This is a genomic window from Paracoccus alcaliphilus, from assembly GCF_028553725.1.
Taxonomy (GTDB): Bacteria; Pseudomonadota; Alphaproteobacteria; order Rhodobacterales; family Rhodobacteraceae; genus Paracoccus; species Paracoccus alcaliphilus.
This window is the reverse complement of record NZ_CP067125.1, coordinates 57,672-114,914: the sequence shown is the minus strand read 5'-3', so window position 1 is coordinate 114,914 and position 57,243 is coordinate 57,672. Positions and strand designations below refer to the sequence as shown.

The 57,243-nt window shown below is 64.7% G+C and carries 51 protein-coding genes (1 of these 51 cut by a window edge); 25 read left to right on the top strand and 26 right to left on the bottom strand.

The window, feature by feature from the left end:
- From JHW40_RS18925 to JHW40_RS18905, 5 genes are all read left to right on the top strand, one after another.
- Window positions 1-383 carry the 3' portion of a DUF2946 family protein gene (locus JHW40_RS18925; protein WP_090610583.1) on the top strand. 40 nt of this gene lie to the left of the window's left edge, so only the last 383 of its 423 coding nucleotides appear in the window; its start codon lies beyond the left edge, outside the window; the stop codon is at window positions 381-383.
- 103 nt (window positions 384-486) lie between these two features.
- A complete protein-coding gene (locus JHW40_RS18920) occupies window positions 487-1,005 on the top strand; it encodes a copper chaperone PCu(A)C (RefSeq protein ID WP_090610584.1) in 519 nt (172 codons plus the stop codon).
- A 3-nt stretch (window positions 1,006-1,008) separates the two neighbouring features.
- Window positions 1,009-1,641 (top strand): SCO family protein, encoded by a 633-nt coding sequence (locus JHW40_RS18915; protein WP_090610585.1) that lies wholly within the window; start codon window positions 1,009-1,011, stop codon window positions 1,639-1,641.
- A 69-nt stretch (window positions 1,642-1,710) separates the two neighbouring features.
- Window positions 1,711-3,072, top strand: coding sequence for a PepSY-associated TM helix domain-containing protein (locus JHW40_RS18910; protein WP_090610586.1), 1,362 nt, complete (start codon window positions 1,711-1,713; stop codon window positions 3,070-3,072).
- An 81-nt stretch (window positions 3,073-3,153) separates the two neighbouring features.
- Window positions 3,154-4,112 (top strand): IS630 family transposase gene (locus JHW40_RS18905; protein WP_272849030.1). Its coding sequence is split into 2 segments (ribosomal slippage): window positions 3,154-3,495 and window positions 3,498-4,112, totalling 957 coding nucleotides; the frame shifts between segments, so codons are not numbered across the junction.
- A gap of 12 nt (window positions 4,113-4,124) precedes the next feature.
- Here JHW40_RS18905 and JHW40_RS18900 read toward each other — a convergent pair.
- The 3 genes from JHW40_RS18900 to JHW40_RS18890 form a co-directional block, all read right to left on the bottom strand.
- A complete protein-coding gene (locus JHW40_RS18900; protein WP_090610907.1) occupies window positions 4,125-4,811 on the bottom strand; it encodes an MOSC domain-containing protein in 687 nt (228 codons plus the stop codon).
- 65 nt (window positions 4,812-4,876) lie between these two features.
- Entirely contained in the window at window positions 4,877-6,349 is a 1,473-nt protein-coding gene (locus tag JHW40_RS18895) for a carnitine 3-dehydrogenase (protein WP_090610906.1), read from the bottom strand.
- Complete coding sequence (locus JHW40_RS18890; RefSeq protein WP_090610905.1) at window positions 6,346-7,251, bottom strand: beta-keto acid cleavage family enzyme; 906 nt, start codon at window positions 7,249-7,251, stop codon at window positions 6,346-6,348. Before JHW40_RS18890 ends, JHW40_RS18895 begins: the two co-directional genes overlap by 4 nt.
- A gap of 95 nt (window positions 7,252-7,346) precedes the next feature.
- Here JHW40_RS18890 and JHW40_RS18885 point away from each other — a divergent pair, with 95 nt between their 5' ends.
- Window positions 7,347-8,315, top strand: a complete 969-nt coding sequence (locus JHW40_RS18885) for a GlxA family transcriptional regulator (protein WP_090610904.1) — start codon at window positions 7,347-7,349, stop codon at window positions 8,313-8,315.
- On the opposite strand, the gene choX is transcribed toward JHW40_RS18885, so the two are convergent.
- The 3 genes from choX to JHW40_RS18870 form a co-directional block, all read right to left on the bottom strand.
- Window positions 8,304-9,242 (bottom strand): choline ABC transporter substrate-binding protein, encoded by a 939-nt coding sequence (choX, locus tag JHW40_RS18880; RefSeq protein WP_090610903.1) that lies wholly within the window; start codon window positions 9,240-9,242, stop codon window positions 8,304-8,306. The genes JHW40_RS18885 and choX overlap by 12 nt on opposite strands.
- 166 nt (window positions 9,243-9,408) lie before the next feature.
- Entirely contained in the window at window positions 9,409-10,131 is a 723-nt protein-coding gene (locus JHW40_RS18875; protein WP_139208114.1) for a spermine/spermidine synthase domain-containing protein, read from the bottom strand.
- Between the two features lie 214 nt (window positions 10,132-10,345).
- A complete protein-coding gene (locus JHW40_RS18870; protein WP_090610902.1) occupies window positions 10,346-11,242 on the bottom strand; it encodes a LysR family transcriptional regulator in 897 nt (298 codons plus the stop codon).
- 181 nt (window positions 11,243-11,423) lie between these two features.
- Here JHW40_RS18870 and JHW40_RS18865 point away from each other — a divergent pair, with 181 nt between their 5' ends.
- The 7 genes from JHW40_RS18865 to JHW40_RS18835 are packed head-to-tail and all read left to right on the top strand — an operon-like array spanning window position 11,424 to window position 19,390.
- On the top strand, window positions 11,424-12,212 hold the full coding sequence (locus JHW40_RS18865; RefSeq protein WP_090610901.1) for an ABC transporter ATP-binding protein: 789 nt from the start codon (window positions 11,424-11,426) through the stop codon (window positions 12,210-12,212).
- Complete coding sequence (locus tag JHW40_RS18860) at window positions 12,202-14,151, top strand: AMP-dependent synthetase/ligase (protein ID WP_090610900.1); 1,950 nt, start codon at window positions 12,202-12,204, stop codon at window positions 14,149-14,151. The genes JHW40_RS18865 and JHW40_RS18860 overlap by 11 nt, the downstream gene beginning before the upstream one ends.
- On the top strand, window positions 14,152-15,030 hold the full coding sequence (locus JHW40_RS18855) for a branched-chain amino acid ABC transporter permease (RefSeq protein WP_090610899.1): 879 nt from the start codon (window positions 14,152-14,154) through the stop codon (window positions 15,028-15,030).
- Window positions 15,031-15,033: 3 nt separating this feature from the next.
- Entirely contained in the window at window positions 15,034-16,107 is a 1,074-nt protein-coding gene (locus JHW40_RS18850) for a branched-chain amino acid ABC transporter permease (protein WP_090610898.1), read from the top strand.
- A 37-nt stretch (window positions 16,108-16,144) separates the two neighbouring features.
- Window positions 16,145-17,371 (top strand): ABC transporter substrate-binding protein, encoded by a 1,227-nt coding sequence (locus tag JHW40_RS18845; protein WP_090610897.1) that lies wholly within the window; start codon window positions 16,145-16,147, stop codon window positions 17,369-17,371.
- Window positions 17,372-17,374: 3 nt separating this feature from the next.
- Window positions 17,375-18,163 carry an ABC transporter ATP-binding protein gene (locus JHW40_RS18840; RefSeq protein WP_090610896.1) on the top strand — a complete coding sequence of 263 codons (789 nt, stop codon included), beginning with the start codon at window positions 17,375-17,377 and terminating at the stop codon, window positions 18,161-18,163.
- A 12-nt stretch (window positions 18,164-18,175) separates the two neighbouring features.
- Window positions 18,176-19,390: a phenylacetate--CoA ligase family protein gene (locus tag JHW40_RS18835; RefSeq protein ID WP_090610895.1), complete on the top strand. Its 1,215-nt coding sequence runs from the start codon at window positions 18,176-18,178 to the stop codon at window positions 19,388-19,390.
- A gap of 16 nt (window positions 19,391-19,406) precedes the next feature.
- Here the strand turns inward: JHW40_RS18835 and JHW40_RS18830 are convergent, their stop codons facing one another.
- The 5 genes from JHW40_RS18830 to JHW40_RS18810 all read right to left on the bottom strand — a co-directional run bounded on the left by JHW40_RS18830 (window position 19,407) and on the right by JHW40_RS18810 (window position 24,103).
- A complete protein-coding gene (locus JHW40_RS18830; RefSeq protein WP_090610894.1) occupies window positions 19,407-20,399 on the bottom strand; it encodes a 4-hydroxyproline epimerase in 993 nt (330 codons plus the stop codon).
- Window positions 20,396-21,253, bottom strand: a complete 858-nt coding sequence (locus tag JHW40_RS18825) for an ABC transporter permease (protein ID WP_090610893.1) — start codon at window positions 21,251-21,253, stop codon at window positions 20,396-20,398. The genes JHW40_RS18830 and JHW40_RS18825 overlap by 4 nt, the downstream gene beginning before the upstream one ends.
- Entirely contained in the window at window positions 21,253-22,098 is an 846-nt protein-coding gene (locus JHW40_RS18820; RefSeq protein ID WP_090610892.1) for an ABC transporter permease, read from the bottom strand. The genes JHW40_RS18825 and JHW40_RS18820 overlap by 1 nt, the downstream gene beginning before the upstream one ends.
- Window positions 22,091-23,182: a quaternary amine ABC transporter ATP-binding protein gene (locus JHW40_RS18815; RefSeq protein WP_090610891.1), complete on the bottom strand. Its 1,092-nt coding sequence runs from the start codon at window positions 23,180-23,182 to the stop codon at window positions 22,091-22,093. The genes JHW40_RS18820 and JHW40_RS18815 overlap by 8 nt, the downstream gene beginning before the upstream one ends.
- 69 nt (window positions 23,183-23,251) lie before the next feature.
- Complete coding sequence (locus JHW40_RS18810) at window positions 23,252-24,103, bottom strand: glycine betaine ABC transporter substrate-binding protein (RefSeq protein WP_090610890.1); 852 nt, start codon at window positions 24,101-24,103, stop codon at window positions 23,252-23,254.
- Between the two features lie 541 nt (window positions 24,104-24,644).
- On the opposite strand from JHW40_RS18810, the gene JHW40_RS18805 reads away from it, so the two are divergent.
- The 6 genes from JHW40_RS18805 (at window position 24,645) to JHW40_RS18780 (ending at window position 31,379) form a co-directional block, all read left to right on the top strand.
- On the top strand, window positions 24,645-25,562 hold the full coding sequence (locus JHW40_RS18805) for a dihydrodipicolinate synthase family protein (protein ID WP_272849119.1): 918 nt from the start codon (window positions 24,645-24,647) through the stop codon (window positions 25,560-25,562).
- Between the two features lie 3 nt (window positions 25,563-25,565).
- A complete protein-coding gene (locus tag JHW40_RS18800) occupies window positions 25,566-27,074 on the top strand; it encodes an aldehyde dehydrogenase (protein WP_090610888.1) in 1,509 nt (502 codons plus the stop codon).
- An 81-nt stretch (window positions 27,075-27,155) separates the two neighbouring features.
- Window positions 27,156-28,502, top strand: coding sequence for an NAD(P)/FAD-dependent oxidoreductase (locus tag JHW40_RS18795; RefSeq protein WP_090610887.1), 1,347 nt, complete (start codon window positions 27,156-27,158; stop codon window positions 28,500-28,502).
- 5 nt (window positions 28,503-28,507) lie between these two features.
- Window positions 28,508-29,515, top strand: coding sequence for a LysR substrate-binding domain-containing protein (locus tag JHW40_RS18790; RefSeq protein WP_090610886.1), 1,008 nt, complete (start codon window positions 28,508-28,510; stop codon window positions 29,513-29,515).
- A gap of 43 nt (window positions 29,516-29,558) precedes the next feature.
- The gene (locus JHW40_RS18785) at window positions 29,559-29,861 is read left to right on the top strand and encodes a putative quinol monooxygenase (protein ID WP_090610885.1); all 303 of its coding nucleotides are present in this window, start codon (window positions 29,559-29,561) and stop codon (window positions 29,859-29,861) included.
- 45 nt (window positions 29,862-29,906) lie between these two features.
- Window positions 29,907-31,379 carry an MFS transporter gene (locus tag JHW40_RS18780; protein ID WP_090610884.1) on the top strand — a complete coding sequence of 491 codons (1,473 nt, stop codon included), beginning with the start codon at window positions 29,907-29,909 and terminating at the stop codon, window positions 31,377-31,379.
- 23 nt (window positions 31,380-31,402) lie between these two features.
- Here the strand turns inward: JHW40_RS18780 and purU are convergent, their stop codons facing one another.
- The 6 genes from purU to JHW40_RS18750 all read right to left on the bottom strand — a co-directional run bounded on the left by purU (window position 31,403) and on the right by JHW40_RS18750 (window position 38,298).
- Window positions 31,403-32,287 (bottom strand): formyltetrahydrofolate deformylase, encoded by an 885-nt coding sequence (gene purU, locus JHW40_RS18775; protein WP_090610883.1) that lies wholly within the window; start codon window positions 32,285-32,287, stop codon window positions 31,403-31,405.
- 81 nt (window positions 32,288-32,368) lie between these two features.
- Window positions 32,369-33,274, bottom strand: a complete 906-nt coding sequence (folD, locus tag JHW40_RS18770) for a bifunctional methylenetetrahydrofolate dehydrogenase/methenyltetrahydrofolate cyclohydrolase FolD (RefSeq protein WP_090610882.1) — start codon at window positions 33,272-33,274, stop codon at window positions 32,369-32,371.
- A complete protein-coding gene (locus JHW40_RS18765) occupies window positions 33,271-33,834 on the bottom strand; it encodes a sarcosine oxidase subunit gamma (RefSeq protein ID WP_170851750.1) in 564 nt (187 codons plus the stop codon). The genes folD and JHW40_RS18765 overlap by 4 nt, the downstream gene beginning before the upstream one ends.
- Complete coding sequence (locus JHW40_RS18760; RefSeq protein WP_090610881.1) at window positions 33,827-36,760, bottom strand: sarcosine oxidase subunit alpha family protein; 2,934 nt, start codon at window positions 36,758-36,760, stop codon at window positions 33,827-33,829. Before JHW40_RS18760 ends, JHW40_RS18765 begins: the two co-directional genes overlap by 8 nt.
- The gene (locus tag JHW40_RS18755; RefSeq protein WP_090610880.1) at window positions 36,757-37,038 is read right to left on the bottom strand and encodes a sarcosine oxidase subunit delta; all 282 of its coding nucleotides are present in this window, start codon (window positions 37,036-37,038) and stop codon (window positions 36,757-36,759) included. The genes JHW40_RS18760 and JHW40_RS18755 overlap by 4 nt, the downstream gene beginning before the upstream one ends.
- A gap of 9 nt (window positions 37,039-37,047) precedes the next feature.
- Window positions 37,048-38,298: a sarcosine oxidase subunit beta family protein gene (locus JHW40_RS18750; RefSeq protein WP_090610879.1), complete on the bottom strand. Its 1,251-nt coding sequence runs from the start codon at window positions 38,296-38,298 to the stop codon at window positions 37,048-37,050.
- A gap of 124 nt (window positions 38,299-38,422) precedes the next feature.
- Here JHW40_RS18750 and JHW40_RS18745 point away from each other — a divergent pair, with 124 nt between their 5' ends.
- Window positions 38,423-39,412 (top strand): GlxA family transcriptional regulator, encoded by a 990-nt coding sequence (locus JHW40_RS18745; protein WP_090610878.1) that lies wholly within the window; start codon window positions 38,423-38,425, stop codon window positions 39,410-39,412.
- 24 nt (window positions 39,413-39,436) lie between these two features.
- Here the strand turns inward: JHW40_RS18745 and glnT are convergent, their stop codons facing one another.
- The 5 genes from glnT to JHW40_RS18720 all read right to left on the bottom strand — a co-directional run bounded on the left by glnT (window position 39,437) and on the right by JHW40_RS18720 (window position 44,482).
- On the bottom strand, window positions 39,437-40,741 hold the full coding sequence (gene glnT, locus JHW40_RS18740; protein WP_090610877.1) for a type III glutamate--ammonia ligase: 1,305 nt from the start codon (window positions 40,739-40,741) through the stop codon (window positions 39,437-39,439).
- 67 nt (window positions 40,742-40,808) lie between these two features.
- The gene (locus tag JHW40_RS18735) at window positions 40,809-42,134 is read right to left on the bottom strand and encodes an FMN-binding glutamate synthase family protein (RefSeq protein WP_090610876.1); all 1,326 of its coding nucleotides are present in this window, start codon (window positions 42,132-42,134) and stop codon (window positions 40,809-40,811) included.
- Between the two features lie 10 nt (window positions 42,135-42,144).
- Window positions 42,145-42,819, bottom strand: coding sequence for a GltB/FmdC/FwdC-like GXGXG domain-containing protein (locus JHW40_RS18730; protein WP_090610875.1), 675 nt, complete (start codon window positions 42,817-42,819; stop codon window positions 42,145-42,147).
- A 1-nt stretch (window position 42,820) separates the two neighbouring features.
- Window positions 42,821-43,708: a class II glutamine amidotransferase gene (locus JHW40_RS18725; protein ID WP_090610874.1), complete on the bottom strand. Its 888-nt coding sequence runs from the start codon at window positions 43,706-43,708 to the stop codon at window positions 42,821-42,823.
- Window positions 43,709-43,837: 129 nt separating this feature from the next.
- Window positions 43,838-44,482: a helix-turn-helix domain-containing protein gene (locus JHW40_RS18720; protein WP_090610873.1), complete on the bottom strand. Its 645-nt coding sequence runs from the start codon at window positions 44,480-44,482 to the stop codon at window positions 43,838-43,840.
- A gap of 442 nt (window positions 44,483-44,924) precedes the next feature.
- Between JHW40_RS18720 and JHW40_RS18715 the strand changes: the two genes are divergently transcribed.
- The 5 genes from JHW40_RS18715 to JHW40_RS18695 all read left to right on the top strand — a co-directional run bounded on the left by JHW40_RS18715 (window position 44,925) and on the right by JHW40_RS18695 (window position 50,496).
- Window positions 44,925-46,058, top strand: coding sequence for an aminomethyl transferase family protein (locus JHW40_RS18715; RefSeq protein ID WP_090610872.1), 1,134 nt, complete (start codon window positions 44,925-44,927; stop codon window positions 46,056-46,058).
- Window positions 46,059-46,123: 65 nt separating this feature from the next.
- Entirely contained in the window at window positions 46,124-46,726 is a 603-nt protein-coding gene (locus tag JHW40_RS18710) for a dimethylamine monooxygenase subunit DmmA family protein (RefSeq protein ID WP_090610871.1), read from the top strand.
- The gene (locus JHW40_RS18705) at window positions 46,723-47,670 is read left to right on the top strand and encodes a PDR/VanB family oxidoreductase (RefSeq protein WP_090610870.1); all 948 of its coding nucleotides are present in this window, start codon (window positions 46,723-46,725) and stop codon (window positions 47,668-47,670) included. Before JHW40_RS18710 ends, JHW40_RS18705 begins: the two co-directional genes overlap by 4 nt.
- A gap of 9 nt (window positions 47,671-47,679) precedes the next feature.
- Entirely contained in the window at window positions 47,680-48,729 is a 1,050-nt protein-coding gene (locus JHW40_RS18700; protein WP_090610869.1) for a heme-dependent oxidative N-demethylase family protein, read from the top strand.
- 171 nt (window positions 48,730-48,900) lie between these two features.
- Window positions 48,901-50,496: a trimethylamine N-oxide permease gene (locus JHW40_RS18695; RefSeq protein ID WP_090610868.1), complete on the top strand. Its 1,596-nt coding sequence runs from the start codon at window positions 48,901-48,903 to the stop codon at window positions 50,494-50,496.
- Window positions 50,497-50,537: 41 nt separating this feature from the next.
- Here the strand turns inward: JHW40_RS18695 and JHW40_RS18690 are convergent, their stop codons facing one another.
- The 4 genes from JHW40_RS18690 to JHW40_RS18675 form a co-directional block, all read right to left on the bottom strand.
- The gene (locus JHW40_RS18690) at window positions 50,538-53,144 is read right to left on the bottom strand and encodes a nitrate reductase (protein WP_090610867.1); all 2,607 of its coding nucleotides are present in this window, start codon (window positions 53,142-53,144) and stop codon (window positions 50,538-50,540) included.
- Between the two features lie 76 nt (window positions 53,145-53,220).
- Window positions 53,221-53,556 (bottom strand): nitrite reductase small subunit NirD, encoded by a 336-nt coding sequence (nirD, locus tag JHW40_RS18685; RefSeq protein WP_090610866.1) that lies wholly within the window; start codon window positions 53,554-53,556, stop codon window positions 53,221-53,223.
- Window positions 53,553-55,988 carry a nitrite reductase large subunit NirB gene (gene nirB / locus JHW40_RS18680; protein WP_090610865.1) on the bottom strand — a complete coding sequence of 812 codons (2,436 nt, stop codon included), beginning with the start codon at window positions 55,986-55,988 and terminating at the stop codon, window positions 53,553-53,555. The genes nirD and nirB overlap by 4 nt, the downstream gene beginning before the upstream one ends.
- A gap of 13 nt (window positions 55,989-56,001) precedes the next feature.
- Entirely contained in the window at window positions 56,002-57,210 is a 1,209-nt protein-coding gene (locus JHW40_RS18675; RefSeq protein WP_090610864.1) for an MFS transporter, read from the bottom strand.
- Window positions 57,211-57,243 lie beyond the last annotated feature (33 nt).

Here is a 57,243-nt window from a genome sequence, read left to right as displayed (position 1 = left end):
CTGCGAAACCCTTTCGCAGGGTGCTTGGCTGGCTGCTGGTCCTGCCCTTCGTGATGTTCGCAACGATCGGTCAGGGTACGATGATTGATACCGGCCCCGATGGGCCGCGCGTCGTGCTGTGCACCGGAGCCGGCGTGGTCGAGATGGTCATGTCCGCCGACGGCACCCTGACCCCGGCAGGCGACGACCGGCAGGACCATTCCGGCGATGTCGCCTGCGACTGGGCGCTGCACGGCCAATCGGCGCTGACGGCGGCAGCCGCGACCGGGGCGGCGCCGGTTCTGCTGGAACTGGCGGCCGAATATTCGCTGCATATTCCGCTGCACGATTGGCGGGCCGAGGTTCTGACCCCCGCCGCCCGAGGTCCACCGACCCTTATCTGACACGATCCGGCAATCGCGGAAGGCGCGGGGCTTTGCCCGGCTGACCTTCGCGAACCTATCCGCGCAGGACGCGCGGTCCCTCTTTGTCAGACGAGAATACAACATGCTGAAACAGCAATTTTTTGCCCTGATGGCCGTCGCGGCGCTGATCGCCCCCGCCGCATGGGCGCATGACCACGCCGCCGATGAGGAATGGCAGGCCGGTGATCTGACCATCACTTCGGCTTTCGCGCGGGCCACGCTGCCGAATGCGCCGGTGGCCGGTGGGTTCATGTCCATCGAGAATGCGGGCGCGCAGGATGACAGGCTGCTGGGTGCGTCCTCTGCCGTGGCGGGCAAGATGGAAATCCACGAGATGATGATCGACGGCGACGTGATGAAGATGCGCGAATTGCCCGACGGGGTGCCCCTGCCCGCGGGTGAGCGTGTCGATCTGCGGCCCGGTGGGCTGCACCTGATGTTCATGCGGTTGAACCAGCCTCTGGTCGAGGGCGAAGAGGTCGAGGTCACGCTCAGCTTTCAGCAATCGGGCGAGGTGACCCTGCCCTTGCAGATCGGCCCGTTCAATGCCGCCGACGATCACGCGCATGGCGCGGCAGTCGATGAACATGCGGGGCATTGAGGCATGGATATCAAAACGCTTCGGCTTGTCCGCATCGTGTTGTGGGGGGGCGTCGTGCTGGCGCTGCTGGCGGTCGCGTGGCTGGGGGTCGTCCGGCCCCGGATGCAGGCCGCGCGGGTGACCGATGATCGCGTGACGGATGCAAGCGAGATCACCGATACGCTGGGACAGGGCGATTACGAATTGATCGCCACTGATGGCACGCCCTTCACGCAGGCGCGCCTGGCCGAGGGTCCGGCGGCGGTGTTCTTCGGCTTTACCCATTGCCCTGATGTCTGTCCGACAACGCTGGGGGATATCATGGGCTGGCAAGAGGAACTGGAGGCCGAGGGTCAGAACCTGCGCGTCTTTTTCCTGACCGTCGATCCCGAACGCGATACGCCCGGGGTGCTGGGCGATTATGTCTCGTGGGTGCCGGGTGTGACCGGAGTGACCGGCGATCCCGAGCAGATGGCCCGCGCCATCGCCGCCTTCCGCGTCCATGCCAGCAAAGAGCCGCTTGCGGATGGCGGCTATACCGTCAACCACTCGACGCCGGTGCTGCTGTTCGACGATGGCAACTATTTCGGGCTGATCGCCTATCAGGAAGGCCATGATCGCGCCATGGGCACGATCCGCAGGCTGCTTGACAGCTGAAACCAATGCGGGGTCGCGCGCCCTGCGCAGTGCGGCCCGTCATGTGAGAAACCAACAGCGGGGAATCCCATGTCCTTTCAGGCTTTGGACCGACAGGCGCCAAATTCGCGCGCCGGGGCGTCGGACCTTTACCGCGCCGTGTGGCGCTGGCACTTCTATGCGGGGCTGCTGGTCCTGCCCTTCATGATCACGCTGGCGGTGACCGGCGCGCTTTATCTGTTCGACGATCAGATCGACCGGATCGTCCACAGCGACGTCAAGCGGGTCGCGGTTCAGCCCGACAGGCCGCTGGGGGCCGAACAGATGGTCGCGGCCGCCCTGACCTTCCAGCCCGGCACGGCGGTCAAATTCACCGATCCGCCCGCGCCGGATGCCTCGGCCGAGGTGACGGTCGTCGCAGCCTCGGGCACAAGGATGGCGGTCAATGTCGATCCTTATGACGGTCATGTTCTGGGCGCGCGGCCGGATCAGAGTACGCTGATGTGGACCGTGCGCCACCTGCACAGCCTGCGCCTGTTCGGTCCTGTCGCGCGCGGCATCATCGAGATCGTCGGCGGCTGGTCGATCCTGCTGGTCGGCACGGGGATCTATCTGTGGTGGCCGCGTCAGCAAGTGGGCGGTGTCGTCTCGGTCCGGGGCACGCCGCGCCGCCGGGTGTTCTGGCGCGACCTTCATGCGGTGACCGGGCTGGCCGTCGGCGGCTTCATCGTGTTTCTGGCCATCACCGGCATGCCCTGGTCGAATATCTGGGGCGGCAAGGTGAATGAATGGGCCAATGGCAGCAATTTCGGCTATCCTTCGGGTGTTCGGGTCGAGGTGCCGATGTCGGGCCAGAAGCTGCATGACACAGCCCCCACCGCATGGTCGCTGGAGCAGGCGCAGATCCCCGAAAGCGCGCCCTCGACCGCTGCCCCGATCGGGCTGGACGCCGCCGTCGCGACATTCGAGAGGCTGGGCCTGCATCCGGGCTTTGCGGTGTCGCTGCCCACCTCGGCCACCGGGGTTTACAGCGGCTCGGTCTATCCCGACGATCTTCGCCGGCAGCGGGTGGTGCATCTGGATCAATACAGCGGCGAGGCGCTGGTGGATATGAGCTATGCCGATTACGGCCCCGCCGGCAGATGGCTGGAATTCGGCATCAACACCCATATGGGGCAGCAATTCGGGCTGGCCAACAAGCTGCTGTTTCTGGCGGTTTGCGCGGGGATCGTATTGCTGGCAGTGTCGGCTGCGGTGATGTGGTGGAAACGCCGCCCGTCCGGCGCGATGGGGGTGCCGCCGATGCCCGCCGATCCGCGCGTCTTTCGCGGGCTGGTCGCGATCCTGCTGATCGGGGGCATCCTGTTTCCGCTGACCGGATTGTCGCTGATCGTCATGCTGGCGCTGGACTGGCTGGCGCGGCGCGTGACCACCCGACCCCGCATGGCCTAAAGCATTTCTACTGAACCCTAAATCGTTTGGGGTTCCGTCGCAGCGCGGATCGTGATTCCCTTCTGTCTGGGAGGATAGATCATGTCAGCACCATTGCCGTCGGCCCTCCGGACGCGGTTTCAGCGATATATCGAGGAGGGTTTAAGCGGTCGGGCGGCGGTGCTGCGGCTGAAACTCTCGCCGGCGACCGGAGCACGTTGGGGCCGGGCGATCAGGACCAGGGGGCATGCCGAACCATTGCCCCAGGGACGTCCCAAAGGGCATGGAAAGCTTGCCCCGCACCGGGCCTTTTTCGAGGAACTGCTCGCACAGGATCCCGACATCACGCTGTTCGAACTCAGGGACGCGCTGGTCGCAGCGGAAGGCGTTCGTGTCCATCACTCGTCCATTGCCAGTCTGCTGTCGCGGCTTGGGTTCACCTATAAAAAAAGTCGCTGGTGGCCGCCGAACGCCGTGGTGCCAGGGTAAGACAGCGGCGAACCGACTGGTTCGAGCATCGCTTGCCAGCCATCGCGGATCGGCCGGAACGCGTGGTTTTCATAGACGAGACCTCAGTGAAGACCAATCTCACCCGTCTGCGGGGTCGTGCCCTGCGCGGCACACGCCTGACCATGGATGCGCCCTTCGGCAGCTGGGGAACACAGACCCTGATTGCCGGGCTCACACCGGATGCCCTGATTGCGCCCTGGTGCATCCGGGGCGCAATGGACGGCCCCGCCTTCGCAGCCTGGGTTCGCGAGGTCCTGATCCCGGAGATCGAGCCGGGAACCGTGGTGATCCTCGACAACCTTGCCACCCACCACAACAAGCAGGCTGCCGAGGCTCTGCGTGCCCATCGCTGCTGGTTTCTCTATCTGCCGCCATATTCGCCGGACCTGAACCCCATCGAAATGGCATTCGCAAAACTCAAGGCGCACCTGCGCAGGATCGGGGCAAGAACATTTACCGACGTCTTCAAGGCCATCGGCGAAGTCTGTGATCTCTTCGATCCCGGCGAATGTTGGAACTACTTCAAGGCCGCAAAATATGTCGCAGGTTAAAACAGAAATGCTTTAGGCCGGGGGCTCGGGTTCCAGCCGGCGCGACCAGTCCTCGACCCGGCCGGTTTCGACGCGCCGTTGCGCATGGCGGCGCCAGCCTTCGGCCAGAACGTCCAGCGCGGCGATGCCCTGCAACTCGGTCAGGTTCATGCGGTCCACATAAAGCGCATGCCACAGCCGGTGCAGGGTCCATTCGGGGGCTACGCGGTCGATCAGCACCAGCCGGTCGCCCGGCGCGACCGTCCCCGGTTGCAGCACGCGGTAATACCAGCCGGTGCGCCCACTGTCCTGCACCCGCCGCGCCATGTCATTGATTCCGAAGCGAAAGGACAGCTTCCAGCAGGGCTGCCGCCCCTGTGAAACCTGCAACAGGGCCGTGCCCAGCCGGAAGATGTCGCCCACGGCAACCCCGGCTTCGGTCAGCCCCTGGGTCGAGATGTTCTCGCCAAAGGCGCCGGGCGCATCGAGCAGGGGCAGCGGACCGAGTTCGGCCCGCCAGACCGGGTAATGATCGCGCGGATAGTGATGCACGGCCTTTTCCGGCCCGCCATGCACGCGGCGGTCGGCCTGTTCGTCACCCGCAAAGCCTTCGGGGCCAAGGCTGACCGGCCCGGTCACCGGGTGCTTGTCGATGCCACTGGTCCGGTCGCTGCCCGGCAAGGGGGCGACCGGACCCGTCAGCACGATGATCTCGGCCATCGCAGCCTCCTGTGTCCCTGGCGCTGGCGGATTATGTGTGGCCCGTGCGCCAGAGGCAACCGGAGTCAGCCCGGCCTCTGTCCGACATGACGGCCCATCGCGGGTGGGCGGGGCATATGCGCATGGGCTTGCGCCAGCGCGGCCACGCGGGCGATCAGGTCGGGTGCTGCGGCCACGGCCTTTTGTGCGCGGGCATCGACATGCAGCAGCATCTGTTCGGCCGAGGCAAGGATCGCCCCGGTATCGCTGTTGCGGATCTGGTGAAAGACATGCAGCCGCTTGTCATCGGCATGCAGGATCTGCGTTGTCGTGTCGTATGGCGCGCCTTGGCGGGCCTCGCCCAGATGCATGATATGGGTCTCGACCGTGTAATAGCTGCGCCCCGAGGCGACATAACCGGCATCGACCCCGATCTGCGCCAGCAGCGCGTCGGTGGTGTTGCCGAAGACCTCCAGATAGCGATGCTCGGTCATATGGCCGTTATAGTCGATCCATTCGGTGGGAACGGTGCCGCTGAGCAGCCGCAGGGGCTCCGCCTGCGTATCACTGCGCATCGCGGCCTCTTGTTGGCGCAAGAGTTCGCCTGCCCCCCAGCCGCGCCCGCCCTGCTGCGCCGCCAGCGCCCGCATGATCGCCACCAGATTGTCGTCGCGGATGCGTTCCAACTCGCGCACCGACAGCCCGGCGGCCTGTTCGTCGGACTGATCGGCGATGCGGGCGACCAGCGCCTCGTCCAGGTCAGGCACATCCATCAGCCTGGTCCACGGCCATTTCAGCGCCGGGCCGAACTGGTGCAGGAAATGGCGCATTCCGGCCTCTCCGCCCGCGATGCGATAGGTCTGGAACAGCCCCATCTGCGCCCAACGCAGCCCGAAGGAATAGCGGATCACGTCGTCGATTTCCGTCACGCTGGCGATACCGTCATGGACCAGCCACAGCGCCTCGCGCCACAGGGCCTCCAGCAGGCGGTCGCCGACGAAGGCCTCTATCTCGCGCCGGATGGTGACGGGTTTCATGCCAAGCGCGGTATAGATCGCCTGCGCCCGCGTCAGACTGTCCGGCGTGGTGGCCTGCCCGCCGACCAGTTCCACCAGCGGCAGCAGATAGACCGGGTTATAGGGATGCGCGACGACCAGCCGTTCGGGATGCGCCATCCCCTGTTGCAGGTCCGAGGGCAGCAGCCCCGAGGTCGATGAGCCGATAATGGCATCCACAGGCGCGGCGGCGTCGATGGCGGTCAGAACGGCGCGTTTCAGCTCCAGCCGCTCGGGCACGCTTTCCTGCACCAGCCCGGCGCCGGCCACCGCATCGGCGATGCTGGCGGCAAAGCGCAACCGTCCCGGCACCGGCAGGGACGCATCCAGCAGGCGCGGCATCGACCGGCGGGCATTGGCCAGAACCTCGGCCACCACCCTTTCGGCATCGGGCGAGGGATCATGCACATCGACATCCACGCCATGAAGGATCAGCCGCGCCACCCAGCCCGCGCCGATCACGCCGCCGCCAATGCAGGCGGCCTTTGCAATGGTCCCGTTCACCAGCGTTTCTCCAGCCCCAGCTTGCGGCGCACCTCGGCGGGTTCCAGCACCCGGCCCCCCAGCGACTGCACCACGGTCACGGCGCGGGCTACCAGCGCCTCATTCGTGGCCAGAACGCCCTTGTCCAGCCAGATGTTGTCTTCCAGCCCGACGCGGATATTGCCCCCGGCCAGCATCGCCAGCGCGGCATAGGGCATCTGGTTGCGCCCGATCGAGAAGGCCGAGAAGGTCCAGCCTTCGGGCACGTTATCCACGATGGCCTTGAAGGTGCCCAGATCGTCGGGCGCACCCCAGGGAATGCCCATGCACAGCTGGATCATCACCGGATCGTCGATCACCCCCTGCGCCTTCAGCCATTGCGCCAGCAGCAGGTGGCCGGTGTCGAAGACCTCGATCTCGGGGCGCACGCCAAGCGCCTTTATCTGCCGCGCCATTTCCTTCAGCATGGCGGGGGTGTTGGTCATCACGTAATCGCCTTCGCCGAAATTCATCGTGCCGCAATCCAGCGTGCAGATTTCGGGCCTGAGTTCCGCGATATGGACCAGACGCTCGGTCGCGCCCACCATGTCGGTGCCGGCGGGATCGGTGGGAAACGGTGCCTCGGTCGAGCCGAGGACAAGATCCCCGCCCATCCCGGCGGTCAGGTTCAGCACCATGTCGGTGCCGGAATCGCGGATGCGCTCGACCACTTCGCGATACAGCGCCGGATCGCGCGACCCCCTGCCGGTTTCGGGATCGCGGACATGGATATGGGCGATGGCGGCGCCCGCCTGCGCGGCGGCGACCGAAGCTGCTGCGATCTGTTCGGGTGTGACCGGAACCTTGTCCGACCGGCCCGTCGTGTCGCCCGCGCCGGTGACGGCGCAGGTGATGAACACCTCTCGGTTGGGGGTAAGCGGCATCTGCGGTTCCTCACTGACTGTGCAGGTTCAGCTTGACGCAAAGCGGGGTTAAGCATTTAACATCATGCGCAGGTGAATTGACAAACAGCGCAAAAATGGTGTTGCAGCAATCCGATCAGCCCCTGACCGTCACGATTCTGGTCCTGCCCGAGGCGTCGCTGATGAGTCTGGCGGCGACGCTGGACCCGATGCGCGCGGCGAACCGGATCACGGGTCAGGATCCCTATCGCTGGAAGGTGGTGTCCTTCGACGGGCAGCCGGTCGCCACAAGCTGCGGATTGCGGGTCGAGGTCGATGCCGCCTTCGATCCGCGCGAAGGCTGCGATCTGCTGATCGTGGTTGCGGCCTTCAACGCCACCCGCCATGCCAGCCCGGCACTGGTCGCGGCGGTCAGGCAGGGGGCGCGCCATGCGCGGATGGTCGGCGGGGTCGAGGCGGGCAGCTGGGTGCTGGCGATGACCGGGCTGCTGGACGACCGCCGCGCCACCACCCATTGGGAGGATTTCGAGGATTTCGCCGCCCGCTTTCCGCAGGTGCAGGTGATCCCGGACCGCTGGATTGTGGACGGGCCGGTTCTGACCACCGGTGGCGCGGTGCCTGCGCTGGATTTCATGCTGGCGCTGATCCGCGCGCGGCAGGGCTTTGCCGCGGCGCTGAATGTCGCCAGCCTCTATGTCTATGACGAAACGCGGCTGCCTTCGGATGCGCAGCCGCTGGTGTCGATGGGGCGAGTCGGCCAGCAAGAGCCGCGTCTGGCCGCCGCCGTGCGGATCATGGAGGAACATCTGGACGCGCCCTTGCCCATCCGCGCCATCGCCAGCCGGACGGGGTGTTCGGTGCGCACGCTGGAGGGGCTGTTCCGCAGCGTCGTGCAGACCCCGCCCGGCGCCTATTACCTGTCGCTGAGGTTGCAGGCGGCGCGGCGGCTGGTCGTGGATACAAGGCTGTCCATGGCCGAAATCGCCGTGCGCACCGGCTTTTCCTCGGTCGCGTCACTGTCGCGGGCGTTCAGGCGGCACTATGGGCATCCGCCCTCGGCCGCCCGGCGGCGCTTACAGGCCTAGCGATTGCTGCACGGCGGGCAGGCCCGGTTCGCCCTCCAGCGTGGTGACATCGGCCAGCCACGCATCCAGCACCTGCGGGTTTTCGGTCAGCCAGCGTTCGGCGGCGGCGCGCGGCTCCAGCCCCTCATCGAGGATATAGGACATCATCAGATCCTCGGCCTCGACGGTAAAGACGAGGTTTTTCAGGAACTGGCCCAGATTGGGGCAATCCTCGGAAAAGCCCGCGCGGGTATTGGTCAGCACCGTCGCCGCGCCGTCATTGGGCCCGAACATGTCGTTGCCATCGGTCAGGTATTCCATTTCAAAGCGCACATTCATCGGATGTGGGCGCCAGCCGAAGAAAAGGATGTCGCTGCCCGATCCCATCGCCCGCTGGACCTGTGCCAGCATCCCCTGTTCGCTGGACTCGACCAGTTCGAAGCCGGACAGCCCGAAGCCGTCATTCTCGATCGTTTCCAGAATGGTGGCATTGGCGCTGCTGCCTGCCTCGATGCCATAGATCGTGCCGCCCAGCTGTTCCTGAAACGCCGCGATGTCGGAATAGGTCTTCAGCCCCGCGTCATAGGTCGATTTCGGCACCGCAAAGCCGATCACCGCACCTTCAAGATTGGTCTGCACAACCTCGATATCGCCCGCCTCGACCAGCGGTGTCTGGATCGGTATCTGCAACGGCATCCAGTTGCCCAGAAAGATGTCGGTATCGCCCTGTTTCAGCGATTCAAAGGTCACCGCCACCGACAGGACCGACACATCGGGCGCATAGCCAAGCCCTTCAAGGATCCGTGCCGCCGTCGCGGTCGTCGCCGTGATGTCGGTCCAGCCCACATCCGAAAAGCTGGGCGCCCGGCAGGTGGCCGGATCATCCGCCGCGCTGGCCTGACCGGCCGCGAGCGAGGCCAGAAGACCGGCTGCAAGAATGCGTTTCATTATCATCCCCTCCGTTGTTGGATCGGCCGGCGACAAGGGCGCGCCGCGCCGTCCCTGCAAGGATAGGCGAAAATGCCGCTGATTGATTGTCCTGTTACGCGGTGAATTTGGCGATTTCCGCAACTGGCTGGGCCCGCCCGGTCCTGATGACGGGCGGGCGGATGTGTCAGATTGCCAGTTCTGGCTGCCGGGTCTGGTGGGGTGTGATCGGGTGCAGGGGGATCGGCAGGGCGAAATAGATGTGGTGGAAGGCATCCACCCGGCCATCGGGCAGCTGCACATCCTCGCGCCACCAATGCCATCCCGCATCCGTCAGGCTGCGCTCGAACGGGGCCGAGACCGTGGCCGACCAGATCGCCGCCAACCCTTCGGGCCGCAAGGCGTGACGCAGCGCATCCAGCCCCGCCTGCGCATAAAGCCTGTCGTTTTCCGTGCGGACGGTGAAATCCGGGCCGTTATCGGTATCCATCAGGATCAGGTCGAACCCGGCGGGGCTGGCTTGCAGCACCTCCATCACGTCGCGGATGCGCAGATCGACGCGCGGATCGGCCAGCGGATGCGCGGCCAGTTCGCCCAGCACACCGTCGCGGTTCCATGCGGCGATTTCCGGGATCAGTTCGCAGACCGTCACCCGCGCAGCGCTGTCCAGCAGATCCAGCGCCGTGCGCAGGGTAAAGCCCATGCCCAGCCCGCCGATCAGCACCCGCGCCGCGCGGGGGCCGTGCAGGCGCAGGCTGCGCTCGGCCAGCAGCGCCTCGGAGCGCCATGTCAGGTTCGACATCAACTCGATGCCGTTGAAGCGGATTTCATGGAGGTCGCCGCGTCGTCGCAGCAGGATTTCGTCGCCCGCCGTGGTGTCGGCGCGGGCCAGTTCGGTCCAGATTGTCATGGCAGTTCCCATCGGCGCCGTCTTGGGCCGCCGGTTTCAGGTTCATCTTGCGAATGCAGTCAGGGGTTGTCCGGGCCTCAGCGCGCGGACAACCCGGACACATTGCGCGATCTGGTTCCGATCATCAGCGGAAACAGCGCCGCGCTGTGGGATATGCCACGGGAGTTGCTCATGCCCCCTGTCTGCCATGCCGGGGGGTGAAAGGGCAACAGGGTCACGCGGTTTCGGCCATCACCTCGGACAGGGTGTCGATCATGCGCTGCCCCAGCGGGCCGGGGCGGCGATGGGTGGGCCACGCGACGACGATGGTGCGGACGGGGTGGAACTGCATGTCCTCGCAGATCAGCGGGACCACCTCGCCGCGCCTGATTTCGGCGGCGAAGGTGCGGGTGGCGGAAAAGCACCAGCCCAGACCGGCGGCGATCATCGAACGGATCAGCTCGACATCGTTCACCGTCCAGACATCGGTCGAGAACAGCCTGCCCACGCGCTCCATGTCGATCTGCGGAGAGCCGACATAATAGATCTGCCGTTCCCGGTCGAAGGCGCGCAGCGACAGCGGCTGCGGCAGAGCGGCCAGTCGGTGCGTCGTGGCGCAGACCGGGCCAAGCGTGTCGGTCCCCAGCGACCGGGCCGAGACATCGGACGGGATCGCCGCCGCCAGCGTCAGCGCGAAATCGAAATTGCCCTGATGCAGATCGTCCCACAGCGTCGCCAGAGACGAGTTGAAGAACTGGAACCGGGCATGGGGATGGGCGGCCGCAAAGATCTGCAAGGCCCGGTTCAGGTCGGCGCGCGGAAACAGCACATCGACCAGCACCCGCAGCCGCGTTTCCTCGCCCTTTTCCAGCGAGGCCGCATGGGTTGCGAAACTGCGCGCGCGTTCCACCACGCTGCGCGCCTCGGCCAGCAGGACGCGGCCACGTTCGGTCAGATCAGCGCGGTTCATGCCCTTGCCCAGCAGCGCAAAGCCGCAATGCGCCTCGAGCTGGCTGAGCGAATAGCTGACCGAGGAAATGGGGCGGCGCAGTTCCTTCGCGGCGGCGGTCAGGCTGCCGTGGTCGGCAACGGCGCAAAAGGCCCTCAGATGATCGACAAGATTCGCGTGCATTTCAAGATTCCTGAAAGAACTTTGCCATTCTTTTCGGTTTACCGAAAGAGAAATCTGGTGCTAACCTCTGATTCAAGATCCGGGTCGGAGGAGGAACCGACCAGCAAGACTGTTTGGGAGGACAGCCTATGCGCGGAGTGATCGCGTCCATTACACGTTACGCCCGAATCCGGCCCCGCCGATGACCGGGCAGAACGAGGCCGTTCTGGCCTGTGAAAATGTCGTGCGCCGTTTCGGCGGGGTCGTCGCGTTGAAGAACGTGTCGGTCTCGGTGTCGCGGGGCGAAATCTTCGGGCTGGTGGGGCCGAACGGCTCGGGCAAGACCACGCTGGTCAATGCCGTCACCGGTTTCTATCCGCCGCAGGAAGGCCGCATCTTTCTGAACGGCCAGCAGATCAACGGGCAAAAACCGTTCCGCATCGCCGCGATGGGTGTGGCGCGGACCTTTCAGAACGTCGCGCTGTTCCACGGGATGAGCGTGCTGGACAACATTCTGATGGGCCGGCACATCTATATGAAGCCGAACCCGTTGGCCTCGTTCTTCTATCCGTGGTGGGCGCGCAAGGAAGAGATCGAGCACCGCCGCAAGGTCGAGGAGGTGATCGACCTGCTGCAACTGGCCCCCGCCCGTGACGAGCATGTGGATGTGATCCCGCTTGGCCTGCAAAAGCGGGTCGAACTGGCCCGCGCCCTGTGTGCCGAACCCAAGCTGCTGGTTCTGGACGAACCGATGGCCGGGATGAACCAGGAAGAAAAGGAATACATGGTCCGCTTCATTCTGGACGCGCAAGAGGCTCTGGGCCTGACCGTGCTGATTATCGAGCATCACATGGATGTGGTGACGGCGCTGTGCGACCGGGTGCTGGTGCTGAACAACGGACAGGAAATCGCGCAAGGCCCCGCGCGTGAGACCATCGCCAATCCGCTGGTGGTCGAGGCCTATATCGGAAAGCCACGCAATGCAGCCTGAAACCTTCGACATGGCGGGTGCCGAGGCGCTGCACCCCGAATGGCAACGCGACGACCATATTCTGGCGCGGCTGGCGCAGAACGCCGCCGAATATCCTGATCAGGTGGCGCTGCGCGAACGCGACTGGGGCATCTGGCAGGAATATACATGGCGCGACTATCTGACTGCCGTGACCGAATTCGCCGCCGGGCTGGAGGCGCGGGGCGTCAAACCCGGTGATGTGGTCATGGTGATCGGCGACAACCGCCCGAACCTCTATTTCGGGATGCTGGGCGCGGCCTGCCTGCGTGCCATCCCCTCGCCCGCCTATGCCGATGCCCCGACCGAGGAGCTGGCCGCGCAGATGGAACGCGAAGCGATCCACGTGGCCATCGCCGAGGATCAGGAGCAGGTGGACAAGATGCAGGAGGTGCGCGAGCGTTATCCGGCGCTGGACCTGATCATCTATGACGATCCGCGCGGTCTGGAAGGGCGCGAACCACCGGGCGTCGTGGGCTTTGCCGCGATCCGGGCCGAGGGTGCCGCGCGGCTGAAGGCCGAACCGGGGCTGGCCGATGATCTGCTGCGCCGCCCCTCGGTCCATGATGTCGTCGTGCTGATGCATTCATCCGGCACCACCGGCGCGCCCAAGGGCATCCCGCTGAAGCACGGGCATGTGCTGTCGGGGGTCCGCAACGCCGCCGCCGCCGGATATTTCCAGCAGGGCGAGGTGCATATGGCCTATCTGCCGATGGCATGGGTGGGCGATTTCATCTTTTCCATCGGGGCGGCGACCGAGTTGCGCTTTACCGTGAATATCCCCGAGGCGCAGGAAACCGCGATGCACGATCTGCGGGAAATCGCGCCGACGCTGTATTTCGCCGCGCCGCGTGCGTGGTCGGCCATGCTGACCCGGGTGCAGGTGGGCATCGCCGAGACGACCGGCGTCAAACGCTGGCTGTATAACTGGTTCATGCCCCGCGCGATGGCGGCAGAGCGCGCCAAGCTGGACGGCAAGCCCGTCAATGGCGGGGCGATGCGCTGGCTGGGCGAGATCCTGATCTATGGCCCGCTGCGCGATCAACTGGGGCTGGGCCGGGTCAAGCGCGCCTATACCGCGGGCGAGGCGATTGGCGAGGACGTCTTTCTGTGGTTCCGCGCCCTTGGCCTGAACCTGCGGCAATTCTATGGCCAGACCGAGAATTGCGCGCTGGCCGTGGCGCAGCAGCCCGAGGATATCTCATTGACCACGGTCGGGCGCCCCTTTCCCGGCGTCGAGATGAAGATCGACGATCAGGGCGAGATCCTGCTGCGCGGCGACAATATCTTCGACGGCTATTTCCAGAACCCCAAGGCCAGCGCCGAGGCATTGCAGGACGGCTGGCTGCATACCGGCGATGCGGGCCAGATCGAGCCCGACGGGCAACTGGTGGTGCTGGGCCGCGTCTCCGAGGTGGTGGCCAAGCGCGACGGTACCCGTTTCATCCCGACCTATATCGAGAACCGGCTGAAATTCTCGGCCTATGTCAGGGATGCGGCGGTGATCGGCAAGGATCGCGACATGCTGGTGGCCATCGTCTCGATCGACTTTCAGGCGGTCGGGCAATGGGCGCAGGAACATGGCGTGTCCTATACCTCTTATGCCGAACTGTCGCAGGCGCCGCGCGTATATGAGCTGATCGAACAGGAAATCGCCGCTGTGAACGCGCATCTGCCACATGGCCTGTCGATCGCGCGTTTCGTCAACCTGCACAAGGAATTCGATCCCGACGACGGCGAGGTCACGCGCACCCGCAAGCTGAAGCGCAACGTGATCGACGACCGTTATGGCCCGATCATCGAGGCGCTGAACGACGGCGCGACCGAGATCGATTTCAAGGCGCAGATCACCTATGAAAACGGCCAGACCGGGTCGCTTGACCGGGTTCTGAGGCTGGCCGACGTGAAGGGGGCCGGTTGAATGGCGTATTTTCTGGAACTTCTGATCAGCGGCGCCCTGACCGGGCTGATGTATTCGCTGGTCGCGCTGGGTTTCGTGCTGATCTACAAATCCGCCGGCGTGCCTAACCTTGCGCAGGGCGCGTTGGTGATGGCGGCGGGATATGCCGTGTGGATGGTCATGTCATGGGGGCTGCCGGTCTGGGCAGCGATCCCGCTGGCCGCCGCGATCATGTTCGGCTTTGGCCTCGTGGTGGAACGGCTGCTGCTGCGCCGCATGGTCGGCCAGCCGGTCATCATGGTGGTGATGCTGACGCTGGGGCTGGAGATCCTGCTGCGCGGGCTGGTGCCCGGGATTCTGGGATCCGCGCCCAAGCCGGTCGATCTGGGCATCGGTTTCGCGCCGGTCATCATCGGTGACGTGTTCATCAACCGCACCTCGTTGATCGGCGGCGTCGTGGCGCTGCTGCTGGTGGGCGGATCGCTGCTGTTCTTCCGCACCCGTCTGGGCACCAAGCTGCGCGCTGTGTCCGACGATCACGTCGCAAGCTGGGCCGTCGGCATCTCGGTCGAGCGCGCCATCGGCATCTCGTGGGGTCTGGCGGGGGTTGCCGCCGTGGTCGCGGGGGCGCTGTGGGGATCGTCGCAGGGGGTGGACTGGACGCTTTCCACGCTGCTGTTTCCCGCCGTTGCCGTGGTGATCCTTGGCGGGGTGGATTCGATCCCCGGCGTGGTCGTGGGCGGCATTCTGGTGGGCGTGCTGGGCACGGTCATCCCCGGTTATCTCGACAGCTATGCGGGCGGATCGACGCGCGATGTCGTCACCTCGCTGATCATCCTGCTGACCATCATGGTCCGCCCCTATGGCATCTTCGGCCGCGAAGACATCGAGAGGATCTGAGCCATGTTCTATCGTTTGTCAGGCACCTATCACACCAGCTATGCCTCGGACCGCAAGCTGTGGAAGATCCCGGCGGATCGCTGGCTGGTGATCGCTGTCTTCGTGCTGGCCGTGCTGGCGCCGTTCTATGTCTCGCCGCTCTATCTGGGCAGCTATGTCCTGCCCTGGGTGATCTGGTCGGCGGCGGCGCTGTCGCTGACGCTGCTGATGGGCATGGCGGGGCAATTGCATTTCGGCTTTGCCGCCGTCATGGCGATCGGGGCCTATTCGTCGATCCATCTGGTTCGCTTCGGCGTGCCGTTCGAGATCGCCCTGCTGCTGTCGGGGCTGATCGCGGCGGTGATCGGTGCGATCTTCGGCGGCGCGGCCCTGAGGGTGAAGGGGCTGTATCTGGTGATGGCCACGCTGGCGATGCAATATCTGGTGGATTGGGTGGTGGTGAACGTGCCGGCCATTTCGGGCGGCGCCCATGCCACGCTGCGCACGCCCGCCGTCAGCTTTCTGTTCATGGATATCAGCAGCCTCGCGTCGCGCTATTGGCTGGCGCTTGGCTGGGCGGTGCTGCTGACGGTGTTCTTCATGAACGTCAAGCGCAGTTCTTTCGGGCGGGCGCTGGTGGCGATCCGCGACAAGGATTTCGCCGCCGCCGTGATCGGGGTCGATCCGTTCAGGACCAAGCTGGCGGCCTTCTTCACCTCGTCCTTCATGGGCGGCGTGACCGGCGCGATCCTTGCCTTCTGCTTCTATCGCGCGGTGACGCCGGAACAGTTCGGTTTCAACGTCTCGATCCAACTGGTGGCGATGGTGTTGGTCGGCGGTCTGGGGTCGGTGATCGGGTCCTATCTGGGCGCGGGCTTCGTGCTGCTGGCGCCGATCTTTCTGACCAATTTCATCGCCGCATTGGCCTCGGCGGGCTGGTTTCCGGTCAGCCAGAACTTTCTGTCGCACCTGCCGCTGATGATCTATGGCGCGATGATCATCGGTTTTCTGCTGCTGGAGCCGCTGGGTCTGGCGAAGATCTATGACAACATCCGCAAGTATTTTCTGGTCTGGCCATTCCGTCACGCCAGAAGCTGAACCTCTGGGAGGGGGATCGATAATGGGAGGCAAACACATGAACTGGATGCGCAAACTGGCGCTGACCACCGCGCTGGTCGTGGGTGTCGCGGGGCCGATACATGCCGAGGAAATCAAGTTCGGCCTGCTTCAGGATTTCACGGCGGTCTATACCTTCGTGACCGGGCAGTACAATCAGGGCCAGCGCGACTATCTGACCCTGATCAACGAGGAAGGTGGCATCGACGGCAACACCTTCACCGCCATTGTCCGCGACACCGGCAACCAGCCGCAGCGCGGGATCGAGGCCTATAACCGCGCCAAGGAAGAAGGCGCGATCCTGTTCGATTTCCTGTCCACGCCGGTTTCCGCCGCGATTCTGGATCAGGCCGATGCCGATCAGCGCGTGGTCATCACGCCCGCGCATGGCCGGGGCGACGCATCCGACGGGACGGTCTTTCCCTATATCTTCCCGATGATGGCGACCTATTGGGCGCAGGCGGCGAACCTGATCGAATACATGAAATCCACCGACGGGCTGGAAGGCAAGAAGATCGCGATCGTCCATATAGACAGCCCCTTCGGACGCGAACCCGCCCCGATCCTTCAGGCGCTGTCGGAACAGGAAGGCTTTGAATTTCAGGCGTTCCCCTATGCGTCGCCCGGCAACGAGCAGTCGGCGGCATGGTCCGAGGTGCGCCGCTATCGCCCCGACTACGTCATGATCTGGGGCGCGGGCGGCGGTCAGGCCGTGTCGGTGCGTACCGCGATCCAGAACGGCATCGCGCCCGAGCAGATCTATTCGGTGATCTGGCTGGCCGAAACCGATGCCGCCAATGTCGGCCCGCAGATGACCGGCGTCAAACGCTTCGAGGCGACGGCGGCGGGCACCGATCACCCGATCATCCAGCGCATTCAGGAAAAGGTCATCGCGACCGGCAAGGGCTCGGGCGAGGATGCCAATATCGGCACCAGCTATTACAATCTGGGCGTCGCCACGATGGCCGTCGCGGTCGAGGCCGCGCGTCTGGGTCTGGAAGGCGGCGATGCCCTGACCGGCGAGACGCTGAAAGCCGGGTTCGAGCAGATCGCGGGCTTTGACGCCGAAGGGCTGATGCCGCCGATCACCATCACCGCCGAGGACCATCAGGGCGGCGGCGCGGGCCGCGTGTCGCAATGGGACGGTCAGGCCTGGGTGCCGGTGTCGGACTGGCATGCCGCCTATCCCGAACTGGTGCGCGAGGTGATCGAGGAATCCGCCGCCCATTACGGTCAGGGGAACTGATCCATGCCCGCGCTGACACTCGAAAATATCGAGGTGATCTATGACAAGGTCTTTCTGGCCACCAAGGGCGTGTCGCTTGAGATCGGCGAAGGAGAGATGGTCGCCCTGCTGGGATCGAACGGCGCGGGCAAATCGACGACGCTGAAATCCATCTCGGGGCTTCTGGGCCCCGAGCGCGGGCTGGTCACGCGCGGCGACATCCGCTTTGGCGATCAGTCCATCCTGAACCTGGGTGCGCCCGAGCGGGTCGCGCTGGGGCTGGTCCATGTGCTGGAGGGGCGGCGTGTCTTTGGCCACCTGACGCCGGATGAAAACCTGATCGCGGCCTATCGCGGCCGCAATCTGGGCCGGTTCCACGAGCTGCGCGAACAGGTCTATGCCTATTTCCCGCGTCTGAAGGAGCGGATCAAGTCCAAGTCCGGCTATCTGTCGGGGGGCGAGCAGCAGATGCTGGCCATCGGCCGCGCGCTGATGACCGAGCCGAAGCTGATCATGCTGGACGAGCCGTCACTGGGCCTGTCACCGCTGCTGGTGCAAGAGATCTTCGGCATCATCAGCGAGATCAACGCGCGCGAGAAACTGTCGGTCCTGCTGGTCGAACAGAACGCGGCGGCGACGCTGGACATCGTCAGTCGCGCCTATCTGATCGAGCAGGGGCAGGTCGTCATGTCGGGTTCGGCCGAGGTGCTGAAGGCCAATCCCGATGTGCAGGACTTCTATCTGGGGGGCGCGGATCATGTCGATTATCACGCCGTCAAACACTACCGCCGGCGCAAGCGCTGGCTGGCATAAGAAAGGCGTCGCATGACTGCCCAGCTTTACGACATGGCCGAGGGTCAGGCGCCGGACGCGCGCGAAAACGACCAGCTGGCCCGGCTGAATGCCCAGATCGCCCGGATGCGCGAGGCGCAGCCCTATTGGGCCGAGCGGCTTGAGGGCGTTCTGCCGCTGACCAGCCTTGCCGATCTGGCCGCCCTGCCCGTCCTGCGCAAAAGCGATCTGGTTGAAATGCAGTCCGCGAATGCGCCTCTGGGCGGGCTGAACGGCAATCCGGTGGGCAATCTGCGGCGGCTGTTCGTCTCGCCCGGCCCGATCTTCGACCCCGAGGGGCGCGGGTCGGACTGGTGGGGTTCGGCGCGGGCGCTGCATGCGGCGGGGGTGCGCAAGGGCGATGTGATCCTGAACACCTTTTCCTATCACCTGACGCCCGCCGCCTTCATCTTCGAGGCCGGGGCCGAGGCGATCGGCTGTCCGGTCATTCCTGCCGGGCCGGGCAATACCGCCGATCAGCTGGTGGCGATCGGGCAATACCGCCCGCGCGTCTATGTCGGGGTGCCGGATTTCCTGAAGATCCTGCTGGACAAGGCCGATGAGCAGGGCGTGGACCGGACCTGCCTTCAGGTCGGCATGGTCACCGGGGCCGCCCTGCCCGAATCGCTGCGCGCGGAACTGGCCGGGCGCGGTGTCGCGGTGCGGCAATGCTATGGCACCGCCGATCTGGGCATCGTCGCCTATGAGACCGGCGCGCCCGGCATGGTGCTGAACGAGGGGCTGATCGTCGAGATCGTCCGCCCCGGCACCGGCGAACCCGTCCCCGATGGCGAGGTGGGCGAGATCGTGGTGACGCGGCTTGATCCCGACTATCCGCTGCTGCGCTTCGCGACCGGGGATATGTCGGCGATCCTGACCGGCGCGGCGCAGGACGGACGCAGCAACCGACGCATCAAGGGCTGGATGGGGCGCGCCGATCAGGCGACCAAGATCAAGGGCATGTTCGTGCGCCCCGAACAGATCGCCGCCATCGGCCGCGCGATCCCGGGTTGCCTGCGCCTGCGGCTGGAGGTCAGCCGCGCGGGCGAACAGGACCGCATGCATCTGCTGGTCGAGCATGAGGACAGCAATGTCGTCGCCCCGCTGGCCGAGAAACTGGCCGAGATCACGCGGTTGAAAGGTTCGGTCGAGGTCGTCGTGCCCGGCAGCCTGCCCAATGACGGCAAGGTCATCGCGGATACGCGGTGATCGCCACCGGGGCGGCTCAGGCGATCTGAAAGCCCCGGAACAGCGGATCGCGGTCGTCCACGAAGATCGTGTTATGGCCGATGATCCGCGCCCAAGCGCCAAGGCTGGGGCGGATGCCGGTGAAATCGCCGATGGCGACCTCGGCTTCCACCCGGCCATCGAACACCGTCCCGATCAGGCTTTCGTTGCGATAACGCCCACCCACGGCCAGCCGTCCCTTGCCATGCAGTTGCGCCATGCGCGCCGAGGTGCCGGTGCCGCCGGGGGAACGGTCGATGGCCTTTTCGCCGTAAAAGACCGCGCCACGCCCATCGGCCCGCCCCTTCGGCGCATCGCACCAGATCGCGTGATGCACGCCGCGGATGCGATCATCCAGCGGATGCACCGGGTCGATGACGCCGCGCAATGCCTCTCGCAGTTTCTGGCTGAGAGTGACGATGGCTGCCGCGCCGATCTCCAGCCCCGGCCAGTTCTGCTGCGGTTCGACCACGGCATAGAAATTGCCGCCATAGGCGATATCCACCACCAGCGGCCCGACGCCCGCAACATCGACCGTCAGATCGGCGGCGTGAAGATAGCTGGGCACGTTGAACAGCCGCACCTCGGCCACCCTGTCGCCCTCCATCCGATAGGTCACATCGATTCGGCCCGCCGGGGTTTCCAGCGACAGGGTGCCGGGCATGCGCGGGCTGACCAGCCCTTCCTCGATCAGCACGGTGGACAGGCCGATGGTGCCCGCGTCGCACATCGGCAGGCAGCCGCTGACCTCGATGAACACAACCGCCACGTCGCAATCGTCGCGATGGGGCGGATAGAAGATCGCCCCCGACATCACGTCATGGCCGCGCGGCTCGAACATCAGCGCGGTGCGCATCCAGTCGTGGTCGCGCATGAACAGCGCCCGGCGCTCGGCAATGGGCAGGTGCGGCAGCAGCGGCCCGCCGCCCGCGACGACCCGGACCGGGTTCCCGCAGGCATGGGAATCGATGCAGAAGAAGGTCTTTCTCATGTCGTCCTGACCGTGGGTTTGCGTTTGTATTGCAGTGCGTTGCGCGACAGCCGGTCCAGCAGCAGCGCCACCGCGACGATGGCCAGCCCGGCGCGCAGGCCCAGCCCCATCTCCATCCGGGTCAGACCGCGCGTGACCTCGGCGCCAAGGCCGCCGGCGCCCACCAGCCCGGCCAGAACGACCATCGCCAGCGACAGCAGGATGCATTGGTTCAGCCCGACCAGCAGCGTCGGCATGGCCGAGGGGATCTCGATCTTGAACAGGATGGTGCGGGGCGGTGCGCCGATGGCGGCGCCCAGTTCCTTGAGGTCCTTGGGCACCTGCTTGAAGGCCAGCGTGGTCAGCCGCAGCATCGGCGGGATGCCATAGACGATGGTCGCCATGATCGCCGGCACCCGACCAAGGCTGAAGATCATCACCGCGGGGATCAGATAGACCCAGGGCGGTACCGTCTGCATGATGTCAAGGATCGGCCGCAGCGTGGCCTCGACCCGGGGATGCCGCGCCGCCCAGATCCCCAGCGGAAAGGCGATGACGACCGAAATCGCGACCGAGATGGTGACCAGCGCGATGGTCTGCATGCTGGCCTGCCACAGCCCCATCAGCAGGCCGAAGCCCAGACAGCAGGCCACCAGCAGCGCCAGCCGCCAGCCAAGCGCGATGAAGGTCAGCCCGGCGGCCACGGCGATCAGCCCCGGCGCGGGCAGAAACAGCAGCGCGCCCTCGACCGCTGACAGCATCGTTTCGATGGTGCGGGTGATGGCCGCAAAAAAGCCGTGGAAATTGGCGTTCAGCCAGTCGATCACCGGGGCCAGATGCTTGCCGGGCGAGAATTGCAGGTTCGACAACTCCATCACCGGGCCCCCTGATGCGTGACCGACACGCCCTGCGTGATGCGGTCGATGACCATGCACAGGATGACGATGGCGATGGCCGCGTTGATCGACCTGGCGATATCCAGCGTGCGGATCGCCTCATAGATCGTCTGGCCCAGTCCCCCGGATCCCACGATCCCGGCGATGACCACCATGCCGAAGGCCATCATCAGCCCCTGATTGATCCCCGCCATGATAGAGGGCATCGCGAAGGGCAGCCTGATCTTGGTGAACATCTGCCAGCCATTGATGCCGCTGGCCTGCCCCAGCTCGATGAACTCGGTGGGCGTGCGGCGGATTCCCAGCGAGGTCAGGCGGATCACCGGCGGAACGGCGACGATGATCGTGGCGGCCAGCGCGGTGGCCGAGCCGTAACCCAGCAGCGCGATGGCGGGCAGCAGATAGATATAGGGCGGCATCGTCTGGATCAGGTCCAGCGCCGGTTCCAGCAGCCGGTCCAGCCGGGTGAAATAGCCCGCGACGACGCCGATGGGCAGCGCGACGATCAGGGCGATGGCGGTGGCGCTGACGACAAGGGCGAATGTGTCCATCGTCTCGGACCACATGCCCATCGCCTGGCAGAACAGCAGCCCCAGCGCCGCCAGCAGCCCGAAGCGCGGCCCGACCACCCGCCAGCCCAGCAGACCGGCGATGGCCGAGACCGCCCAGAACGGCGGCCATGTCACGGCGGTCAGGATCAGGTCATAGAACCCCTCCAGCCCGTAACGGATCGCGTCGAACAGGAACGCCGCGTGATCGCCCAGCCAGAACAGCGCGTCGTCGATGATGATGTCGAATCGTTTGACGAAGGCCGCATTATCCATAATGCGCCACCCCGCTGGTATCGCCGGACGCGCCGTTCATTGCCAGCATGATGCCGCGGGTGGTGACGATGCCGACGGTCTGATCCGCCTGCCTGACCGTCAGCGCGTCGCTGTCATGGCGGGTCACAAGGTCGATCAGCTGGCTGATATCGGCCTCGGGCACGGTCTTGGGCAGGGCCGACAGATCCACCTGCGGATGGTCGCGCAGATAGTCCCCGGGCGAGATCATCACCGAATGCGCCTTGACCAGATGCAGCCGCGAAATCCCGGCGACGAAATCCGCGACATACTGATCGGCGGGGTTGAGGATAATGTCCTCGGCGGTGCCGGTCTGGATGATGGCGCCGTCCTTCATGATGGCGATGCGGTCGCCGATGCGGATTGCCTCGTCCAGATCATGGGTGATGAAGACGGCGGATTTGCCCAGTTCCTTGGTCAGCTGGCGGAATTCGTCCTGCAACTGGCGGCGGATCAGCGGGTCCAGCGCAGAAAACGGTTCGTCCATCAGGATGATCTCGGGGTCCGAGGTCAGCGCGCGCGCCAGTCCCACCCGCTGCTGCATCCCGCCCGACAGTTCGGAAGGATAGCGGTCCAGCCATTCGGCCAGCCCGACCTTGGCCAGCGCGGCCCTGGCGGCGGCGTCGCGTTCGGCGCGGCCGACGCCGCGAACCTCCAGCCCGAAGCCGGTATTTTCCAGCACCGTCCGATGCGGCAGCAGCGCGACCGACTGGAACACCATGCCGATATCGCTGGCCCGGACCTCACGCAGCCGGGCGGCATCCAGCCGCGACATATCCTCGCCCTTGACGGTGATCCTGCCAAGGCTTGGCTCGATCAGCCGGTTCAGCATCCGGATCAGGGTCGATTTGCCGGAACCCGACAGGCCCATGATGCAGAAGATCTCGCCCCGCCTGACCTGCAACGATGCCCCGGCGACGCCGACCACGCAGTTATGTTCGCGCAGCACCTCGGCCTTGCTTGCGCCGCGTTCGGACACGGCCCTGATCGCCGCCCCGGCATTGTCCCCGAAGATCTTCCACAGCGAATCGCAATCGATCAGCACGTCAGAGGAATGTGCGTTCATATGGTCCAGTCCTTGTTTCCAACCCGAAAAAGGCCCGCCCGAGAAACGGACGGGCCGGTTGGTCCGGGATCAGTGATCCTTGATGTTCATCCAGCGGGAAATCAGGTCCGAATGCGCCTCGACCCAGTCCGCGACGGCCTCCTCCATGGTCTGGCCATCGCTGACCGCGCCATTGATCGCGTTGATATCGGCCAGTGGCACATAGACGCTTGCGATCACTTCACGCGCTTCGGGGTTTTCGGCCGAGAACCCGGCCTGCCCGATCCAGTAATAGCCTTGCGGCGGCGGGAACACGCCCTGCGGGTCGGTCAGGAACTTGACGTCAAAGCTTTGCATCATCCAGGACGGCTCCCACAGCGTCACGGCGATCCATTCCTGCCGGTCCACCGCCGATTTCAGCGCCGCCGTCATCGCGGCCGAGCTGCCCTCGACCAGTTGAAGGTCCAGATCATAGGCTTCGACCGCGTTCGCCGTGTCGCGCATCAGGCCTGATCCCGGCTCGATCCCTACGATCCGCCCGCCGAACTTGTCGGCATTGGTGTTCAGATCCTCGACCGAGTCGATATCGACATAGGACGGGACCGCGATGCCCTGAAACAGCCCGTGCGACACCGGAGAGATCTTTTCCAGTCGCCGCTTGTTGCGGTCCCAGTAATCCTGCGCGACATAGTCGATCTGCGAGGCGAGGATCTCGACATCGCCCTTGGCCAGCGCGGCATAGGCGATGCCCCATTCCGAAAAGCTGGTCACTTCGACCGTAAAGCCCTTTTCTTCCAGTACCTTCTTGGTGATGCCGGTGATCGGGGTCAGGTCCTCCCATGACAAGGTGCCCATCTTGATGGTCTTGTCCTGCGCCATCCCCGGCAGCGCGGTCATGGCGACCACGGCGGCTGCGCAAAGCGTCTTCCACACGAATTTCATCCGACTTCTCCCCTGTCGATCATGCGCCTGATGCGCGTTCGGCTGGTCGGGGCCAAAGGGGACGGGCAGAGAGGAGGTCCCGGCAATGAATGACCAAGCGTAAAGTATAAGTTTTAACTTTACATAATCGCCAGATGTTGCGGCGTTTTACGCCTTGCGGCTTTGCGCCGGGCCCCCTCCAAGGCCCTTTTTAGCCCGATTCGCACCAGAAACAGCACATGATCAACAGCAATAACGCAGAAATTTTGTTCCAAAAATGTAATATTGCGCCAATTAGCAAGAGATATGCGTCATTCATGCCGGAAACCGCCAAAATGACGGGATCGACGGACATGTCGCCAGTATATAAGTTTTATCTTATGTTATGGCAATGATAATTATCGTTTGCGCCGAATCGGTGCTGGTTGTTGGGATCGCGTGAAATGGGTTCGCCGTCCGGTCGGATGACCTTGGGGGCTGCCGCTCAGGTCGCGACCCGCCGCAGGGGCAGCGGCCCGTTCCAGATGACACGAGTCCGCATGACGTGAGAGGTGATGCCGCGATGACATTCAGAATGACGCTTGAGGGAATTTACACGCCGCTGGTCACGCCGCTGAACGAAGATGGCTCTTTCCACCTCGACAGGCTTGCCGATCTGATCGAGCGGCTGATCGACAAGGGGGTGCATGGGTTGATCTCTGGCGGTTCGACCGGGGAAAACTATGCCCAAACGGTCGAAGAGCGGCTGGAGCTGGCGCGGTTCGTCACCCAGCGCGTCAAGGGCCGTCTGCCGGTGATCGTCGGCACCGGCGCGATGCGCACACCCGACAGCATCGAGCTGGCGCGGGGCGCACGCGAGATGGGTGCCGATGCGCTGCTGCTGGGGACACCGCCCTATTCCGTGCCGACCGAGCATGAAAACGCGCTGAACGCGCTGGCCATCGACCGCGCCGCCGATCTGCCGGTCATTCTCTATAACTATCCCGGCCGCATGGGCGTGCATATGGGCGAGGAGTTCCTGAACCGCGTCGGCCGATCGCGCAATGTCATCGGGATCAAGGAAAGCTCGGGCGATATCAACCGGGTGCATCTGCTGGCGCGGGATTATCCGCATATCCAGATGTCCTGCGGCATGGACGATCAGGCGTTGGAATTCTTTGCCTGGGGCGCGCGCAGCTGGATCTGTGCGGGGTCGAACTTTCTGCCGGAAGAGCATGTATTCCTGTATGAAACCTGCGTTCTGAACGGCGATTTCGTCAAGGGTCGCCGGATCATGTCGGCGATGATGCCACTGATGCGGGTGCTGGAACAGGGCGGCAAGTTCATCCAATGCGTCAAGCACGGCACCACCCTGTCGGGCATCGCCACCGGTCCCATGCGCCCGCCGCTGAAAGGGCTGAACAAGGACGACAAGCGCGAACTGGAACAGGTGATCGCGGTCCTGAAAACCACCATCGCAGATATCAAGGCGGGGAACTGAGCCATGAGCGATCTTCTGACCCAAGGCGAATACGAGGCGCTGGCAAAGTCGGTCGCCCTGCCCTCGAACGCCTTCATCGACGGTGCGTTCCGTCCGGCGCAATCCGGCAGGACCTTTGCCACCACCAACCCGGCCACCGGCGCAGAGCTGACCCGGATCGCCGCCTGCGGACCCGAGGATGTGGATTTCGCCGTCGGCAAGGCGCGTGATGCCTTCGAGGATGGCCGCTGGTCGCGCCTGCATCCGGGCGAGCGCAAGGCCACGCTGCTGCGTCTGGTGCGGCTGCTGCGCCGCAACCGCCATGAACTGGCGGTGCTGGAAAGCATCGACAGCGGCAAGCCGATCTTCGACTGCGAGACCGTGGACATCCCCGAGGCGATCCATTGCCTTGAATGGCATGCGGAACTGGCCGACAAGATCTACGATCAGGTGGCGCCTGCCTCGGACAACCATATCGCCATGATCGTGCGCGAACCCGTGGGCGTCGTCGGTCTGGTCCTGCCGTGGAACTTTCCGCTGCTGATGCTGGCGTGGAAGATCGGCCCGGCGCTGGCCGCCGGCTGCTCGGTCGTGGTCAAGCCCGCCGCCGAGACCACCCTGTCCAGCCTGCGTCTGGCGGAACTAGCCTCCGAGGCCGGGCTGCCCGACGGGGTGCTGAACATCGTCACCGGCTCGGGCGCCGAGGTGGGCGAACCCCTGGGCTGTCACCCGGATGTGGACATGGTCAGCTTTACCGGCTCGACCGTGACGGGGCGTCGGTTCCTGCATTATTCGGCCGATTCGAACCTCAAGGAAGTGGTGCTGGAACTGGGCGGCAAGAACCCCTGCATCGTGCTGGACGATGCCGAGAATCTGGACGTGGTGGCCGCCCATGTCGTTCAGGGCGCCTTCTGGAACATGGGCGAAAACTGTTCCGCCGCATCGCGCCTGATCGTGCAGGCGGGCATCAAGGAACAGCTGCTGGAGCGCGTGCAGGCCCATGCCCGCGAATGGAATCCGGGCGATCCGCTGGACCCCTCGACCCGGATCGGCGCGCTGGTCAGCAAGGCGCATTTCGACAAGGTGGCCTCGTATCTGGAGGTCGCGCAATCGGCCCGGATCGTGATGGGCGGGCAGACCGAGAACGGCACCCATGTCCAGCCCACCATCGTCGAGGTCCCCGGCAACGACCACAAGCTGGCGCAAGAGGAAATCTTCGGCCCGGTCCTGACGGTGATCGAGGTCAACGGCTTTGACGAGGCGATCAGGGTCGCCAATGCGACGGAATACGGGCTGGCGGCCTCGATCTTTACTGCCAATGGCAAGCGGGCGCTGCGTGGGGCGCGGATGCTGCGGGCGGGTACGGTGACGGTCAACAGCTTTGGCGAGGGGGATATCGCGACGCCCTTCGGCGGTTACAAGCAGTCGGGTTTCGGCGGGCGCGACAACGGCATCCATGCGCATGACCAATATACGCAGCTGAAAACCATCTGGCTGGATCTGGCCGATGATGCGGGCGACAGCATAGACTGACCCCCGGCCCAATCGCTGCGACGGTGCAATCGACCGGAGCCGGCATGACGCTGACTCCGGCTGTTTCCCTTGAGGTTCACAATGGCCCAGAAACTCGGCGTCAGACGGTTGCCCCGCCAGACCGGCATCGCCGGATGGGATGCCATCCTTGGGCCGCGCGCCCCCTTTGCCACGTTGGAGGGGCACCGGATATGCGATGTCGTGGTGATCGGCGGCGGATTCGCGGGATTGTCCGCCGTCCGACGCCTGCGGCAACTGGACCCCCGCGCATCGGTCGCGGTGATCGAGGCGGGCGAGATCGGCAAGGGCGCGGCGGGCCGCAATTCCGGCTTCATGATCGACCTGCCGCACGAACTGACATCCGAGGATTACGCCGGTGAAAGCTCTGCCAGCGACCGCTCGCTGATCGAACTGAACCGCCACGCGATCGGTTTCGCCCGGCAGGCGGTCGAGGAATACGCCATCCCCGAGGGCTATTTCCGCCACGAGGGCAAGGTGAACGGCGCCGTCAGCGAACATGCCCATGCCCAGAATGTCGCCTATGCCGCGCATCTGGCCTCATTGAATGAGGGCTGCGAGATGCTGGATGCGCAGGCGATGCAGGCGTTGACGGGGTCGGCGCATTACCGTTCGGGGCTTTACACGCCGGGCACTGTGATGCTGCAACCGGCGGGCTATATCCGGGGGCTTGCGGGCGGATTGTCGCATGGCTGCGCGATCTTCGAAAACAGCCCGGTCTGCGAACTGGTCCAGCAGGATCGAGGCTGGTCGGTGCAGACGTCGCGGGGGCGGATCGATACGGGCGCGGTGATTCTGGCCAATAACGGTCATCTGGAAAGCTTCGGCTTTGCCAAGGGCCGGCTGATGCACATCTTCCTGTTCGCAAGCATGACCGAGGAACTTTCCCCCAACGCCCTGCAACGGCTGGGCGGCGCGACGAACTGGGGGGTTACGCCGTCGGACCCGATGGGCACGACCATGCGGCGGATCTCGGCCGCGCAGGGGGGCAACCGGATCATTACCCGTACCGTGGCGCGGCTGCGGCCAGGCATGGCGGCCTCGGCCGGCGATGTGGCGGCGGCGGCGCGGGTCATGCGTGGCAAGTTCGACAAGCGATTTCCGCAGCTGGCCGATGTCGGGATGGAATATTCATGGGCCGGGCATCTGTGCCTTGCCTATAACGGAACATCCATCGCCGGGCGCATCGACCGGGACCTTTATGCCGCCTGCGTCTGCAACGGGCTGGGCACGACACGCAGCACTCTGGCCGGGATCGCGGCGGCGGAAACCGTGCTGGGCCATCAAGGCGAGGTGACGGATTACTTTGCCGCGCAGCCGATGCCGCAGCGCCTGCCGCCGCGCCCTCTTGCGGAAATCGGCGCAAACCTGTTCATTCGTTGGAAAGAGTGGCGCGCATATAACGAATAGAACCCATGACGGCAACGGACGACGAAGGAACCCTGCTGAGGTCCGATCCGCAGACGCGCCGCTCTCCACGGCGGCGCCATCTGCCGTCGCTGGGGGCTTTCGCCACCTTCGAGATCGCGGCCAAACATCGCAGCTTCACGCTGGCGGCCAGCGAATTGCATGTGACGCAGGCGGCGATCAGTCAGCAAATCCGGGGGCTGGAAAAGGCGCTGGATTGCCAGTTGTTCATCCGCAAGCATCAGATGATGGAACTGACGCCCGAAGGCGCGACCCTGCTGGAGGCCGTGGGCCGGGGCCTGGATACGTTAAGCGATGCGATCTTTCGCATCGGCCAGCGCACCGACCGCAAGGTCATCACCATCGCCAGCACCCATGCCGCGATCTCGTGCTATGTCAAACCGCTGACCGATGCCTATCGCCTGCTGCGCCCCGATATCCGATTCACGCTGCTGGCCTCGGACCAGAACGACCGGGTGCAGGATTTCGACGAGGTCGATCTGGCGATGATCTGCGGCAACGAGCGGTCGCAGATCGGGCCGGACCTGATCCGGCTGTTTCCTGAAATCGTCGATCCCGTCGCCGCGCCGGACTATCTTGCCGCGCATGGCCCGCTGGAATCGCTGATGCAGCTGCCGCAGGCCGAGCTGATGGAACTGCACCCGATGCATTGGAGCTCGGACGCGATTTCGTGGTATCCGCTGCGCTGGGATGACTGGTTCCGTCATCACGGTCTGCATGTGGACGAACTGACCTTCCGCTTTGTCACCAACAGCTACAGCACATTGGTCGATGCGGCGGTGGCGGGCGAGGGCATCATCCTTGGCTGGCGACATCTGGTGCATCGGCAGGTGGCCGACGGGCGGCTGCTGCGGATCTTCGACATGCCGCTGGATGCCGGGCGCTCTTATTACCTGAAGCTGAACCCCGGCGCCCGTGACAGCCGAAACACCGTTGATTTCATCGACTATTTTCAGGCGGAAGCCGCGCGGATGGCCGATCCGACCGCCAGCTGACAGCCGGTCCGTATCACCCGCCTGCAAGACAAGGACAAAGGCCATGGAAACCTATCTGATCCGCTTTACCGTGCGTCCCGAACAGCGCGACCGATTTCTGCGCCTGCTGACCGGGGTGCTGGACCATATGCGGCACGAGGAAACCTTTATCGACGCGCGACTGGCGCAGGTGGCCGACAGCCCCAATGAATTCGTGCTGCACGAGACATGGGCCAGCCGCGAGGATGTGCTGAATGTGCAGCTGAACCGCCCCTATCGCAAGGAATGGCACGAGGCGCTGCCCGAACTGCTGGCGGCCGAGCGCGACATCACCATCCTGTCACCCCTCTGGCCCGAAACCGTCTGATCCGCGCGGACAATCCCGCATTCCATCCTGACCGAGGCTGCACCGATGTTCCCCCGCAACCGCTGGCTGGTTCTGGCCATTGTCTCAAGCGCGCTGTTTCTGATCGTGATCGACATGACCGTGCTTTATACGGCGCTGCCGCGGCTGACGCATGATCTGGCGGCGACGGCGACGCAAAAACTGTGGATCATCAACGCCTATCCGCTGGTGGTGGCGGGGCTGCTGCCGGGGCTGGGGGCGCTTGGCGACCGCTTTGGGCACAAGCGGATGTTTCTGACCGGGCTGGCGGTCTTTGGCACGGCCTCGCTGGCGGCGGCTTTCGCGCCCTCGGCTCCGATGCTGATCGCTGCGCGGGTGTTGCTGGCCGTGGGCGCGGCGATGATGATGCCCGCCACCCTGTCGCTGATCCGGCTGACCTTCACGGACGAGGGCGAGCGCGCCTTTGCCATCGGCATCTGGGCGGCGGTGGCCTCGGGCGGGGCGGCGCTGGGGCCGGTGATCGGCGGGCTGTTGCTGGAGTGGTTCTGGTGGGGCTCGGTCTTTCTGATCAATGTGCCGGTCGTCCTGCTGGCGCTGGTGGCGGGTGCGGCGTTGCTGGTGAACCGTCCCGGCAGTCGCAGCCAGCCGTTCGATCTGCGGGGCTCGGTTCAGGTGATGATCGGCCTTGTCGGTCTGATCCATGCGGTGAAGGAAATCAGCAAGCGCGACCCGTCATGGATGGCCGCCGCGCTGGGTTTCGCCATCGGTCTGGTGGCGATGATCGCCTTCGTGCGCCGCCAGCTGGCCAGCACCGCGCCGCTGATCGATTTCTCGCTGTTTCGCGATGCGCGGTTTTCATCGGGCGTGGCGACGGCGCTGGTTGCTTCGGCGGCGCTGATCGGGGTCGAGCTGGTCTTCAGCCAGCGGCTGCAACTGGTGCTGGGCCATTCGCCGTTGCAGGCGGGGCTGCTGATCCTGCCCATCCCGCTGGCGTCGTTCATTGCCGGGCCGCTGGCCGGTCTGGCGCTGCCGCGTCTGGGCGAGACCCGGATCCTGTGGACGTCGCTGACGCTGACCGGCTGCGCGCTTGCGGCCTATCTGGTCAGCCATGACGGGCCGGTCTGGCTGTGGCTGTCGGCGCTGGCGGTCATGGGCTTCGGGGTCGGTGCGGCGATGACGGCGGCCTCCAGCGTCATCATGCTGTCCGCGCCCGAGGATCGCGCAGGCATGGCGGCCTCGATCGAAGAGGTGTCCTATGAACTGGGCGGCGCGCTTGGCATCGCGCTTCTGGGCAGCCTGATGTCGGCGCTTTATTCCCGCGCGATGATCGTGCCTGTGGGCCTGCCCCCGGTCGTCGCCGACAGTCTTGACGAGGCTTTGATGGTCGCGGAAACCATGAGCCCCGCGCGCGCGTCCGAGATGGCCCGGCTGGCCCGCGCGGCGTTCGATCAGGCATTCGTCGGGGTGATCGGCGTGGCGATCCTGCTGTTGCTGGTGGTGGCCTTCGGCATCTGGCGCAAGGCGGCACCGGCCCGTTAGGGCCGGAACCGGGGGCGGACCGCTCAGCCCATCCGCTCGCTTGAGAACGAACCGGGCGAGGCGGGAAAGACCACGGTCTTGCTGCCGTTCAGGAAAACCCGGTGATTGGCATGGGCGTGGATGGCGCGGGCCAGCACCTGGCTTTCGACGTCGCGGCCAAGGCTGACGTAATCCTCGGGCGACTGGCCGTGGGTCACGCGGATGATGTCCTGCTCGATGATCGGGCCCTCGTCCAGATCGGTCGTCACATAATGCGAGGTCGCGCCGATCAGCTTCACCCCGCGTTCATAGGCCTGCTTGTAGGGGTTCGCGCCCTTGAAGCTCGGCAGGAAGGAATGGTGGATGTTGATGATCCGGCCCGACATGACACGGCACATTTCCTCGGACAGCACCTGCATGTAGCGCGCCAGCACGACCAGTTCGGCGCCGCTGTCCTCGACGATGCGCATCTGCGCCGCCTCGGCCTCGGGTTTGTTTTCCTTGGTGACCTTGATGTAGTGGAACGGGATGTCGTGGTTCACCACCACCTTCTGATAGTCCAGATGGTTCGAGATCACCGCCACGATGTCGATGGGCAGCGCCCCGATCCGCCAGCGATACAGCAGATCGTTCAGGCAATGCCCGAAACGGCTGACCATGACGACGACTTTCATCTTCCGCCCTTCGTCATGGAACTGCCAGGTCATGCCGAATTTCCGGGCGGCCTCGTCAAAGCCTTTGTCCAGCTTGTCCAGCGTCGCGCCGGTTTCCGGCACGAAGCTGACGCGCATGAAGAATTTTCCCGTCTGCGGGTCGTCATATTGAGAGCTGGCGGTGATGTTGCAGCCCTGATCGGCCAGATAGCCGGAAATGGCCGCAACGATGCCACGGGTGGAATCGCAGGCAACGGTCAGGCAGAATTTGGACATTGGCGTCTCCTGTCGTGAAAGGGGAGGATTCCGGCCCGCCCCGCTGATTGATTCATGGCATTGGCTGGCGGGTGGGTGCCGTTACGCGGTCAGCCCTTCGGGTTCGGGCAGCCCGGCTGCGCGGCAGCAGGCGGTCAGGGTATTGGCCAGCAGGCAGGCGATGGTCATCGGGCCGACGCCGCCCGGAACCGGGGTGATCGCGCCCGCGACCGCACGGGCACTGGCGAAATCGACATCGCCGACCAGCCTGGTGCGGCCGCCATCCTCGATCCGGTTGATGCCCACGTCGATGACCGTCGCGCCGGGCTTGACCCAGTCGCCGGGGATCATCCGGGGCCGCCCGACCGCGGCGACAAGAATATCCGCCTGCCGACAGACCCCGGCCAGATCGCGGGTGCGGGAATGGGCGATGGTCACGGTGCAGCTGTCGCGCAGCAGCAGTTGCGCCATCGGTTTGCCGACGATATTGCTGCGGCCCACGATCACCGCGTTCAACCCCGACAGATCGCCCAGCCGGTCGCGCAGCATCATCAGGCAACCCAGCGGCGTGCAGGGCACCATCGCCTTCTGCCCGGTTGCCAGCAGCCCGACATTGAGGATGTGAAAGCCATCGACATCCTTGCCCGGATCGATCGCGTTCAGCACTGCCTCGGCGTCCAGATGATCGGGCAGCGGCAGTTGCACCAGAATCCCATGCACATCGGCATCGGCGTTCAGCCGCCCGATCAGCGCCATCAGCGCGTCCTGCGTGGTATCGGCGGGCAGCTTGTGTTCGTAAGAGTTCATCCCGACCTCGCGGGTCTGGATGCCCTTGTTGCGGACATAGACTTCGCTGGCCGGGTCCTCGCCCACCAGAACCACCGCCAGTCCCGGCGTGATACGGTCCTGCTTCAGCCGGGTGACATGGGCGGCAACGCGCTGTCGCACATCCGCCGCGAAGGCCTTGCCGTCGATCAGATTGTCTTGGTCGGTGGTTGCATCGCTCATTCAGGAGTTCCTTTCAGACGTGTGGCAGTTCCCTCTAGCGCATGCCACAGCGATCTGGCCATGCTGCGCATGCCGAAGATAGCCAGTTTTGCCGATGCCCGGCGGATGATGAAAACGCTCATGTGATGGACAAGGGTCCGGGTGCCGCTGCCGGGGCCGAAGGCTTGGGCGTCCAGATTGACCAGCTTTTCCATCATCGCGCGGATCAGTTCGGGACTGTCGGCCTCGATCTCGAAGGCCACCCAGCTTTCGGTCTGTTCGGTGACCGAGCAGCCCGGCGCATGGGCGGCCAGTTCGGCGGCCAGATCATCGGCCGCGCGGCCCGGAAACTCGATCAGCCATTGATCGGGGCCGGTCCAGAGGGCGGCGATCCCCTGCCCTTCGGCCCATTCGCCCGGTCCCGGCAGTTCCAGCCCCATCGGCGCGGGCCGCGCCGCGCCCCGACGCAGGGTGAGGGATGCCAGCCCCAGACCGGTATTTTCGGTAATCCGTAGCGCGCCGAAACGCTGGTCCAGCGGTGTCGCGTCGCCAAGGGCGGTGATCGGGGTCAGGTCAGTCACGCAGGCGCCCTCCTTCGGGGTCGATGAAATGGGGCGAGACGACGCGCAGCAGGATCTGCTGCCCCTGCAAGGGGTTGGCGGCCAGAATGACCTCTCCCATCCGGGCGGCGCCATCGGTCAGAAACCCCAAGCCGATGCCCGAGCCGACATGCGGCGAATGGCAGGCCGAGGAGATCCAGCCCTGATCGCTGAACGTATCCTGCGCATCGCCCTGACGGAACAGATGCGCGCCCGCGGTGACGGGTTCGGCGGGATCGACCGGTTGCAGGCCCACCAGCACGCGGGTTTCGGACTGCATCCCCTCGCGCCGCGACATGACTGCGCCGATGCTGTCCTTTTTCGTGCTGACCATCCGGCCCATGCCCAGCATCTGCGCGCTGGTCTGGCCGTTCAGCTCATTACCCGCCGCGTGGCCCTTTTCGATCCGCATCACGCCAAGCGCCTCGGTCCCGTAAGGGGTCGCGCCCAGATCCGCGCCCAGATCGACCAGCCGCGCCATCAGCGCATTGCCGTAGCGCGCGGGCACCGCGACCTCATAGGCCAGCTCGCCCGAAAAGCTGATGCGGAACAGCCGCGCCCGCAGCCCGCCGCAAACCGTCAGATTGGTGCAGGCCATGAAGGGAAAGGCCTCGTTCGAGATGTCGAACCCGTCCACGATCCGTTCCAGCAGCCGGCGCGCATTCGGCCCGGCCACTGCGATCTGCGCCCATGCGTCGGTGGTGGATATCAACTGCACATCCAGTTCCGGCCACAGGCATTGGGGGACGAATTCCATATGGCGATAGACCGGCCCGGCCTGCGCGGTGGTGGTCGTGACCACATAGTGATCCTCGGCCAGCCGGGCGCAGGTGCCGTCGTCCCAGGCCACGCCATCCTCGCGCAGCATCAGGCCATAGCGGGTCATCCCGACCCTGAGGCTGGCCATCGCGTTGCAATACAGCCGGTTCAGGAATTCACCCGCATCCGCGCCCTGCACATCGACCTTGCCAAGCGTGGTCACGTCGCAGATGCCGACGCCCTTGCGGGTGGCCAGAACCTCTCGGTCCACGGATTCGCGCCAGTGGGTTTCATCCGGGCGGGGGAAATATTGCGCCCGCATCCATTGTCCGACCTCGACAAAGACCGCGCCTTGCGATTGCGCCCAAGGGTGCGTCGGCGTCAACCGGCGTGGGCGGAAATGCGCGCCATTGTCGCCGCCGCCCAGCACCGACAGCGCGACCGGCGTATAGGGCGGACGGAAGATCGTGGTGCCGGTCTCGGGGATCGGCTTGCCGGTCAGCTCCGACATGACCGCCAGCGCGGTGACATTCGCCGTCTTGCCCTGATCGGTCGCCATGCCAAGCGTGGTCCAACGTTTCAGATGCTCGACCGGGCGCATGTTTTCCTGATGGGCCAGCGCGATATCTTTGACCGTCACATCGTTCTGGAAGTCGACCCATGCCCGGCCCTTGCCCGGCACATGCCACAGTGGATGCAGGTTATGCGCGGCATCCTCGGTCTGCGGCAGGGCGGGCAAGGTGGCGGTGATGTCCAGTTCCGCCAGCGCATCGCGGGCAGCCTCGGCGCCCGAGCGCAGGGCCTGTGCGGTGCTGCCCTGACCATTGGCGGCCCCGGCCACGATCAGGCCCGGCGGGCCATCGGGGCCGGGCAGAAAGGCTTGCGCGGCCTCGTCCCAGACCGGGCGGCCCCGGTGATGCGAGGACAGATGCAGGTTCGGGTTCCACCCTCCCGATACGGCCAATGCGCCACAATCCAGCCACTGGCTGCGGCCATTGTGCCGCACCTCGATCTTCGTCAGGCCCAGACGGCCCCTGGAATTGCTGACCATACCGCCGGCGAACAGCCGATAGTCGCCCTGCGCCACCGCATCCGGGCGGCTGTCGATCACGCCCGCAATCCCGATGCCCTTGGCGGCAAGGTCCAGCGCGGTGCGATGGCCGTCGTCATTGTTGGTGAAAATGGCGATCCGGTCGGCGGGGCTGACCGCCCAACGATTGGCGAAGGCGCGCATCGCCCCGGCCAGCATCACCCCCGGACGGTCGTTATTGGCAAAGGGGATGTGCCGCTCGATGGCGCCCGCCGCCAGAACGGCACGTTTTGCGGTGATCCGCCACAGCGTCTGGCGCGGTTGCCTGCCGGGGTCGGGCAGATGATCGGCCACCCGCTCGACCGCGCCATAGATACCGTGATCGAATGTGCCGAAAACGGTGGTGCGGCGCATGATGCGCAGGTTGGGCAGGCTGGCCAGTTCGGCCTCGATCCCCGCAACCCAGTCGGGACCGGGGGTGTCGTCCAGCAGATGCGTTTCCGCCAGCAGTCGCCCTCCCAGACGGAAATCCTCATCCGCCAGGATCACGCTTGCCCCGCTGCGCGCCGCCGTCAGCGCTGCCGCCAGCCCCGCCGCGCCGCCACCGACGATCAGCAGGTCGCAATGCAGAAACCCCTTGTCGTAACCATCGGGGTCGGGCTGCATCGACAGGCTGCCCAGCCCTGCCGCGCGGCGGATCGCGGGTTCATACAGCTTTTCCCAGAAGGCGCGCGGCCACATGAAGGTCTTGTAATAGAACCCCGCCGCGAAGAAGGGCGACAGCAGGTCATTCACCGCCATCAGATCGAACCGAAGCGAGCCGATGCGGTTCTGGCTGCGCGCCTCCAACCCGTCGAACAGCTCGGCCACGGTGGCGCGGGTGTTGGGTTCCTGCCGCGCGCCTTGGCGCAGTTCGACCAGCGCGTTCGGTTCCTCGGATCCTGCCGCGATCAACCCGCGCGGGCGGTGATATTTGAAGCTGCGCCCCATCAGCCGCACATCATTCGCCAGCAGCGCCGAGGCCAGCGTATCGCCCGGATGGCCGGTGAATCTGCGCCCGTCGAAGGTGAAGGACAGCGTTTGGCTGCGGTCGATCAGGCCGCCGGACAGACGGGTCATGCGAACCTCCGCAATGCGACGTCGCGGGCCAGCTCTGCGCCGATCACCTCATGCGTGACGGTGTTGCGGGTCACGATCAGCCAGCTTCGGTCGCCCTGCTCGTGAAACCACAATTCGCGATGCACGCCCGCCGGGTTGTCGCGCAGATAGACGTAATCGGCGAATGCGGCCCCGGCATCGTCAGCCGAGGGGTCGGGACGCTCAATCAGGCTGGCATCGCCCAGATAGGTGAATTCCTGCGCGTCGCGAAGGCCAAGCAGGGGGTGGGGGATCAGCATCTTGGGACCTCAGTGCAGGTTGGGCTGGGCGCCAACGCCCTTTTCGTCGATGACATGGCCGCGTGCGAAACGGTCCAGACGGTAATGGCGGGCGGTCTCGTGCGGGGTGTCCGTGGCCAGCAGATGCGCAAAGGCATAGCCGCTGGCAGGCGTCGCCTTGAACCCGCCATAGCACCAGCCGCCGTTCAGATAGAGCCCATCAACCGGGGTGCGGTCGATGATCGGGCTGCCATCCATCGACATGTCCATGATGCCGCCCCAGATGCGCAGCAGACGCGCCCGCCCGATCATCGGCATCACGGCCATGCCGCTTTCGGCCACATCTTCGACCACCGGCAGGTTGCCGCGTTGGGCATATGAGTTGTAGCCGTCCGGGTCGCCGCCAAAGACCAGCCCGCCCTTGTCGGATTGGCTGACATAGAAATGCCCCGCGCCGAAGGTGATGACGCCCGGGATCACCGGCTTCAGCCCCTCGGTCACGAAGGCTTGCAGCACATGGCTTTCGATCGGCAGACGCATTCCGGCCATTGCCATCACCCGGCTGGACGACCCCGCCACAGCGACGCCGATCTTGCCCGCGCCGATGAAACCACGAGAGGTCTCGACCCCCTGCACCCGGCCGCCTTCGATGCGAAAGCCGGTGACTTCGCAATTCTGGATCAGATCGACCCCGGCCAGATCGGCGCCACGGGCATAGCCCCAGGCCACGCCGTCATGGCGCGCGGTGCCACCCCGGCGCTGCAACAGCCCGCCCTTGATCGGGAAACGCGCATTGTCGAAATTCAGGAAGGGCGCCATCGCCCGCACCCCGTCCGCGTCCAGCAATTCGGCATCCGCCCTCGCCAGCCGCATCGCGTTGCCGCGACGGCGATAGGCATCGCGTTGGGCGTCGCTGTGAAACAGGTTCAGGATGCCGCGCTGGCTTATCATGGCGTTGAAGTTGAACTCCTGCTCCAACCCCTCCCACAGCTTCATCGAGAATTCATAGAAGGGCTCGTTGCCCGGCAGCAGATAATTCGAGCGGATGATGGTCGTGTTCCGCCCGATATTGCCCGAGCCAAGCCAGCCCTTTTCCACAACCGCGATCCGGGCCTGACGGAAGGTCCGCGCCAGATAATAGGCCGTCGCCAGCCCATGCCCGCCGCCGCCGACGATGACGTAATCATAGGCGGGCTGAGGGTCGGGATTGCGCCATAACGGCCGCCAGCCCTTATGGCCGGTCAGGGCCTCCCTGATGACGCGAAAGCCGGAAAAATGCATCGCTCGGGTCTCCTTGTTGCGATCAATCTGACACAGCGCAGCGCAGCCGATATGCCCGAAACCGACATTTCCTTGCCCAAACGGGTCATGCGTGCCAGTCTGAGCCCAGAGTTCAGGGGAACCCATGCCAGCCGATTCCCAATCCCCGGCGCGTTACGGCTTTTTGTTGTTGCCGGATTACGCGCTGATGTCCGCCGCTTCCGCCATCGAGCCGTTCCGGGCCGCGAACCTGCTGGGTGGCCGGACGCTGTATGACCTGCGGTTTCTGTCCGTCGATGGCGGCTGGATGCAATCCTCGGGCGCGGGGGCGTTCAATACCGCCGCGATCAGCGGCGCGCGCGAGGATTTCGATATCCTGTTCGTCGTCGCGGGTGGCGATCCTCTGGCGCAGCGCGATGAGCGGGTGCTGGCGTGGTTGCGGCGGCTGGCACGTCGCGGCGTGGCGCTTGGCGGGATTTCGGGCGGGGCGGCGATCCTGGCGGCGGCGGGCGTGATGGGCGCGCGCCGTTTCACCATCCACTGGCAGCATATCGACGCGATGCGCGAAACCAATCCCGAGGCGCTGATCGAGCGGCGGCTGTTCGTGATCGACCGCGACCGTTTCACCTGCGCGGGGGGGATGGCGGCGCTGGACATGATGTATGCGCTGATCGCGGCGGCGCATGGGGTGACGCTGGCGCGGGCGGTCAGCGACTGGTTCATTCATACCGGCATCCGCGCATCCGAGGCGCCGCAGCAACTGGACCCGGCGCGCAAATACGATCTGCATCATCCGGCGCTGGTGGCGATGATCGACCTGATGACCAGCCATCTGGCCGATCCGTTGCGGCTGGAGGATCTGGGCCATCTGTGCGGCATCAGTCCCCGTCAGCTGGAGCGGCTGACGCAAGCGCAGCTGGGGCAAAGCGTGATGCAGCTGTATCGCCGGTTGCGGCTGGACAAGGCCGAGGAATTGCTGACCCAGTCCAGCCTGCCGCTGACCGAGATCGCGCTGGCCACGGGCTTTGCCTCGCGCAGCCATTTCACCCGCGCCTTTCGGGATCAGTTCGCGGATACGCCGATCTCTCGCCGCCGCCAGTCCCGCCCGGACCGGGGCAAGATCCCGAATGCCTGAAACCGCCGAGGGGTGCCGCGCCTTTCAGATATCGAGGGTATGGTCACGCTCCCACTGCGTCAGATGCGAGCAATAGCTGTTCCATTCCCGGGTCTTCAGCGTGGTATAGGCGGCCGAGAACTCTTCCCCCATCGCGGCCTTCAACTCTGCATCCTCGTCATAGGTGCGGATCGCGTCCAGCAGGTTCAGCGGCAGCTTGGGCGCACCGTTGACCTTGTGGCCCTCGGCATACATGTCGATATCGCTGCGCGGTCCCGGATCGGCCTGCGACCTCATGCCCGACAGCCCGGCGGCGATGATGACCGCCTGCAACAGATAGGGATTGACCGCCCCGTCCGGCAGGCGCAGCTCGAACCGTCCGGGACCGGGGACGCGGACCATATGGGTGCGGTTGTCGCCGGTCCATGTGACGCTGTTGGGCGCCCAGGTCGCCCCGGATGCGGTCCGCGGCGCGTTGATCCGCTTATAGCTGTTCACGGTCGGGTTGGTGATCAGCGCCAGAGACGAGGCATGTTTCATGATCCCGCCAAGAAAATACCGCCCGCGATCCGACAGGGACAGTTCCTTGCTGTCATCGGCAAAGGCGTTCTCGCCGGTTGCCGTGTTCCAGACCGAGACATGGGCATGGCAGCCATTGCCGGTCAGCCCCATGAACGGCTTGGGCATGAAGGTGGCGCGCAGCCCGTATTTCTCGGCCATCGCCCGGACCATGAACTTGAAGAAGCTGTGCTTGTCAGCGGTGGCCATGGCGTCGTCGTATTTCCAGTTCATCTCGAACTGGCCGTTCGCGTCCTCATGGTCGTTCTGATAGGGCTCCCAGCCCAGCTCCTGCATGTAATCGCAGATCTCGGCGATCATGTCATAGCGGCGCAGGATCGCCAGCTGATCGTAACAGGGCTTGGTCGCGTTATCGGCCAGATCGGCGATGGCGCTGCCCTCGGGGTTCAGCAGCTGGAATTCGGCCTCGATGCCGGTCTTGACGGACAGGCCCATCTCGGCGGCCTCGGCGACCAGCCGGGCCAGCACATTGCGCGGGGCCTGCGCCAGTCGCTGATTCTGCATCACGCAGTTCGAGGGGACCCAGGCCACCTCTTTCTTCCACGGCAGTTGGATCACCGACGAGGCGTCGGGAATGGCCAGCATGTCGGGATGCGCGGGTGTCAGGTCCATCCAGGTGGCAAAGCCCGCAAAGCCGGCCCCGTCCTTCTGCATGCCCGAAATCGCCGATGCCGGCACCAGCTTGGTTCGCTGGCTGCCGAACAGATCGGTGTAAGAAATCATGAAATACTTGATTCCGTTTTCACGGGCGAAGTCGGCAAGACTTGTCATTAATGATTCCCCTGTTGCGTTTTTCGATCCGTGGCGGGGTCTTGTGCCCCGCCCTTCTGGACGATGATCAGAACCCGGATTGTCCGGGAATCCAGTTGGTTCCCGACAGCGGGACACCGGCCATGGCGGCCGCTTCGATGGTCAGTGCGCAGAGATCCTCGGGTTCGAGGTTGTGAACATGGCTTTTCCCGCATGCCCGCGCAAGTGTCTGACATTCCAGCGTCAGAACCGCCAGATAGTTGCGAAGGCGACGGCCTGCGGCCACCGGGTCCAGTCGTTTCATCAGCTCGGCATCCTGGGTGGTGATGCCTGCCGGATCGCGCCCCTCGTGCCAGTCGTCATAGGCCCCGGCGGTCGTGCCCAGCTTTTGGTATTCGTCCTCCCATCGCGGGTCGTTGTCGCCAAGCGCAATCAGCGCCGCCGTGCCGATGGCCACCGCATCAGCCCCCAGCGCCAGCGCCTTGGCGACATCGGCGCCGCTGCGGATCCCGCCCGACACCACAAGCTGCACCTTGCGATGCATCCCCAGATCCTGCAACGCCTTCACGGCAGGGCGGATACAGGCCAGCGTCGGCTGGCCGACATGTTCGATGAACACATCCTGCGTCGCCGCCGTGCCGCCCTGCATGCCGTCCAGCACGACCACATCGGCCCCCGCCTTCACCGCCAGAGCGGTGTCGTAATAGGGCCGCGCGCCGCCGATCTTGACATAAATCGGCTTTTCCCAATTGGTGATCTCGCGCAGTTCCAGCAGCTTGATCTCCAGATCGTCGGGGCCGGTCCAGTCGGGATGGCGGCAGGCGGAACGCTGGTCGATCCCCACCGGCAGGTTGCGCATCTTTGCGACCCGTTCGGTGATCTTCTGGCCCAGCAGCATCCCGCCGCCGCCCGGCTTGGCGCCCTGCCCGACCACCACCTCGATGGCGTCGGCGCGGCGCAGGTCGTCGGGGTTCATGCCGTACCGCGATGGCAGATACTGATAGACCAGCTTTTCCGAATGGCCGCGTTCCTCATCGGTCATGCCGCCATCGCCGGTCGTGGTCGAGGTTCCGGCCATCGTCGCCCCGCGCCCCAATGCCTCTTTGGCATTGGCCGACAGCGCGCCGAAGGACATTCCGGCGATGGTGATCGGGATCTTCAGCTCGATGGGGTTCTTGGCAAAGCGGGTGCCCAGAACGACCGAGGTGTCGCATTTCTCGCGGTAGCCCTCCAGTGGATAGCGGCTGATCGAGGCGCCCAGAAACAGCAGATCGTCGAAATTCGGCACCTTGCGCTTCGCGCCGCCGCCACGGATGTCATAGATCCCGGTCGCTGCGGCCCGGCGGATCTCGGAACCGATCTCCTGCGAATAGGTCGAGCTTTGCCGTGGCAGGGTCTGCGGTGTCTTTTCCATCGGCCTCTCCTCAGTACTCGTCGGCGTGATCGACGTTGAAATTGTAAAGCTTGCGGGCCGAGCCATAGCGCCGGAACTCTTCGGGGCGGGCGTCGGCTTCGGCGCGACCCAGAAGGTCGGCCAGCAGATCCAGATGTTCGGGGCGCATCTCTTTCTCGACGCAATCGGCCCCCAGCGACTTGACCTCGCCGCGCACGAACAGCCGCGCTTCATAGAGACTGTCGCCCAGGGCATCCCCGGCATCGCCCAGAATGACCAGATTGCCCGACTGCGCCATGAAGGCCGACATATGGCCGACATTGCCATGCACCACGATGTCGATGCCCTTCATCGAAATCCCGCAGCGAGAGCTGGCATTGCCCTTGACCACCAGCAGCCCGCCATGCCCGGTCGCCCCGGCATACTGGCTGGCATCGCCTTCGACGATCACCGCGCCCGAGATCATGTTCTCGGCCACGCCCGGCCCGACCGAACCGGTGACATGGATCGTCGCCTGCTTGTTCATCCCCGCGCAGTAATAGCCGGTCGAGCCGTTGACCCTGACGCTGATCGGCGCATCCAGCCCGACCGCCAGCGCATGAGAGCCGCGCGAATTCTCGATCACCCATTCGGCATTTCCGCTTTGGGCCTGAAGCGTGCTGTTCAGCTGACGCAGGTCGGTTTCGGCCATGTCGATGGTCTGCATCTCAGCGCTCCCAGAAATAGACGGTGGCGGGTTCAGGTTCCCAGACGCGGGCGGTCTCGATCCCCGGCAGGCTGGCGAAGGCGCGATATTCGGACCCGAAGGCGACGTAATCCTCGGTCTCGGCCATCACTGCCGGTTTGCACGCGATCGGGTCGCGCACCACGCCAAAGCCGTTCTTTGTGCCGACGACGAAGGTGAAGAAGCCGTCCAGATCCTGCAAGGTGCCGTCCAGCGCCTCACCCAGTGTCGCGCCCTCGGCCAGCCGTGACGAGATATAGCAGGCGGCGACCTCGGTATCGTTCTGAGTCTGCGGCACAAAGCCCTTGCGCGCCAGTTCCCGGCGCATCTGGTTGTGGTTCGACAGCGATCCGTTATGGACAAGGCACTGATCGCCATCGGTCGAGAACGGATGCGCGCCAAGCGTGGTCACCGCGCTTTCCGTCGCCATCCGGGTATGGCCGATGCCGTGGCTGCCCGCCATCTGCCGGATGCCGAAGCGCGCCGCGACATCGCCGGGCAGGCCGACCTCCTTGAAGATCTCCATCGAATGGCCCACGCCCATGACGCGGATGTTCTTTTCGGCCAGAAACGCGCGGGTCTCGGCCTCGCTGCCCTTCGGCAGGGTCAGCACCGCATGGGTATCGACCGCCCGCATCCGCACCGGGCTGCGCAGCAGCGCCGTCAGCGTTTCCTCCAGCCCGTCGAAATCCTTGTCCGGCGTTTCGGACTGGATGGTCATCTTCAGACCATCGGCGTCATCGCCATAGATCGCAATCCCGGCACTGTCCGGTCCGCGATCGGTCATGGTGATCAGCATATCGGTCAGAAGATCGCCCAGACGCGGCCGCAAGTCGTCCTTTTTCAGGAACAGGCCAACAATGCCACACATAGTCACCTCCGCTCAGCTTGGCTCAAAGCCTTCACGGATTAACTAATAGGAAAATTTATTGCCCTACAAGATATTTTTTGCACTTGGCGATTTTTGCCGTCTTTCCGCCTGTCCGCGTGGCCAAACCGCCTATTTCGCCTGCGGATAGCAGATGATCGACAGATAGCGAATCGGCAGGTCATTCATGATTTCGGGACCATGAGGCGCGTCGGCGTCGAAGATCAGGCTGTCGCCGGGATCGAGGTCATAGATCTGGTCGGCGTGGCGATAGCCCAGCCTGCCCTCCAGCATATAGATCAGCTCGATCCCTTCATGCTGGAAGGTCTGGAAGCGGTCGCTTTCGGTATCCAGAACGATCAGATAGGGCTCGACCACCACGCCGGAATTGTTCGATCCGATGTGGCCCAGCAGGTGATATTGATGGCCGGAGCGGGTCCCTGCCCGCTCGACCTCGAGGGCGGCGCCGGCCTTGACATGCATGGCCCCGCGCGGCTCTTCATAGCCCGAGAAAAGCTGCACCAGAGGCACGCCAAGCGCATTGGCCAGCGTTTGCAGGGTCGCCAGCGATGGCGAGATCACGCCGTTCTCGATCTTGGACAGCATCCCCACCGACAGCCGGGCCTGATTGGCCAGTTCCGATCCGGTCATCCGCTGACGCTTGCGCAATTCGCGGACCTGCCGACCGATGGCGACCTCAAGGTTCTTTTCGCGTCCGTCCCGCAGGGCATGGGGGTTCTGGGTCAGCTTGATCTCGGGATCTATCGTTTTGGTCATTATCTGTTTCCCTGCGGGTTCCACGGTCTTGAAATCAGGTTCGGCAAAAACTGGCCAACCGTATATATAAAACTTCCGGCAAGCGGAAATCCTATCGCCTGCGGCCCGTGCGGACTGGGTCGATTGGCTGTTTTACCTTGGAAATTCACGGGAAAACGCCGCTTTAAGTTCCTAAAAAGAAAAATTGTTGCCTAACAGGAATTTTTGCTGTTGTAATGGATTCGGGTAGGCGTGCCAGTCTTTGGCACTGGACCGGACCTGGGCGGGGAGGTGTCGAACTCGTGACAATCCGCAATGCCATGAAAGGCAGACCCTCAGTGCCGATCGATCCGGGCGCGGGCGATCACCCGGCCCTTGACGACCACTTCGCCAGCCACCGGCAGCCGACGCAGTTCCGACATCAGATTCGGTTTGAGCGTATCACGACAAAAGGACAGACATCATGACGGCATCATGGAGATTTTCTGCGCTGGCCGACCGGCATCGCGCCCTCGGCTCGAACCTCGAGGACTGGAGCGGGATGGGAACCGCCTGGACCTATGACAAGGACCAGCTTGAGGAATATATGGCGATCCGCACCAAGGCCGGGGTGATGGATGTGTCGGGGCTGAAAAAGGTGCATGTGACCGGCCCCCATGCCAGCCACATCATCGACCGGGCGGTGACCCGCGACATCGAAAAGCTGAAGCCGGGGCGCTCGACCTATTGCTGCATGCTGAACGATCAGGGGAAGTTCATCGACGATTGTGTCGTCTATCGGATGGGTCCGCACAGCTTTATGGTCGTGCATGGCGCCGGGCAAGGCTATGAGCAGCTGATAATGGGCGCCATGGGCCGCAATGCGACGGTGCTGTTCGACGACGATCTGCACGACATCTCTTTGCAGGGGCCGCTGGCGGTGGATTATCTGCACAAGCATGTGCCGGGCATCCGCGACGTGGGCTATTTCAGCCATATCCACACCACGCTGTTTGGCAAGCCGGTCACCATATCCCGCACCGGCTATACCGGCGAGCGCGGCTATGAGATCTTCTGTCGCCGTCAGGACGCGCCGGAAATCTGGGATACCATCGTGGCCGAGGGCGCCGAGATGGGCATCATCCCGACGCGCTTCAGCACGCTGGATCTGCTGCGGGCTGAAAGCTATCTGCTGTTCTTCCCCGACGACAATTCCGAGACCTATCCCTTCCCGGACCAACCCGGCGGCGACACGCTGTGGGAGCTGGGGCTGGAATTCACCGTCTCGAAAGGCAAGACCGGCTTTCGCGGCGCCGAGGAGCATTACCGTCTGCAAGGCAAAGAGCGGTTCAAGATCTATGGCGTCAAGCTGGAAGGCACCGAACCGGCCGAGATCGGGGCAAAGATCCTCAGGGATGGCAAAGAGGTCGGCGTCGTCACCATCGGTTTCTACAGCCCGCTGAACGAACACAATATCGGGATCGCCCGGATGCCGGTCGATTGCGCGACCCCCGGCAGCCCGCTGACGATCCGCAATTCGGGCAGCGAGATCCGCGCCGTCGCGCATCCGATGCCCTTCTATGACGAGGACAAGAAGCGCCGCACAGCCAAGGGTTGAACCAGATGGGGCAGAGGGCGGCGTCAGACCGCCCCACCCGACCGACAGGAAGGACGATGTAGCCAATGCCAGCCACGAAATTCACGCCGTCGATTCCCAGCCGCCCGGTCTATGGCGGGCTGAAATCGCACGGCGCCGTGCCCTCGTTGATGCTTGCCAACGGGCCGGGGGCCGAGGCGCTGCTGGAACTGATCGCGGCGGACCCTTCGATTCTGCCCCATGCCCATGTGATCTATATCCCCGAGGGCTGCGATCTGGGACCCGCGCTTCAGGCCCATGACCCGGCCAGTTTCGTGCAGGCGGCCAGCTATGGCTCGATCCTGCCGCGGTTCCGCAAACTGCTGGCCGAGGCGCGGATGAACACCCGGCTTTATCTGGCCGGAACCGAGGGGCTGATCGGTCAGGCCAGCACCGAGGCGATGGCGGCGGGGATGCTGCCCGAGATGATCGAGGCGGATCATCGCGGCTCGATCGCGCGGCGGATGCAATGCGTCCACTGCAAGGGCATTACCGAGGATGTCACCACCGACCCGTTCACCTGTTCGCATTGCGGGCTGACGCTGTTCGTGCGCGATCATTACTCGCGCCGTCACGCCGCGTTCCAGGGCGTCTGCGTCGATGCCGAAGCCCCCGGCGAGGTCCCCCCCCAGCAGGAGATCAAGGCATGAGCACCCAGATGCTGCGTGTAACCAAGATCGAATCCCTGTCGCCGCTGGTCAAACGCTTTCGCTTTGAGCATCCGCAGGGCCGGAAGCTGCCGCTGTTTTCGGGTGGCGCGCATATCGTGGTCGAGATGCCCGATGGCGATGTGCTGCGTCGCAATGCCTATTCGCTGATCTCGGACCCCGAGGACGGCTCGGGCTATGAGATCGCCGTGCGGCGCGAGGATGGCGGGCGGGGTGGCTCGCGCTTCATGCATGGGCAGGTCGGGCTGGGCGACATGATGCGGATTTCCACGCCGCTGAACCTGTTCGCGCTGGACATGCGGGCGCGCAAGCATGTGTTGCTGGCGGGCGGCATCGGCATCACCCCGATCATCGCCCAGATGCAGCAGCTTTTGCGGATGCAGGGGCGGTTCGAAATCCACTATGCCGCCCGTTCCCGGGCCGAGGCCGCCGGGCTGCGCCTGCTGCCGGATCTGCCGCATATCCACGCCCATATCTCGGACGAGGACAACCGGATGGATCTGGGCGCGATCCTCGACCGCCAGCCCATCGGCACGCATGTCTATACTTGCGGCCCGCAGGGGCTGATCACCGCCGTTACCCAATGCGCCGAACGGCTGCACTGGCCGCGCAGTTCGCTGCATTCCGAGGTGTTCCTTGCCCCTCCGCCCGGCCGCACCTTCGAGGTGACGCTGGCGAAATCCGGGCAACGCGTCACCGTCGGCCCGCATCAAAGCCTGCTGGAGGCGCTGGAGGAAGCCGGGGTCGATATCGACTGGAGCTGTCGCGGCGGCGCCTGCGGCCGCTGCGAAACCGAGGTCGTCTCGTGCCACGGCCGGATCGAGCACAACGACCACTGGCTGACCGAGGACGAACATTCGTCACAGACCCGGATCATGCCCTGCGTCTCCCGCTTTCGCGGCGAAGAGCTGATCATCAACCGTTAGGAGGAACCGATGACCATCCAGTTCAACGATGAAACGTTCCGCGACGATTACAGCTTCTATAACACGGCTCAGGCGCTGCGGCGGTTTCCGTTCCCGTTCGACAAGGACGATTACATGTATTCCGTCAACATGGAGCCGCATATGGGCGGGCGCGAAGGCACCCCGTTCCAGAACCGCTTTGACGTTGACGAACATTACGTCTCGGAGATGCGCGACCGGGAAATCACCCTGCGCGAAGACCCGCTGCGCTGCCAGTCCCTGCCGCATATGGATCTGGCCGGGTGGGATCTGCTGGAACTGATTATGGAAGCAAAATCAGAAGATTATCCAGAACTATTCAGCCTGAATCGAGATGACGATCGCTGGCACTGGATCAACCGCCCCCTGGGCATCGACCATAAATTCGTGTTTCTGGACCCGACGACGCTGCCCTATGGGCCGATGGAATATATCACCCGTCAGGCGCAGGGGGATTTCGCGCTGCTGGATCAGCGCGAGGGCAATCTGTGGATGGAGGCCGGAATGGTGACCAGTCAAGCCGACTGGTCGCTGGATTTCGACATCGGCATGAACTTCTTTGAATGGCACGCGCCGGTGCCGCTGGCCGAGAAGATGGGGGTTTTCCAACGGGCGCTGAAATTCCTGCTGGCGATCCAGCAGGACGCGCCGTCGCGGCGGCTGAACTGGACGATGACGGTCAATCCGCGTCTGGATACCAGCCCCGAGAACTATCACAAATGGGGCCCGGAAAAGCGGACGGTGACGCCGGAAAATATCGGTGAAAAGCAATATCTTCGGGTCGAATTGCAGACTTTCTTCCGGCTGCCGCGCTCGAATGCGCTGGTCTTTCCGATCCGCTGTTACCTGATCGCGTTGCAGGATCTGGTCAAGGTGCCGAAATGGGGCCGCCGCCTGCATCGGGTGATCCGCGACTTGCCCGACGAGCTTGCCGAATACAAGGGTTTCGCCGTCAACCGGCCCCTTATCATCGAGTATCTGTCCCGGTTCGATGACGGACAGCCGACATCGCCCGGAATTTTCCCCGACGAACCGACCTAACAAGGATAGCGACGCCCCAAAGGATCGGCCTTTCCGCTGCGCACCTGCATGGGCGCGGGATGATCCCTTGTTGCCGAATGTCCGGTTGCTTCTGTTCGGGGTCTGAAATGCTGGACCTACCACGGGCGACGCAAGAATAACCGAACAAAAACAATCGACAGGGAGAACAAGATGACATCGACAACCGAAGCAGGCATACCGTCCGCCGAGGGCGGCGGCACGCTGCACCGGGCGATCGGCTGGAAGGATGCCTTCTGGATGGCATCCGGCGTCCCGGCGCTGGTGCTGTTTTCCATCGGCGGGATCGCGGCCACGGTCGGCAATCCCTCATGGGCGATCTGGATGCTGTCCGTGACCTTCGGCTTCTTGCAGGCCTTCGTCTATGCCGAGATCGCGGGCCTGTTTCCCAGCAAATCCGGCGGCGCGTCGGTCTATGGCGCGGCGGCATGGGTGCGTTACTCCAAGATCATCGCGCCGCTTTCGGTCTGGTGCAACTGGCTGGCATGGACGCCGGTTCTGGCCATCGGGGGCGGGCTGGCGGCGGGTTATATCCTGACGACGCTGTTCGGCGCGGGGGCGGCGATCAATGCGTGGGAAATCACGCTGGTAAACCTCGATTTCCTCAATCAGGGCCTGACGCTGCGGATCAACACCACCTCGATCGTCGGGACGGTGATCCTGCTGATCGTGTTCGCGTTGCAGCATCACGGTATTTCGCGCGCGGCCAAGATCCAGACCGTTGTCGGGCTGGCGGTTCTGATCCCGCTGCTGATCGTCGGGCTGGTGCCGCTGTTGTCGGGCAATGTGCTGGCCGAGAACCTGACGCCGATCATCCCCATCTCGGGCGCGTGGGATACCGAGGGCACGACGCTGTTTCTGGGCGGGCTGTTCATCGCGGCATGGTCGGCCTATGCCTTCGAGACGGCGATCTGTTATACCAGCGAATTCAAGGACCCCAAGCGCGATACGGTCCGCGCGATCATCGCCGCCGGTGTCGTTTGCGTGGTGATCTATACGCTGGTGCCGCTCAGCTTTCAGGGCGTGCTGGGGGTCGAGGGGATGTTGCAGCCGGGCATCGTCGATGGCTCGGCGGTGGCCGGGGCGATGGCGGGCATGGTCGGTGGTGGTGCCATCGTGGCACGGGTCATGGTCGTCATGCTGCTGCTGGCGCTGGTGCTGGCGATCATGACCTCGATGGCCGGATCGTCGCGCACGCTGTATCAGGGTTCGGTCGATGGCTGGCTGCCGAAATTCCTGTCCCATGCCAACAAGCACGGCGCGCCGACCAGCGCCATGTGGACCGATCTGGGTTTCAACCTGATCCTGCTGATGATGTCGGATTACCTGTTCGTGCTGGCGGTGTCGAACTGCTGCTATCTGGTGTTCAACTTCCTGAACTTGCATTCGGGCTGGCTGCACCGGATCGACAATGGCGGCGCGCATCGCCCGTGGAAGGCGCCTACGATCCTGCTGTGGATCGGCGGCGGTCTGGCCTTCGTGAACGCGGTCCTGCTGGGCGCAGGGGCGAATGTCTGGGGCGAGGGCACGCTGCGTTCCGCCGTCATCGCCATCGCGTTGATCCTGCCGGTCTTTGCCTATCGCCACTATGTCACCGACAAGGGTCGCTTCCCCGAGGCGATGCTGGATGATCTGGCCGTCGGCGGTTCCCGCGATCTGAGCGTGCGCAAGGCCGGAATACGGCCCTATCTGACGCTGGCGGCGGGTGTGGCTGTGGTCATCATCGCCAATCAGGTGTTCCAGCTGTAAGAACCGGTCAGGGCGGCGGGTTTGTGCCCGCCGCCCTGCAATCACGTCATGGCCGTGGCCAGCAGGGCCTTCAGCTCGGACCGGCAAGAGCCGCAATTCGTGCCCGCCCCCAATGTCGCGCCGATCTGTTCGACGCTGGTCAGCTTGCTGTCGGCGATGCTGCGCAGGATCCGGTTCGCGCCGATGCCAAGGCAGGCGCAGACCAGCGCGCCCTCATCGACCCTGCCCTCTCCCGGACGGCCGGCAAGAATGTCGGCGCCCTCGGTCGAGGCCAGCGCCGCCGCCACATGGCTGCGCGCCACCGCAACGGGTCCGGGTGCCACGAACAGCGCCGCCTGCAACCGCTGATCCTCGACGAAGGCCATGCGGATCAGGCCGCGGCTGTCGTCACGCATGACCAGCGGTTCCAGATCCAGCCCGAACATCGCCTGTGCCGCCGCGATCCAGTCACCGGGCTGCGCCTCTCCGGCAAGCTCGGCCTGATGGCCCGCAGGCAGGGCCGCCCGCGCCCAATAGCTGCAATCGGGCCGGATCGCGCGGGTCGAGACGGCAAAACCGTAAAACGCCGCCGCGAAGGGCCGGATCGCCACGACGCCCGATTTCAGCGCAGGCTGGCCCGAGACCGGATCGGTCAGCCCGGCCACCAGCGTATCGATACGGCCCGAGGGCGCAGTCTCGCTCGTCCAGTGCATCGGCGCGAAGGGATGGCCGGGGGCCACGCGGTCGGTGACCAGAACCCGCAGGATGGCGCGGCCATGCGGGCTGCTGACCTGTGCAAGGGACGCTGGTTGCAGCCCCAGTCGGGCGGCGTCCTTTGGGTGCAGCTCCAGATAAGGCTCGGCCAGATGGCGCGACAGACGGGGCGACAGGCCGGTGCGGGTCATCGTATGCCAGTGGTCGCGGACGCGCCCGGTGTTCAGCCGGAACGGATATTCGCGGCTGACGGGCGGTGGCGTCCGGGGTGTGACCGCGATCATCCGGGCCTTGCCCGAAGGTGTGTGGAACCGTCCGTCGCCAAAGAACCGCCCCCCGCGTTTTCGCGGCGATTGCGGCCACAAGAACGGCTCTAACCGGTCATATTCGCCGTCGCTGATCCCGGCGAGGTCCGAGATGTCGAAATCGCTGCCCAAAGCCCCCGCCACGCCCGACAGCGCGGCGTGTTCGGCAAAGACCTGTGCGGGGCTGTCCCATGCAAAGGCCTCGGCCCAGCCCATGCGCGCGGCGACATCCGCGATGATGCGCCAGTCGTCGCGGGCCTGCCCGGCCGGGGCCAGCACCCGGCGCTGGCGGCTGATGCGGCGTTCGGAATTGGTGACGGTGCCGTCCTTCTCGCCCCAGCCGGTCGCGGGCAGCAGGACATGGGCCAACCGTGTTGTATCGGTTTGCGCGATCATGTCCGAGACCACGACGAAATCGCAGCCCGCGATGGCGCGTGCCACGCGGTCGGCCTCGGGCATGGATACCGCCGGGTTGGTGCAGATGATCCACAGCGCCTTGATCCGGCGGTCCTCGACGGCGCGGAACATCTCGACCGCCTTGAGGCCGGGCCTGTCGGCCATGCGGGGCGAGGCCCAGAAGCCCTGCACCGCGTCGCGATGGGCCGGGTTCTCGATATCCAGATGGCAGGCCAGCATATTGGCCAGCCCGCCCACCTCGCGCCCGCCCATGGCGTTGGGCTGGCCGGTGACGCTGAACGGACCCATGCCGGGGCGACCGATGCGCCCGGTCGCCAGATGGCAGTTGATGATCGCGTTGACCTTGTCGGTGCCGCTGTCGGATTGATTGATACCCTGAGAATAAATCGTAACTGTTTTCGTCGTTTGCAGCCACATATTCAGAAACTGCTGCAAGTCTGAATGAGGCAAGCCGGTGGCGGCGGGGTTCACCTGCTGCGCCGCCTGCACCGCATCCTCGAATCCTTCGATATTATCAGTAGAACAATCTGTTTTTCTGATGATTTCAGACAGAAGCAGGTTGAACAACGCCGCATCCGATCCAGGGCTCAGCGCCAGATGCAGGTCGGCGATGTCGCAACTGGCCGTGCGGCGCGGGTCCACCACGACGACACGGGTGCCGCGCGCCTGACGCGCGGCGGCAAGGCGCTGATACAGCACCGGATGGCACCATGCGAGGTTCGAGCCGACCAGCACCACAAGATCGGCCTCTTCCAGATCCTCATACAGTCCCGGCACGGTATCGGTTCCGAAGGCCCGCCTGTGCCCGGCGACCGAAGACGCCATGCACAGCCGCGAATTGGTGTCGATATTCGCGCTGCCGATAAAGCCCTTCATCAGCTTGTTGGCGGCATAGTAATCCTCGGTCAGCAACTGCCCCGAGACATAGAAGCCCACCGAATCCGGCCCGTGTTCGGCGATGGTTTCGCTGAACCGCCGAGCCACCAGATCCAGCGCCTGATCCCAGCTGGCATTGCGCCCGTGGATGCGTGGCGTCAGCAGCCGACCCTTCAGCCCCACCGTTTCGCCCAGAGCCGAGCCCTTGACGCAGAGCCGTCCGAAATTGGCCGGGTGGTCGGGATCGCCCGCGATGGCCATTCCGCCCGCCCGGTCAGGGGTTGCCAGCACCCCGCAACCGGTGCCGCAATAAGGACAGGTGGTGCGGATAGCGGGGCGCGAAGCCTGCATGTTCATGGGCGGACACCTAGATCACGATTACTAAATTCAAACATAAAAACATTATGATAGGGTATGAACATGATGTAAATCCTCAGGCGGCGCGGCTGGTGCGGATCAGGGTTGCGTCGATCAGGATGCGACCGTTCCGGACGCGGGTCGCATAGGTGCGGACCATGCCTTCGTCGCTGCCCTGCGCCTGACCCGAGTTCATGTCGAACACCCAGTTATGCAGCGGACAGGTGACGCGATCGCCATGCACGATGCCCTCGGACAGTGGGCCGCCCTTGTGGGGGCAACGGTCCTCCAGCGCGAAGACCTGGTCGTCGGCGGTGCGGAACACGGCGACGCAGCCCTGAGCGGTCTTCACCACCCGCGCGCCCTGCGGGGGGATGTCCTCCAGCGATCCGATATCGACAAAAATGGTCATTCCGCAGCCTCCAGCGTCAGATCGGCAAGTGGTGCCCATTTGGGCGTCTCGGTGGGGGTGGACAGATCGGCCCAGGGGTCGCGACGATAGACCGACTGGCTGATCTCGAACCGCTCGACCAGCGCGGCGCGGGTGGGCAGGTCGTCGATCTGCGACCGGACCCAGTCCAGCCCGACCTTGGCCACCCATTTATAGGGCCGGTCCAGATAGCGGGCGTGTTCGCGGTAAAGCTGGACGAAGGCGGCGATGATCTGAACCGCCTCATCCTCGCCCGGCACGGTGGCCAGATGCTCGGTTTCCTTGACCTCCATCCCGGCGGCCCCCGCCACGCTGATCTGAAAACCGGAATCGACGCAGACCACGCCCACATCCTTGCAGGTCGCCTCGGCGCAGTTCCTTGGACAGCCCGAGATCCCCAGCTTGACCTTGTGCGGCGTCCACGACCCCCAGAGCAGCTTTTCCAGCCGGACGCCAAGCCCGGTCGAATCCTGTGTGCCAAAGCGGCAGAATTGCTGACCGACGCAGGTTTTCACCGTCCGCAGCCCCTTGGAATAGGCGTGGCCCGAGACCATCCCGGCGGCGTTCAGATCGGCCCACATATGCGGCAGGTCCTCTTTGCGCACCCCCAGCAGGTCGATGCGCTGGCCGCCCGTGACCTTGACCATCGGCACGTCGTATTTCTCGGCCGCGTCGGCGATGGCGCGCAGCTCGGCTGGCGTGGTGACGCCGCCCCACATGCGCGGCACCACGGAATAGGTGCCGTCCTTCTGGATATTGGCGTGGTTGCGCTCGCTCACGAAACGCGACTGGCGGTCGTCGGTATATTCCAGCGGCCATTCCGCCAGCAGATAGAAGTTCAGCGCCGGGCGGCAGGAATGGCAGCCGCCGACCGTTTCCCAGCCCAGCTCCTGCATGACGGCGGGAATGGATTTGAGCCCCATCGAGCGGATCAGCCGGCGCACGTCCTCGTGGCTGTGGGTGGTGCATTTGCACATGCCTGCCGGGGCGGCGGCGGTGAAGCCGTCGCCAAGGGTCAGCTTCATCACCTGCTCGACCAGCCCGGTGCAGGTCCCGCAGGATCCCGACGCCTTGGTGCAGGCGCGCACCGCGTCCAGCGTCGTCGCGCCGCCCAGAACGGCATCGGTGATGGTGCCCTTGCAAACGCCGTTGCAGCCGCAGATTTCCGCCTCAGGCGGCAATGCTGCAACGGCCGCCATAGGGTCCGGTGCGGCACCCCCCTGAAAGGCCGGGCCGAAGATCAGCGTTTCCCGCATCTCGCCGATATCGGTGGCGTCCTTCATCAGCCCATAGAACCAGTTGCCATCGGCGGTATCGCCATACATGACGACGCCGATGATGCGGTTGTTTTCAAGCACCAGCCGTTTGTAGATGCCGCGCCCCGGATCGCGGAACACGATATCCTCGCGCCCCTCGCCTTCGGCGAAATCACCGGCGCTGAACAGGTCGCAGCCGGTGACCTTCAGCTTGGTCGCGGTCTGGACGGGCGCAAAGGTGGTCGCCTGATCCAGCAGGGTTTTGGCCAGCACCTTGGCCTGATCGTAAAGCGGCGCGACAAGACCGAACAATTGCCCGCGATGTTCGACGCATTCGCCAAGCGCGAAGATATGCGGGTCGCTGGTGCGCATGGCGTCATCGACGACCACGCCGCGTTCGACCTCCAGATGTGCGTCCACGGCGATGCGGGTCTCGGGGCGGATGCCCACCGCCATGCAGACCAGATCGGCGGGATAGACGGTGCCGTCCTCCAGCAGCACGGCCTCGGCCCGGTCATGGCCAAGGATGGCCTTGGTCGCGCCCTTGCAATGGACCTTGATGCCGCGTTTCTCCAGATCGCGTTGCAGCAGGTAGCCGGCGGCGGGGTCAAGCTGACGCTCCATCAGGTGGCCCATCAGGTGGATCACGGTCACGCTGGCCCCGCGCGCGGCCATGCCTGCCGCGGCCTCCAGCCCCAGCAACCCGCCGCCGATCACCACCGCATCCTTGCCCGCCACGCCTGCCTCGATCATCGCGTGGGTGTCTTCCAGATCGCGATAGGCGACGACGCCCGGCAGCTCCTTGCCCACCACCGGAATGATGAAGGGGGCCGAGCCGGTGGCGATCACCAGCGCGTCATATTCGGCGCTGGAATGGTTGGAATGAACCACCCGCGCGTCCCGGTCGATGCGCACCACCGGCTGGCCGAAGCGGCAATCGACGCCATGCGCCTCGTACCAGTCGGGGCGGTGGGTGATGATTTCCTCATAGGTCTTTTCGCCCGACAGCACCGGCGACAGCATCAGGCGGTTATAGTTCCCGCGCGGCTCGGCGTTGAACAGGGTCACGTCGAAGGCGTCGGGTGCGGCGTCGAACAACTGTTCCAGCATCCGTCCCGAGGCCATGCCGGCACCGATGACAACCAGTTTCCTTTTCATCTGCGGGCTCCTTTCAGGCGGCTTGCAGGTTGGGTTGGTCAAGGCGGCGGATCGACAGGTGCATCCACAGTGCGCAGCCCGCGACCAGCAGGAACAGCACGGCAAAGCAGCTGGACCACAGCCCGGTTTCGTCCTTCAGCCAGCCGAACAGCAGCGGCAGCACGAAGCCTCCCAGACCGCCGATCATGCCGACCAGCCCGCCCACCGCGCCGACATTCTGCGGGTAATAGGTCGGGATGTGTTTATAGACGGCGGCCTTGCCCAGGCTCATGAAGAAGCCGAGGGTGAAGATCACCGCCAGAAAGACCGCGACCGGCACGCCCGAGGGGATCGACAGGATCGCCGTGGCAATCAGCGAGACGGCAAAGGTCGCATACATCACCTTGCGCGCGCCGATCCGGTCCGACAGCACGCCGCCATAGGCGCGGAAGATCGAGGCCGGGATGGAATAGGCCGCGCCGATCATGCCCGCCACCTTCACGTCAAAGCCATAGACGCCGATCAGGTAATGCGGCAGCCACAGCGCCAGCGCGACGAAGGCCCCGAAGCTGAAGAAGTAATAGGCCGAAAAACGCCAGACCTGCGCGTTTTTCAGCGGCGCGAACTCGGCCCGCAGGCTGCGCTGGGGCGCTTTGGCGCCGCGCCGGGTGGCGGTCACCGGATCGTCCTTGGACAGCACCCAGAACAGCACGGCGGTCAGCGCCAGCGCCCCGGCCCAGATCTGCGCGGTGGCCTGCCAGCCCCAGGCCAGCATGACGAAGGGGGCGGCGAATTTGGTCAGCGCCGCACCGACATTGCCGACGCCAAAGATGCCAAGCGCGGTGCCCTGCCGATCCGCCGCGTAAAAGCGCGAGACATAGGCCACGCCCACGGCAAAGGACCCGCCCGCCAGACCCACGCCAAGCGCGGCCAGCAGCATCTGCGGATAGGTCGAGGCATGGCTGAGCAGAAAGGTCGCAAGGGCGGCGGCCAGCATGGTCAGCGTATAGACCAGTCGCCCCCCCAGCCGGTCGGTCATCACCCCAAGGACGATGCGAACCAGCGAGCCGGTCAGGATCGGCAGGCCGACCAGCAGGCCGAACTGGGTCTCGGTCAGGTTCAGTTGCTGGCCGATCTGGATGCCGATGATGGAAAAGATCGTCCAGACGGCGAAACAGATGGTGAAGGCGCTGGTCGAAAGGCCAAGCGCGCGGCTGGATTGTGGATGGCTGATGGCGGACATGGATGCTCCGATGGCGAAACTGGCGGTTGCTGT

Coding starts and splice junctions, on each gene's coding strand:
- JHW40_RS18725 (WP_090610874.1), bottom strand. CDS start 43,708: ATGTGTGGCATTGTTGGCCTGTTCCTGAAAAAGGACGACTTGCGGCCG.
- JHW40_RS18890 (WP_090610905.1), bottom strand. CDS start 7,251: ATGCCGCTTACCCCCAACCGAGAGGTGTTCATCACCTGCGCCGTCACC.
- JHW40_RS18690 (WP_090610867.1), bottom strand. CDS start 53,144: ATGAACATGCAGGCTTCGCGCCCCGCTATCCGCACCACCTGTCCTTAT.
- JHW40_RS18815 (WP_090610891.1), bottom strand. CDS start 23,182: ATGAACGCACATTCCTCTGACGTGCTGATCGATTGCGATTCGCTGTGG.
- purU (WP_090610883.1), bottom strand. CDS start 32,287: ATGTCCAAATTCTGCCTGACCGTTGCCTGCGATTCCACCCGTGGCATC.
- JHW40_RS18715 (WP_090610872.1), top strand. CDS start 44,925: ATGACGGCATCATGGAGATTTTCTGCGCTGGCCGACCGGCATCGCGCC.
- JHW40_RS18830 (WP_090610894.1), bottom strand. CDS start 20,399: ATGAGAAAGACCTTCTTCTGCATCGATTCCCATGCCTGCGGGAACCCG.
- JHW40_RS18710 (WP_090610871.1), top strand. CDS start 46,124: ATGCCAGCCACGAAATTCACGCCGTCGATTCCCAGCCGCCCGGTCTAT.
- JHW40_RS18760 (WP_090610881.1), bottom strand. CDS start 36,760: ATGACCCGTCTGTCCGGCGGCCTGATCGACCGCAGCCAAACGCTGTCC.
- JHW40_RS18840 (WP_090610896.1), top strand. CDS start 17,375: ATGCCCGCGCTGACACTCGAAAATATCGAGGTGATCTATGACAAGGTC.
- JHW40_RS18865 (WP_090610901.1), top strand. CDS start 11,424: ATGACCGGGCAGAACGAGGCCGTTCTGGCCTGTGAAAATGTCGTGCGC.
- JHW40_RS18675 (WP_090610864.1), bottom strand. CDS start 57,210: ATGTCCGCCATCAGCCATCCACAATCCAGCCGCGCGCTTGGCCTTTCG.
- JHW40_RS18825 (WP_090610893.1), bottom strand. CDS start 21,253: ATGGAGTTGTCGAACCTGCAATTCTCGCCCGGCAAGCATCTGGCCCCG.
- JHW40_RS18875 (WP_139208114.1), bottom strand. CDS start 10,131: ATGACAATCTGGACCGAACTGGCCCGCGCCGACACCACGGCGGGCGAC.
- JHW40_RS18750 (WP_090610879.1), bottom strand. CDS start 38,298: ATGCATTTTTCCGGCTTTCGCGTCATCAGGGAGGCCCTGACCGGCCAT.
- JHW40_RS18790 (WP_090610886.1), top strand. CDS start 28,508: ATGACGGCAACGGACGACGAAGGAACCCTGCTGAGGTCCGATCCGCAG.
- JHW40_RS18800 (WP_090610888.1), top strand. CDS start 25,566: ATGAGCGATCTTCTGACCCAAGGCGAATACGAGGCGCTGGCAAAGTCG.
- nirD (WP_090610866.1), bottom strand. CDS start 53,556: ATGACCATTTTTGTCGATATCGGATCGCTGGAGGACATCCCCCCGCAG.
- JHW40_RS18870 (WP_090610902.1), bottom strand. CDS start 11,242: ATGCACGCGAATCTTGTCGATCATCTGAGGGCCTTTTGCGCCGTTGCC.
- JHW40_RS18885 (WP_090610904.1), top strand. CDS start 7,347: ATGGTGTTGCAGCAATCCGATCAGCCCCTGACCGTCACGATTCTGGTC.
- JHW40_RS18860 (WP_090610900.1), top strand. CDS start 12,202: ATGCAGCCTGAAACCTTCGACATGGCGGGTGCCGAGGCGCTGCACCCC.
- JHW40_RS18850 (WP_090610898.1), top strand. CDS start 15,034: ATGTTCTATCGTTTGTCAGGCACCTATCACACCAGCTATGCCTCGGAC.
- JHW40_RS18745 (WP_090610878.1), top strand. CDS start 38,423: ATGCCAGCCGATTCCCAATCCCCGGCGCGTTACGGCTTTTTGTTGTTG.
- JHW40_RS18835 (WP_090610895.1), top strand. CDS start 18,176: ATGACTGCCCAGCTTTACGACATGGCCGAGGGTCAGGCGCCGGACGCG.
- JHW40_RS18695 (WP_090610868.1), top strand. CDS start 48,901: ATGACATCGACAACCGAAGCAGGCATACCGTCCGCCGAGGGCGGCGGC.
- JHW40_RS18820 (WP_090610892.1), bottom strand. CDS start 22,098: ATGGATAATGCGGCCTTCGTCAAACGATTCGACATCATCATCGACGAC.
- JHW40_RS18795 (WP_090610887.1), top strand. CDS start 27,156: ATGGCCCAGAAACTCGGCGTCAGACGGTTGCCCCGCCAGACCGGCATC.
- JHW40_RS18785 (WP_090610885.1), top strand. CDS start 29,559: ATGGAAACCTATCTGATCCGCTTTACCGTGCGTCCCGAACAGCGCGAC.
- JHW40_RS18780 (WP_090610884.1), top strand. CDS start 29,907: ATGTTCCCCCGCAACCGCTGGCTGGTTCTGGCCATTGTCTCAAGCGCG.
- JHW40_RS18915 (WP_090610585.1), top strand. CDS start 1,009: ATGGATATCAAAACGCTTCGGCTTGTCCGCATCGTGTTGTGGGGGGGC.
- folD (WP_090610882.1), bottom strand. CDS start 33,274: ATGAGCGATGCAACCACCGACCAAGACAATCTGATCGACGGCAAGGCC.
- JHW40_RS18810 (WP_090610890.1), bottom strand. CDS start 24,103: ATGAAATTCGTGTGGAAGACGCTTTGCGCAGCCGCCGTGGTCGCCATG.
- JHW40_RS18855 (WP_090610899.1), top strand. CDS start 14,152: ATGGCGTATTTTCTGGAACTTCTGATCAGCGGCGCCCTGACCGGGCTG.
- JHW40_RS18755 (WP_090610880.1), bottom strand. CDS start 37,038: ATGCTGATCCCCCACCCCCTGCTTGGCCTTCGCGACGCGCAGGAATTC.
- JHW40_RS18910 (WP_090610586.1), top strand. CDS start 1,711: ATGTCCTTTCAGGCTTTGGACCGACAGGCGCCAAATTCGCGCGCCGGG.
- JHW40_RS18720 (WP_090610873.1), bottom strand. CDS start 44,482: ATGACCAAAACGATAGATCCCGAGATCAAGCTGACCCAGAACCCCCAT.
- JHW40_RS18700 (WP_090610869.1), top strand. CDS start 47,680: ATGACCATCCAGTTCAACGATGAAACGTTCCGCGACGATTACAGCTTC.
- nirB (WP_090610865.1), bottom strand. CDS start 55,988: ATGAAAAGGAAACTGGTTGTCATCGGTGCCGGCATGGCCTCGGGACGG.
- JHW40_RS18920 (WP_090610584.1), top strand. CDS start 487: ATGCTGAAACAGCAATTTTTTGCCCTGATGGCCGTCGCGGCGCTGATC.
- choX (WP_090610903.1), bottom strand. CDS start 9,242: ATGAAACGCATTCTTGCAGCCGGTCTTCTGGCCTCGCTCGCGGCCGGT.
- JHW40_RS18730 (WP_090610875.1), bottom strand. CDS start 42,819: ATGCAGACCATCGACATGGCCGAAACCGACCTGCGTCAGCTGAACAGC.
- glnT (WP_090610877.1), bottom strand. CDS start 40,741: ATGACAAGTCTTGCCGACTTCGCCCGTGAAAACGGAATCAAGTATTTC.
- JHW40_RS18845 (WP_090610897.1), top strand. CDS start 16,145: ATGAACTGGATGCGCAAACTGGCGCTGACCACCGCGCTGGTCGTGGGT.
- JHW40_RS18805 (WP_272849119.1), top strand. CDS start 24,645: ATGACATTCAGAATGACGCTTGAGGGAATTTACACGCCGCTGGTCACG.
- JHW40_RS18735 (WP_090610876.1), bottom strand. CDS start 42,134: ATGGAAAAGACACCGCAGACCCTGCCACGGCAAAGCTCGACCTATTCG.
- JHW40_RS18705 (WP_090610870.1), top strand. CDS start 46,723: ATGAGCACCCAGATGCTGCGTGTAACCAAGATCGAATCCCTGTCGCCG.
- JHW40_RS18900 (WP_090610907.1), bottom strand. CDS start 4,811: ATGGCCGAGATCATCGTGCTGACGGGTCCGGTCGCCCCCTTGCCGGGC.